The 57,671-nt window shown below is 48.0% G+C and carries 53 protein-coding genes and 4 pseudogenes (2 of these 57 cut by a window edge); 32 read left to right on the top strand and 25 right to left on the bottom strand.

All coding sequences use genetic code 11. The features are described from left to right. From rfbF to KP014_RS25620, 3 genes are all read left to right on the top strand, one after another. Positions 1-482: the 3' portion of a glucose-1-phosphate cytidylyltransferase gene (gene rfbF, locus KP014_RS25630; RefSeq protein WP_036604742.1), read on the top strand. The gene continues 289 nt to the left of window position 1, outside the view; 482 of the gene's 771 nt are visible here — the last part of the coding sequence; the start codon falls outside the window, past its left edge; its stop codon occupies positions 480-482. Continuing rightward, complete coding sequence (rfbG, locus tag KP014_RS25625; RefSeq protein ID WP_051500678.1) at positions 449-1,558, top strand: CDP-glucose 4,6-dehydratase; 1,110 nt, start codon at positions 449-451, stop codon at positions 1,556-1,558. Before rfbF ends, rfbG begins: the two co-directional genes overlap by 34 nt. A gap of 197 nt (positions 1,559-1,755) precedes the next feature. Then, positions 1,756-2,142: a stalk domain-containing protein gene (locus KP014_RS25620; protein ID WP_036604735.1), complete on the top strand. Its 387-nt coding sequence runs from the start codon at positions 1,756-1,758 to the stop codon at positions 2,140-2,142. Positions 2,143-2,374: 232 nt separating this feature from the next. On the opposite strand, the gene KP014_RS25615 is transcribed toward KP014_RS25620, so the two are convergent. Together KP014_RS25615 and KP014_RS25610 are read right to left on the bottom strand one after the other, a co-directional pair. After that, a complete protein-coding gene (locus KP014_RS25615) occupies positions 2,375-2,623 on the bottom strand; it encodes a helix-turn-helix domain-containing protein (protein ID WP_036604733.1) in 249 nt (82 codons plus the stop codon). A gap of 9 nt (positions 2,624-2,632) precedes the next feature. Then, positions 2,633-3,109: a DUF2975 domain-containing protein gene (locus tag KP014_RS25610; RefSeq protein ID WP_036604731.1), complete on the bottom strand. Its 477-nt coding sequence runs from the start codon at positions 3,107-3,109 to the stop codon at positions 2,633-2,635. A gap of 625 nt (positions 3,110-3,734) precedes the next feature. Here KP014_RS25610 and KP014_RS25605 point away from each other — a divergent pair. After that, positions 3,735-4,328, top strand: a complete 594-nt coding sequence (locus tag KP014_RS25605) for a YdeI/OmpD-associated family protein (protein WP_036604729.1) — start codon at positions 3,735-3,737, stop codon at positions 4,326-4,328. Between the two features lie 159 nt (positions 4,329-4,487). Here KP014_RS25605 and KP014_RS29445 read toward each other — a convergent pair. The 6 genes and pseudogenes from KP014_RS29445 to KP014_RS25575 form a co-directional block, all read right to left on the bottom strand. Then, a pseudogene (locus tag KP014_RS29445) lies at positions 4,488-4,694 on the bottom strand (hypothetical protein); the annotation flags it as partial. A gap of 251 nt (positions 4,695-4,945) precedes the next feature. Continuing rightward, positions 4,946-5,887 carry an NAD-dependent epimerase/dehydratase family protein gene (locus tag KP014_RS25595; RefSeq protein ID WP_036604727.1) on the bottom strand — a complete coding sequence of 314 codons (942 nt, stop codon included), beginning with the start codon at positions 5,885-5,887 and terminating at the stop codon, positions 4,946-4,948. Further along, on the bottom strand, positions 5,884-6,447 hold the full coding sequence (gene rfbC, locus KP014_RS25590) for a dTDP-4-dehydrorhamnose 3,5-epimerase (protein WP_036604725.1): 564 nt from the start codon (positions 6,445-6,447) through the stop codon (positions 5,884-5,886). Before rfbC ends, KP014_RS25595 begins: the two co-directional genes overlap by 4 nt. After that, on the bottom strand, positions 6,444-7,451 hold the full coding sequence (locus KP014_RS25585) for a glucose-1-phosphate thymidylyltransferase (protein ID WP_051500677.1): 1,008 nt from the start codon (positions 7,449-7,451) through the stop codon (positions 6,444-6,446). Before KP014_RS25585 ends, rfbC begins: the two co-directional genes overlap by 4 nt. Further along, positions 7,448-8,440, bottom strand: a complete 993-nt coding sequence (locus tag KP014_RS25580) for a hypothetical protein (RefSeq protein ID WP_051500676.1) — start codon at positions 8,438-8,440, stop codon at positions 7,448-7,450. Before KP014_RS25580 ends, KP014_RS25585 begins: the two co-directional genes overlap by 4 nt. Before the next feature lie 26 nt (positions 8,441-8,466). Further along, entirely contained in the window at positions 8,467-9,456 is a 990-nt protein-coding gene (locus tag KP014_RS25575; protein WP_139210605.1) for a hypothetical protein, read from the bottom strand. A 230-nt stretch (positions 9,457-9,686) separates the two neighbouring features. On the opposite strand from KP014_RS25575, the pseudogene KP014_RS29440 reads away from it, so the two are divergent. The 5 genes and pseudogenes from KP014_RS29440 to KP014_RS25555 form a co-directional block, all read left to right on the top strand. Continuing rightward, positions 9,687-9,797 (top strand): annotated as a pseudogene (locus KP014_RS29440) (helix-turn-helix domain-containing protein); the annotation flags it as partial. 180 nt (positions 9,798-9,977) lie between these two features. Continuing rightward, positions 9,978-11,039: a hypothetical protein gene (locus KP014_RS25570; protein WP_246590583.1), complete on the top strand. Its 1,062-nt coding sequence runs from the start codon at positions 9,978-9,980 to the stop codon at positions 11,037-11,039. A 22-nt stretch (positions 11,040-11,061) separates the two neighbouring features. Continuing rightward, entirely contained in the window at positions 11,062-11,205 is a 144-nt protein-coding gene (locus KP014_RS25565; protein WP_175491873.1) for a hypothetical protein, read from the top strand. A 122-nt stretch (positions 11,206-11,327) separates the two neighbouring features. After that, the gene (locus KP014_RS25560; protein ID WP_036604719.1) at positions 11,328-12,632 is read left to right on the top strand and encodes a hypothetical protein; all 1,305 of its coding nucleotides are present in this window, start codon (positions 11,328-11,330) and stop codon (positions 12,630-12,632) included. A 256-nt stretch (positions 12,633-12,888) separates the two neighbouring features. After that, positions 12,889-13,377: pseudogene (locus KP014_RS25555) on the top strand (transposase); the annotation flags it as partial. Positions 13,378-13,501: 124 nt separating this feature from the next. Here KP014_RS25555 and KP014_RS25550 read toward each other — a convergent pair. The 3 genes from KP014_RS25550 to KP014_RS25540 form a co-directional block, all read right to left on the bottom strand. Further along, positions 13,502-13,879, bottom strand: coding sequence for a hypothetical protein (locus KP014_RS25550; protein WP_246590582.1), 378 nt, complete (start codon positions 13,877-13,879; stop codon positions 13,502-13,504). A 15-nt stretch (positions 13,880-13,894) separates the two neighbouring features. Continuing rightward, on the bottom strand, positions 13,895-14,998 hold the full coding sequence (locus tag KP014_RS25545) for an amidase domain-containing protein (protein ID WP_090834287.1): 1,104 nt from the start codon (positions 14,996-14,998) through the stop codon (positions 13,895-13,897). 342 nt (positions 14,999-15,340) lie between these two features. After that, positions 15,341-15,934, bottom strand: a complete 594-nt coding sequence (locus tag KP014_RS25540) for a TetR/AcrR family transcriptional regulator (RefSeq protein ID WP_036604717.1) — start codon at positions 15,932-15,934, stop codon at positions 15,341-15,343. A 149-nt stretch (positions 15,935-16,083) separates the two neighbouring features. On the opposite strand from KP014_RS25540, the gene KP014_RS25535 reads away from it, so the two are divergent. Both KP014_RS25535 and KP014_RS25530 read left to right on the top strand, forming a co-directional pair. After that, positions 16,084-16,674 carry an HD domain-containing protein gene (locus KP014_RS25535; protein WP_036604714.1) on the top strand — a complete coding sequence of 197 codons (591 nt, stop codon included), beginning with the start codon at positions 16,084-16,086 and terminating at the stop codon, positions 16,672-16,674. Positions 16,675-16,704: 30 nt separating this feature from the next. Beyond that, positions 16,705-17,076, top strand: a complete 372-nt coding sequence (locus KP014_RS25530; protein WP_036604712.1) for a YybH family protein — start codon at positions 16,705-16,707, stop codon at positions 17,074-17,076. A 31-nt stretch (positions 17,077-17,107) separates the two neighbouring features. Here KP014_RS25530 and KP014_RS25525 read toward each other — a convergent pair whose 3' ends face one another. The 3 genes from KP014_RS25525 to KP014_RS25515 form a co-directional block, all read right to left on the bottom strand. Continuing rightward, positions 17,108-17,746, bottom strand: a complete 639-nt coding sequence (locus tag KP014_RS25525) for a hypothetical protein (protein ID WP_036604710.1) — start codon at positions 17,744-17,746, stop codon at positions 17,108-17,110. 81 nt (positions 17,747-17,827) lie between these two features. After that, positions 17,828-18,589 carry a SpoIID/LytB domain-containing protein gene (locus KP014_RS25520; RefSeq protein ID WP_051500675.1) on the bottom strand — a complete coding sequence of 254 codons (762 nt, stop codon included), beginning with the start codon at positions 18,587-18,589 and terminating at the stop codon, positions 17,828-17,830. A 756-nt stretch (positions 18,590-19,345) separates the two neighbouring features. Continuing rightward, positions 19,346-20,107, bottom strand: coding sequence for an AAA family ATPase (locus KP014_RS25515; protein WP_090834288.1), 762 nt, complete (start codon positions 20,105-20,107; stop codon positions 19,346-19,348). 235 nt (positions 20,108-20,342) lie between these two features. On the opposite strand from KP014_RS25515, the gene KP014_RS25510 reads away from it, so the two are divergent. Then, a complete protein-coding gene (locus KP014_RS25510) occupies positions 20,343-21,440 on the top strand; it encodes a glycosyltransferase family protein (protein WP_036604706.1) in 1,098 nt (365 codons plus the stop codon). A gap of 22 nt (positions 21,441-21,462) precedes the next feature. Continuing rightward, on the top strand, positions 21,463-22,596 hold the full coding sequence (locus KP014_RS25505; RefSeq protein ID WP_036604704.1) for a CgeB family protein: 1,134 nt from the start codon (positions 21,463-21,465) through the stop codon (positions 22,594-22,596). Here KP014_RS25505 and KP014_RS25500 read toward each other — a convergent pair. Then, positions 22,569-22,916, bottom strand: a complete 348-nt coding sequence (locus KP014_RS25500; protein WP_139210607.1) for a hypothetical protein — start codon at positions 22,914-22,916, stop codon at positions 22,569-22,571. The genes KP014_RS25505 and KP014_RS25500 overlap by 28 nt on opposite strands. Between KP014_RS25500 and KP014_RS25495 the strand changes: the two genes are divergently transcribed. From KP014_RS25495 to KP014_RS25465, 7 genes are all read left to right on the top strand, one after another. Beyond that, positions 22,881-24,305: a glycosyltransferase family 4 protein gene (locus KP014_RS25495; protein ID WP_090834289.1), complete on the top strand. Its 1,425-nt coding sequence runs from the start codon at positions 22,881-22,883 to the stop codon at positions 24,303-24,305. The two genes, KP014_RS25500 and KP014_RS25495, sit on opposite strands and share 36 nt — an antisense overlap. Before the next feature lie 160 nt (positions 24,306-24,465). Further along, the gene (wecB, locus tag KP014_RS25490) at positions 24,466-25,560 is read left to right on the top strand and encodes a non-hydrolyzing UDP-N-acetylglucosamine 2-epimerase (RefSeq protein ID WP_036598295.1); all 1,095 of its coding nucleotides are present in this window, start codon (positions 24,466-24,468) and stop codon (positions 25,558-25,560) included. Then, complete coding sequence (locus KP014_RS25485) at positions 25,550-26,533, top strand: polysaccharide biosynthesis protein (protein ID WP_036598297.1); 984 nt, start codon at positions 25,550-25,552, stop codon at positions 26,531-26,533. The genes wecB and KP014_RS25485 overlap by 11 nt, the downstream gene beginning before the upstream one ends. Next, the gene (locus KP014_RS25480) at positions 26,533-27,372 is read left to right on the top strand and encodes a dTDP-4-dehydrorhamnose reductase family protein (protein ID WP_090834290.1); all 840 of its coding nucleotides are present in this window, start codon (positions 26,533-26,535) and stop codon (positions 27,370-27,372) included. Before KP014_RS25485 ends, KP014_RS25480 begins: the two co-directional genes overlap by 1 nt. Next, complete coding sequence (locus KP014_RS25475) at positions 27,369-28,373, top strand: NAD-dependent epimerase/dehydratase family protein (RefSeq protein WP_090834291.1); 1,005 nt, start codon at positions 27,369-27,371, stop codon at positions 28,371-28,373. Before KP014_RS25480 ends, KP014_RS25475 begins: the two co-directional genes overlap by 4 nt. After that, positions 28,370-29,092 (top strand): glycosyltransferase, encoded by a 723-nt coding sequence (locus KP014_RS25470; protein ID WP_036587228.1) that lies wholly within the window; start codon positions 28,370-28,372, stop codon positions 29,090-29,092. Before KP014_RS25475 ends, KP014_RS25470 begins: the two co-directional genes overlap by 4 nt. Before the next feature lie 100 nt (positions 29,093-29,192). After that, entirely contained in the window at positions 29,193-30,032 is an 840-nt protein-coding gene (locus tag KP014_RS25465) for a YhcN/YlaJ family sporulation lipoprotein (RefSeq protein ID WP_051499215.1), read from the top strand. A 107-nt stretch (positions 30,033-30,139) separates the two neighbouring features. Here the strand turns inward: KP014_RS25465 and nagA are convergent, their stop codons facing one another. From nagA to gmd, 9 genes are all read right to left on the bottom strand, one after another. After that, positions 30,140-31,327 carry an N-acetylglucosamine-6-phosphate deacetylase gene (nagA, locus tag KP014_RS25460; RefSeq protein WP_090834292.1) on the bottom strand — a complete coding sequence of 396 codons (1,188 nt, stop codon included), beginning with the start codon at positions 31,325-31,327 and terminating at the stop codon, positions 30,140-30,142. After that, positions 31,315-32,043, bottom strand: coding sequence for a glucosamine-6-phosphate deaminase (gene nagB / locus KP014_RS25455; protein ID WP_036590439.1), 729 nt, complete (start codon positions 32,041-32,043; stop codon positions 31,315-31,317). The genes nagA and nagB overlap by 13 nt, the downstream gene beginning before the upstream one ends. Further along, positions 32,044-32,922 (bottom strand): MurR/RpiR family transcriptional regulator, encoded by an 879-nt coding sequence (locus KP014_RS25450; RefSeq protein WP_036590437.1) that lies wholly within the window; start codon positions 32,920-32,922, stop codon positions 32,044-32,046. A 201-nt stretch (positions 32,923-33,123) separates the two neighbouring features. Then, positions 33,124-34,083 (bottom strand): O-fucosyltransferase family protein, encoded by a 960-nt coding sequence (locus KP014_RS25445; protein ID WP_036590435.1) that lies wholly within the window; start codon positions 34,081-34,083, stop codon positions 33,124-33,126. Then, entirely contained in the window at positions 34,055-35,116 is a 1,062-nt protein-coding gene (locus KP014_RS25440) for an O-fucosyltransferase family protein (protein ID WP_216700419.1), read from the bottom strand. Before KP014_RS25440 ends, KP014_RS25445 begins: the two co-directional genes overlap by 29 nt. 56 nt (positions 35,117-35,172) lie before the next feature. Next, positions 35,173-36,351 (bottom strand): O-fucosyltransferase family protein, encoded by a 1,179-nt coding sequence (locus KP014_RS25435; protein ID WP_051499535.1) that lies wholly within the window; start codon positions 36,349-36,351, stop codon positions 35,173-35,175. 51 nt (positions 36,352-36,402) lie between these two features. Continuing rightward, positions 36,403-37,482: a mannose-1-phosphate guanylyltransferase gene (locus KP014_RS25430; protein WP_036590431.1), complete on the bottom strand. Its 1,080-nt coding sequence runs from the start codon at positions 37,480-37,482 to the stop codon at positions 36,403-36,405. Between the two features lie 56 nt (positions 37,483-37,538). Beyond that, a complete protein-coding gene (locus KP014_RS25425; protein WP_036590429.1) occupies positions 37,539-38,468 on the bottom strand; it encodes a GDP-L-fucose synthase family protein in 930 nt (309 codons plus the stop codon). Between the two features lie 82 nt (positions 38,469-38,550). Further along, on the bottom strand, positions 38,551-39,573 hold the full coding sequence (gmd, locus tag KP014_RS25420) for a GDP-mannose 4,6-dehydratase (RefSeq protein WP_036590428.1): 1,023 nt from the start codon (positions 39,571-39,573) through the stop codon (positions 38,551-38,553). Between the two features lie 473 nt (positions 39,574-40,046). Between gmd and KP014_RS25415 the strand changes: the two genes are divergently transcribed. Continuing rightward, entirely contained in the window at positions 40,047-45,290 is a 5,244-nt protein-coding gene (locus tag KP014_RS25415) for an S-layer homology domain-containing protein (protein WP_036590427.1), read from the top strand. A 94-nt stretch (positions 45,291-45,384) separates the two neighbouring features. Here the strand turns inward: KP014_RS25415 and KP014_RS25410 are convergent, their stop codons facing one another. Continuing rightward, a complete protein-coding gene (locus KP014_RS25410; protein WP_036590426.1) occupies positions 45,385-46,707 on the bottom strand; it encodes a cation:dicarboxylate symporter family transporter in 1,323 nt (440 codons plus the stop codon). A 302-nt stretch (positions 46,708-47,009) separates the two neighbouring features. Here KP014_RS25410 and KP014_RS25405 point away from each other — a divergent pair, with 302 nt between their 5' ends. The 11 genes and pseudogenes from KP014_RS25405 to KP014_RS25355 form a co-directional block, all read left to right on the top strand. Then, positions 47,010-48,665 (top strand): PucR family transcriptional regulator, encoded by a 1,656-nt coding sequence (locus KP014_RS25405; protein WP_036590424.1) that lies wholly within the window; start codon positions 47,010-47,012, stop codon positions 48,663-48,665. Positions 48,666-48,844: 179 nt separating this feature from the next. Further along, a complete protein-coding gene (locus KP014_RS25400) occupies positions 48,845-49,069 on the top strand; it encodes a helix-turn-helix domain-containing protein (protein WP_019908812.1) in 225 nt (74 codons plus the stop codon). A 279-nt stretch (positions 49,070-49,348) separates the two neighbouring features. Next, entirely contained in the window at positions 49,349-50,929 is a 1,581-nt protein-coding gene (locus tag KP014_RS25395) for a PTS transporter subunit EIIC (RefSeq protein ID WP_036590418.1), read from the top strand. A gap of 75 nt (positions 50,930-51,004) precedes the next feature. Continuing rightward, positions 51,005-52,333, top strand: coding sequence for a 6-phospho-alpha-glucosidase (locus KP014_RS25390; RefSeq protein WP_036590415.1), 1,329 nt, complete (start codon positions 51,005-51,007; stop codon positions 52,331-52,333). Positions 52,334-52,562: 229 nt separating this feature from the next. Next, the gene (locus KP014_RS25385) at positions 52,563-53,045 is read left to right on the top strand and encodes a hypothetical protein (RefSeq protein WP_090834293.1); all 483 of its coding nucleotides are present in this window, start codon (positions 52,563-52,565) and stop codon (positions 53,043-53,045) included. Continuing rightward, positions 53,042-53,641, top strand: a complete 600-nt coding sequence (locus tag KP014_RS25380; protein WP_090834294.1) for an IS200/IS605 family accessory protein TnpB-related protein — start codon at positions 53,042-53,044, stop codon at positions 53,639-53,641. Before KP014_RS25385 ends, KP014_RS25380 begins: the two co-directional genes overlap by 4 nt. 159 nt (positions 53,642-53,800) lie before the next feature. Then, on the top strand, positions 53,801-54,568 hold the full coding sequence (locus tag KP014_RS25375; RefSeq protein ID WP_036598537.1) for a MurR/RpiR family transcriptional regulator: 768 nt from the start codon (positions 53,801-53,803) through the stop codon (positions 54,566-54,568). A 238-nt stretch (positions 54,569-54,806) separates the two neighbouring features. Next, the gene (locus tag KP014_RS25370) at positions 54,807-55,322 is read left to right on the top strand and encodes a PTS sugar transporter subunit IIA (RefSeq protein WP_036598535.1); all 516 of its coding nucleotides are present in this window, start codon (positions 54,807-54,809) and stop codon (positions 55,320-55,322) included. Positions 55,323-55,451: 129 nt separating this feature from the next. Beyond that, positions 55,452-56,465 (top strand): zinc-dependent alcohol dehydrogenase family protein, encoded by a 1,014-nt coding sequence (locus tag KP014_RS25365; RefSeq protein WP_090834295.1) that lies wholly within the window; start codon positions 55,452-55,454, stop codon positions 56,463-56,465. Between the two features lie 17 nt (positions 56,466-56,482). Further along, positions 56,483-56,594: pseudogene (locus KP014_RS25360) on the top strand (LuxR C-terminal-related transcriptional regulator); the annotation flags it as partial. Positions 56,595-56,836: 242 nt separating this feature from the next. Continuing rightward, positions 56,837-57,671, top strand: the 5' portion of a protein-coding gene (locus KP014_RS25355) for an ABC transporter substrate-binding protein (protein WP_051500332.1). It continues 149 nt past the right edge of the window; the window shows 835 of its 984 coding nt (coding positions 1-835); it begins with the start codon at positions 56,837-56,839; the stop codon falls past the right edge of the window.

The raw sequence follows: 57,671 nt of genomic DNA, 5'->3' as shown, positions 1-57,671 counted from the left end.
CATTGGTGGATACGGGGCTGGAGACGCTGACCGGAGGGCGGTTGAAGAGGATTGCCGAGTTCGTCGGCGAGGAGACGTTTATGATGACTTACGGTGACGGACTCTCTTCGATTGATCTTGGCGCCCTGCTCAAATTCCACCGCAGCCACGGCAAATTGGCTACAGTAACCGTAACCCAGCCACCAGGGAGATTCGGAGCGATGCAGCTTAATGACCAGCAGCGGGTTGAGGCTTTCCGGGAGAAGCCCAAAGGCGACAACTCCTGGATTAATGCGGGCTTTTTTGTGCTCGAGCCGCAAGTATTTCAATATATCGAGGGAGACCGAACGGTATTTGAGCAGGAGCCGCTGGAGCGCCTTGCCAGTGAGGGCCACTTAATGGGCTTTCAATTCGAAGACTTTTGGCATCCAATGGATACTTTGAGAGATAAGAATTATTTGGACCAATTATGGAAATCGGGGAATGCTCCGTGGAAAAAGTGAACTTTTGGAAGGGTAAAAAGGTGTTTCTTACCGGCCATACTGGCTTTAAAGGCTCATGGCTGTCCATTTGGCTGCATCAACTCGGAGCGGAAGTCACCGGCTACTCCGATGCGCCGCCGACTGATCCCAGCCTGTACGAATGCAGCAAGGCCGGTCAGCTTCTGACTTCAATCACAGGAGATGTCCGGGATGCCGCCCGCCTGCAGAAGGCAATGCATGATGCCAATCCGGATATCGTGCTTCATCTCGCCGCACAGCCGCTTGTCAGGGAATCCTATCAGCGGCCGGTGGATACGTATGCGGTTAATGTGCTGGGAACCGTACATGTACTCGAAGCGGTGCGCCAGAACAACGCCCAAGGAGGCAGGATTAAGGCGGTTGTTAACGTTACAACGGACAAATGCTACAGTAACAAGGAATGGTTCTGGGGATACAGGGAAAATGACAGGCTTGGCGGCTTTGATCCTTATTCCAACAGCAAAGCCTGCTCCGAGCTCGTCACCGCTTCGTATCGGGATTCCTTTTTTAACCCCAGCCGGTATGAGGAGCATGGAGTGGCTATCGCGTCCGCAAGAGCCGGCAATGTGATCGGAGGCGGAGACTGGGCCGGTGAAAGGCTTATCCCGGACAGCTTCCGAGCCTTCTGCAATGAGGTTCCCTTGGTCATTCGAAGTCCACATTCGGTACGCCCCTGGCAGCATGTATTGGAGCCGCTTGGCGGTTATCTGCTGCTGGCTCAGCGGTTGTATGAAGAGGGAGTGAGGTATGCGGAAGCCTGGAACTTCGGACCGGAGGAACAGGATGCGCAGAGTGTGGAATCGGTGGTCAGCCGTTTTTGCCGTTTATGGGGAGAGGGAGCAGCTTATGAGGTTGTGCCCGATCATCAGCTCCATGAAGCCGCTGCGCTGAAGCTCGACTGCTCCAAGGCAAAGGCTAGGCTTGGCTGGCGGCCCAGATGGAATCTGGATACCGCACTGGTTCAGACCGCTGCCTGGTATAAAGCTTATTTGAATGGGGAAGACATGCTGGAGCTCTGCCGCGCACAGATTGGGGAATTTGAGCAGGCAAAGGGCTGATTCGAGAGAGATTGGGGTGTCCCGCAAGCCATGGAAATGGCTGCCGGGATGCCCTTTATTTTTGAATGGGAATCAGGTAGGTGTTCGGGGCATGGCGCTCGGCATATCCAGGAAAATACAAATGTTGTGCAACTTTATCCTGTTTCGTTACGTTATAAAAAGTAAGGTTGCTATATGAATTAAGGAGGTCCCTGGCTTTGAAGCTACCTTTAAAAATTTTAACGTTCACCATCGCTGCCAGTTGCCTCCTGGCGGTACCCGCCACTGCAGCCACCACCGTTTATGCTGGAGGCGCGTCATCGGTTCCAGCCGATCCTATAGCCCTGGAGGCCGACGTTCCTGCCGTCACGGGAACGACTAAGGAAATCAAGTTACGAACAGACTTCAGCGTTAGAATCGTTAAAGAAGCAGATAAAACGGATGACGAGCCCGCTTACTTGGTCACCGGACATGGGTATCGGTTACTGCCGCTTAGAGCTGTCGCTGAGAAAATCGGCTATACGGTGAAATGGGATCAAGCGACCCGTTCGGCAGAAGTTAGAAAAGGCGCGTCATGGACAACGGTGCAGAAAGACACCGATTAATACCTGTATAATGACAGGACGCCGATCTCGCTTGGCATCGCTCCGGTTATAATCAACGACTCGCTTTACGTGTTACAGGATTTTTTTAGCGAAGTGCTGCAACTTTCCGTTGAGCTCGAGCAAGGGACAGATGTCTTATTTATCAGCCAGACGCAGGAGTAAAGACGCTATGTAAAAGCCGACCTCAGGGTCGGTTCTTTTTTGCCTTGAAATTGTTCAGTAATGTGTTCTGTTAGTTCAATACGGTCGATTGTTCATTTAATCCTTGAGTATCTTCGTCAATTTTGTATTCTAAAATATCTCCAGGCTGACATTCTAAAGCCTTACAAATCGCCTCTAAAGTTGATAATCGAATCGCTTTTGCCTTTCCATTTTTCAATATGGAAAGATTAGACATCGTTATTCCAACCCTCTCCGAAAGTTCTGTAACGCTCATTTTCCTTTTAGCTAGCATCACGTCAATATTGATTATAATCGCCATGTTTTCACCTCAGACCGTTAAGTCATTTTCTGATTTTATATCTATGGCATTTTTTAAGAGCTTTTGAAGAACAGCAGCAAAGATTGCAATCACAAATGAAGCAAAAATAATGACCAATCCGAGTGCCGCGAGACCTGGAGCGTCGTCTTCCTGCGCCATGACAAATAAGAATGGCAGGCATGCCCCATACAAGATACTGATTGTGATTGCACAGTATTTTATATTCTTTAAAGCTCTTACAGACAATTCTGAGAAAGCAATGTTGTTATCAATATAGCTTAAAAGTCTGAAAGACTGATACAAAGCAAAGAAAAACGGGATCGCTGCTGCATACATACCGATTAGAACGGGATAAAGCATATAAGCCGGATAATGTTCTGCTGCTTCTTTAGCTATCCAAGGCAACCAAAATATACACAAAGCAAGAATCGGAATTGCAATAAGACAAACAGTTGCCTTTAAAAAGAGTGTTGTTCCTCGTTCCATAAAATGCACCTCACTAATGTATTGTCAATTTGAATTTAACAGAAGATTTATCGTTTTACAATATATTTTGATTGTTATATAGTGTATTACGATTGTTTTGTATATTCCCTTTAATTTTTATACAAAGTATAACTAAAACTATTTAATTTATGACTTGATCAACTAACCTGCCCTTCGCTTAATGCTGTATCGTCAGTCAATCCTGAAATAACTTTATTTCATCATCTTATGGTGCCGCATTAGCGGACAACCAATTGATACAGTAAAAAGAGAAGCTGCATAAGCATGCTCCTCTACGATCGTTTCCCGTTTTTCAATTAGAGTCTGTACGCAAACTGTACAATCCATAAAAAAGCAGTACAATTGAACCTATGATACGCAGATACGAAATAAGCGATGAAGAGTGGAATGTCAGTGAGCCGTTTTTGCCCCCTACTCATTTTGAATTATGTTTCGATAGAACCCGATTGGAGCCAGGTCATAATCGACACGACCGTAGTCCGTGTCCACCAGCATGGAACGGGCGCAAAAGGAGACAAGCTAAGCAAGCAATCAAGTAGATTTTGAAAATGAACTGCTTATTTTGAAAACAGAATATTATTATGATGAAGAGGGGTGTTCCTTGATGACAAATAGTAGAATGAATCCTAAGGTTGATGAATTTTTAAGCAAAGCCAAAAAGTGGAAGGAAGAATATGAGAAGTTGAGAAATATCGTTCTTGACTGTGAGCTGATCGAAGAATTTAAGTGGATGCATCCTTGTTACACGTTTGAGAAAAAAAACATAGTTCTAATACATGGATTTAAAGAATATTGTGCGCTTCTGTTTCACAAAGGTGCCTTGTTACAGGATGCCCATGGGATTCTAATCCAACAAACGGAGAATGTACAGGCGGCGCGCCAGATTCGGTTCACCACTGTTCAAGAAATAGCTGCAATGGAAACCATCTTGAAAGCCTATATTTATGAAGCCATTGAAATTGAAAAAGCCGGTTTGGAAGTGAATTTTAAAAAGAATACAGAATTCAACATTCCTGAAGAACTTCAAATTAAATTCGATGAAATCCCTGCCTTGAAAACTGCTTTTGAAGCATTGACGCCCGGACGGCAAAGAGCATACATTCTTTATTTTTCTGAACCCAAACAATCCAAAACTCGAGAGTCAAGGGTTGAAAAATGTATGCAGCAAATTCTGGGTGGAAAGGGATTAAATGATTAGGGCGTGTATGCAAACCTAAGCAAGCCAAACCAGTTTCTAGACTGCCGCTGTTTTTATTGAACTATAGTGTTCCGTTCAACAACAATCATGCAAATTAAGGGAGGTCTATGGTACGATCCTCCCCTGTTATACCTTCAAAGAGGATGTACTGAAAGCTCTCTAACTCCGTTCTTTTCCAAGTGCGTGACGCTTCTGGTCCCAGGTTCCGTTCACTTTAAGTCCATCAACTAAATCACGAATTGGAACAAACAGGCTTTGCTGGTTGTACTGCGTTTTAACATCTGTTTGGATCTCGGCACTGTCATAAAACGTCTGATTGGTCGTCATATTGATTTCTAGAACGTGGTTGTTTAACTGGATTTTAACCCACTTTCTTTTCCCTCATTAGACGATAAACCCAATTGAAAGTTGCAAATGCAAGCAAACAATTCTGTTATGCTTCCTGCCCTTCGTTAATGGCGCATGCCCTGCCCACATCAATACATATCAACGTCAGGCCGTCTCATGCAGAAGCCAGCAAGTCTTTCCATAGCCGAAAGACCTGCTGGCTTCTTAACTTTTCTTTGCAATTTTGAAAAGGGAAGGCGGTTTTATGGGACAGCCTAGCCCTTCTATGCTCATTGGGCTGAACGCTCCAGTCCGAGGAAGATCAGGCGGATCTCCTCGCGGAAATCCTCGGCTCCCAAGTGATCCTTGAATCCGTACTTCTCTTCCAATTTCTGAAGGGATATATCAAACTGGTTCTCCTGCTGCGGCTCCTCCCCTTGAACGAGCAGCCCTACCGGATCGGTATACATTTCATCGTGAACTTCCTTAACGCATTTCGCAGCTTCCAGAATAGTCATATGAAATGGGGAGCCGAGATTCAGCGTATCGTAGGAAGCTGGGAAGTTCGCCAGCACGGCGCTTGTCGCCTTGGCCACAGTGTCAACGCTGACAAAGTTTCTTCTTTGTCTTCCCGAGGAGCGAATCGTAATCGTCTTGTTGAAGAAAGCTTCCCTGCACAGGCAGGCCGGAACCAGACTCCAGCGGTTGATGGTCTGAGACGCAAAGTGGCCGTACACATTCGTCGGCCGGATGCTGACTGCACGCAGCAGTCCTTTTCTTGCGTACATTTCCGTATACAGTTCAGCCACCGCATGATTGGCCGCGTAATCGTTCTCAGGAAGGACTGCCGATTCTTCCGTGACCATCCCTTGCAGTTCAGATCCGAGCACCTGTATGGTCGAAAAGAATATCATCTTCTGTATTTCGTTGTTTACGGCAAAATCCAGCACATTTTTGGTCCCGATCAAAGAGAGCTTAATCCCTTCCCGGCCATTCTTGGAAACGATATCGTTGGCGGCTGCCAGATGAATAACGGCGTCTCCGCCGATGCGGAGCCCGGGAAAACCGCCCGAGAGCACATCCGCCGCAATATCCTCATAGGCTTTCCCGGAATCGGCTGCATGCTCCGGCAGGCTGCGGAAAATCCTTACCACCTCATGGCCTTCCTGGCGAAGCTGCTCGCACAAAGAGCTTCCGATAAATCCTCCCGCTCCGGTCACAATATACCTCATGCCGAATCAAGCCCTTTATTTTGCGAAATGAATATCTCCAGCGTAGGCAGATTCTTGTCTTTTTCAGAGAGAATCGGAGTTTCCGTAGGCCACTTCACAGCGATTGACGGATCATTCCAGCGAATGCCGCCGTCCTCTGTGGGAGAGAATTTCGAATCTACTTTATATTGTACGGTGCAATGATCGCACAGCGTGCAGAAACCGTGGGCGAAGCCGCGCGGAATATAGATCATCGCCCGGTTGTCTTCGGATAGTTCAATGCTGTCCCATTCTCCAAAGGTCGGGGAGTCTTTCCGCAGATCTACAAATACGTCAAGCACGGCGCCGGTAGCGACCCTTACGAGCTTGGTCTCTGAACTGGGAGAATACTGGAAGTGCAGTCCCCGGATCGTCCCTTTGCGAACCGACACCGATTGATTCTCTTGAATCCAGTGGCGTTGGATGCCGTAAGAGGCGAAGATGGACTCGTCGTAGGTCCTCATAAACTGCCCCCGGTGATCGGAAAGCGGAGACAATTGGATTTCAAACACGCCTTCCAGCCTTCTTGGAATAATCTTCATCCTTGATCTCCTCCGATCTTAAGGGCGGTTGGTCCTTTGGCGGAAGAGCCTATGATGCTCGCCTCATCGCCAAGAATGCCGGCAATGACGGCCTCGCCGGTGCCGCTGATTGTGACATCCCGCAGCAGAATGCTGTGTTCTAGACGGCATCCCTCCAAATGGGCTCCGGACATGACCGAAACATAAGGGCCGATCGTGCAGTTCTTTATTATGCAGTCGGAACCGATGACCACCGGAGCATGAACTGTACAATTGACCAGAGTGGATTCCCCGGAAATGCCGTTCTTCTCTCCGTACAGCTCATCCATCATCCAGTTGTTGGCCGCAAGCCACCGCTCTGAGGTCCCCACGTCGGAGCAGTGCTCCCGGGTTATCGCATAGGCAACCCTTTCTCCGCTGTCGATCAGCCGCTGTATGGCGTCCGTTATTTCCAGCTCTCCCCGGTCAGAGACCGTCAAGGCTCGGATGTAATCAAAAATTCCAGCTTTAAAGGCGTAGCTGCCGACGACCGCGAGATTGCTTTTGGGGAATTTCGGCTTCTCTTCCAGCGCGATAATCCGGGTTTCATTGATTTCGGCAACACCGAACTGCTGCGGATTCTCAACGTGAGTGAGCAGGATGCAGGCGGCCGAGTGCTTCAGCTGGTCAATCAGCGTCTTGAGGGGTTCTTTGATCAGATTGTCGCCGAGAAGCAGAATGAAATCACTCTGTCCGATGTAATCCTCAGCTGCGGCCACCGCATCCGCAATACCCCTCGGCACTTGCTGGTACAAGTAAGTCAGGGATACTCCGAATCGTTCTCCGCTGCCCGCGGCGCCGCGAATCGTCTCTTCCTGGGACGGATGGATCACGATTCCGATCTCATGAATACCTTCATTGGCCAGCTTTTCAATCGCATAGAACAAAATCGGTTTATTGGCGACAGGAAGCAGCGTCTTCGGTTGGGTAAGTGTAAACGGTCTTAGGCGGGTACCTTTTCCGGCGCAGACGATCAGTCCTTTCATATTCCACCGTCTCCCTCCCGGGAGCCGAATCTGGACAGGAAGGGATCGCGGCCTGACTCAAAAGCCTGAACGTCGCTGCCGTATGCTTTCCTTTCTTCTGCGGTTATCGGACTGCCATCCAGATAATAGTCATAGCTCCAGGGGACTTCGGAGAGTTCCTCTTTGCCCATCGTATCCATCTCCTCCAAATAGAGCTGCAGCAGCCGGTACAGCGGGTTTCCACGGTCGGGGATCCACTCGTTCATACAATATTGCAGCATCCCGTGCAATCCGGAATAGTGGTAGCAAACGAAAGGAACATTATTTTCCAGCCAATACCGTCCATTTTCCTCACGGACAATTTTTCGGCAGCGCTCATGCAGATTCCACGCGGCGACATTATACCCCGGATGCTTCCATACCTTGACGTTAAATAAAGCCGGAGCCAGGTCCACCCATTTCTGATCCACAAAAAAGGGAGCGTTATAATAGCAGTAGCTGTACAGCCGCTGTCCCCACCATTCCAGAAAACGCATCGTTTCCTCCGATCTTCGAAGCGCCAGAAAACCGGTATTAAAAATACCATGATGCAGATAGCCGAGAGGCTCGCCGTTTGGTTCGATCCGGTGAGGGGATAACAGAATATCATGATGCTCCAGGGCGGCCAGCAGGTCATCGTAAGGAGCATAGGCGATGATATCGGTATCCATGAATACGACATTCATCTCCTCCGGATACCGGTCGAATAATAAGCGGAGAAACGCTGGTTTGATCGAGGTTACCCCCTCAAGCAGACTGTATTTAAAGATACTCCCTTCAAACCGGGGAATTCCCAGATCCTTGGCAAGAATCACATCATCAAACCACGGTACGTTAAGCGCCGCCGGATGAATCGTCCGTTCCATCAGGCAAATTACAACCCGGGCATACGGCATGTGATATTTGGCTGCTCTTGCCATCATTTTTGCCTCGTGCAGGTTATCGGCACAGGTCACCGAACAAATAATCATGGAGTGCCTCCTTGTCATAATCGGGATTAGAAATCACTGTGGTTTGAAAGAGAGAAGGGATTTGCCTCAACAAAATGGTCTATTTTTGCCGCTCTATAGCGTAATTTGGTCTCATCGGCAATCTTCTCCCCACTGTAAAAGTAGTCGTAGTTCCAAGGCAGGGCGGGATGCTGGAGTGACAGCCAAGCCCAATTTTGCTTATATTCGTTCCACATTTGTCTATAAGTCCCGTCATGGGGAGTATAGGTGTCTATGCAGCTGTCCAGCAGTCCCAAAAAGTTGCTGAAGTTCGCGCAGCGAAGAGGGGTGTGGTTGGTTAGACAGTATTCATCGCCGGCGCGAAAGAGCTGTCTGCCGTTCTCATGCAGATTCCAGAATGCCAGATTATACCCCGGATGGCGAAGTATGCCCGTATTGAAAAAAGCGGGTGCGAAATTCAGATAAGGCTGATCGGTAAAAATTCCGTTTGGTTGTCCGCCAAAATCGCCTGCAATGATCTTCATCCACCAATCTGCGAAATTGCGTCCTTCCCAGGAATTCTTCACGGCCACAAGACCGCTGTGAAAGGTGCCGTCCTGCAGCGTGCCGATTTCGCGGGAACAATCCCAGGCGTCCGAAGGTTCGAGGTGATGGGGGGTTAAGACAACATCATAGTAGCTAAGCATGTGTTCGATCTCGTCAAACGGCTTAAACACATACATCTCCGGATCGAGATAAACAATATGCTCTTCAGCCGGAAAGGCTTCAAGAAGATAGGTTAACAGCTGCCCCTTCATTGCCGTGCCGCATTGGAGTGAATTAAACTTGAATATATATCTGTCAAAATCGTGGAATCCGATGTAGCCGGAAATTTGTCTGGCCGTAAAAATCCAGTCAATGTCCGGCAATGGTCCCACTGGACTCTCTTCTACAAGGCAGACTAAAACTTTGGCGTCAGGCATTTGCCGTTTGACTGAGCCTGCCATCAGCCTGGCCTGGGCTAATCCGGATGCATTAACTACCGTTCCGATAATCACGGGTGGATCATCCTCCTTATACTGAAATCCGAATACTGCAGTATATAGGTTGAATGCGTAGACCGGCACGGCGCCTGTCTTCCTGTTCGAAATCCCGATAAATTAAAGGTTTATTAATTGACCGCTGGAGAGTAATAGATTAGTATTGCTATATACTAATATTTGGATGCATAGTAAATGTCTTGTTGGAGGTGACTCTATTGATCAGCAGTGCTACGATCCGATGTGAAATGGAAACTTATATTCGGGAGCAGGGACTTACGATGCAGAGCTTTGCGGAGCAGGCCGGTGTCAATCGGGGCACCTTGAGCGCCATCATCAACAGAAAGCCCCCCCGTAAAATATCCGTGCGCGAGCTTGATTTGATAACCAAAGGCATGGGTCTGCCCGAAGGGGAGCTTTACAGTCTTTATGCGGAAGAATGCTTTATCCAGTCCGTGCCCCACTGGCGCCGGCTGAAGCCTTTTCTGCTTCGCTGCGCGCAGACGGGGAAGCTGGACTGTATTGGAAAAGTGCTCGAAATGCTGCTGGACAACTTGTCCCATATCGGGGAGATCTACGCTACCGCGGAGCAGATGTATGAGCAGGGATACAGAGATGCTTCCAAATTATTGTACCGTTGCGTGATCGAAAGCGAAAAATACAACAACTCCGAGCGCCTGGCCATCAGCCACTACCGGATGTTTCAGATAGCCATTGGAAAGGATATGGAGGCCAATTTGAGGGCGGCGCTGCAGTTCGAGCCTTACCGGAAATCGCTGCCGGTGGAACTGCGGCTTGATGCTCTGGTAGAACTACTTCGAATTTATTTTTCCGTACATAATTGGAAACAGTTTGAAATGTTATCAGATGAGTTGATTGACCTGGCCCACACGGTTTATAGGGAGTGGAAAGATGAAACGAGATTCTTAAGTTCTTCCCAGGGAGAGCCGATTCGGCTGCGAAAATCGTTAATACGTTACTTTGGACAGGGCTATCTTTGTAAAGGAACCGCGCTTCAAAAAATGGGGAAGTATGAAGAGGCCGGTAAGGCGATTGCTCTCTATGCCGATTTAAGCTGGCTAGGACCGGAAAATGCTGAAGAAGAGCAGGAAGTGCTGCAATTCCGCGATTGGGCCCAAGCTAATTTATATACTTTAGATGTCCTTATGGGAAAACAGGAAATCTTGGATGAATATGCTGATTTTCTTGGCAATCACCCGGGGGAAGTTCTGTCGGGACTAGCGACAATAATTCAGTCTGCTAATATTTATAATTTTTCAATAGACGACATTATTTGTAAATTTGTTGATGAAATTTCTGGATTTGAGAGTTATAATGATACTGTGAACTTGGAACGGCGGTTGCGCCTTGCCATTCAGATGTCCGTTTACTTTTTCCGCCACAGCAAATATGAAGAAGGTATTGAGAGTTGTCTTAAAGCTTTGGATCTTTCCTTTAAGACCAACAATGAGACCGTTTTTGCGGAAGCGACATCGCTTTTGGAGGCGTACAGAGAATACGTTGGGCCGACTCAGAACAATCAATATAAAATGGTTATGGAACAAATGCGGATTAGGACAACTCTGAAATATACAATTTAAACTTAGAGGAGGATTTGGAATCGTGAAAAAAATCATAATCACTCTGGTTACTTTGTTTCTTCTGACATTAGGTACTACCGCATTTGCAGACGGAGCTAAAAGTTCACCGAAGCTGGGAGGCGGAGGTTCTATTGTCCAACCGCTGGATCATGGAGTGGGTGTATAATCCTCTATTTATTTAGACAGGCCCTTATAGGGTCTATTTTTTTATAAAAATTAAAAGATTAACATAAAAAGAGTTTAGTTGATATAGCGAATCTTTTTATTAAATGTTTTAAGGGGGTACAGATGGAAGTTTCTGCACTTCGTAATGTAATAGAATCACATATCCGCAAAGAAGGGCTTAATCTTTATAGCTTTGCTGAACGTTGTGGTCTTAATCGAGGAACCTTAAGTGCCGTTATTAACCGTAATCCACCCCGTAACATCTCGGTACGCGAACTCGATTCAATCACTCGGGGAATGGGACTTCCGGAAGGAGAGCTTTACGATCTATATATTGCAGAATGCTTGATTCGGGTTGCTCCTCACTGGCGGAGAATTCGTCCCTTCATGCTTCGCTGTGCGGAAACGAACAAACTTGATTGTCTTGCCAAAGTGCTGGAGATACTGGTGGATAACTTGTCTTATATCGGCGACATTTTTAATACAGCGGAGGAGCTTTTTAAGCTTGGACATAAGCAGGCATCTGTTTTGCTATATCAATGCGTAATCGATAGTGAAAAATATAATAATTCTGAGTTTTTAGCTATTAGTCATTATCGGATGCTTCAAATCGATTTCGGTAAAAACATGGAGACCAATCTACGTGCAGCTCTGCGATTTGAATCTTATCTGAGCAGACTTCCGGTAGAACATCGACTAGAAGCGTTAATTATTCTGGTTAAAATATATTTTTCTACGCATAACTGGGAGCGGATTGCGATTTTGGCCGATGAGTTGCTCAAGCAATCACAAGCTGTATATGAGGAATGGGAACGAAGCAAGAGAGCTTCCGTTCCTTCCAGAGTCGAACCAATCCGTTTACAACGATCATTAATTTTTTACTATGGGCAGGGTTACCTTTGTAAAGCGACTGCACTGCAAAAAATGGGCAGATACGATGAAGCCAAGAAAGCGATCGACTGTTATGCCGACTTGAGTTGGCTGGGGCCGATAAATGATGAAGATAAGCAAGAGATTCAAAAATACAAATCATGGGCCACGGCGAATTCCTACACCCAAGACATCCTGATGGGCCGTCAGGAGTCGCTGGAAGCCTACGTTGATTTTTTGCGGAATCACCCGGAAGAAATTCTGTCCGGACTGGTTACAATCGTTCAATCCGCGAATAAATATCATTTTTCGATAGATTGGATTATAAATGAATTTGCCGAGTCGATTTCCGGCTTTGATCAATTCACGGATGTGGTGAATATGGAGCGGCGGCTGCGTTTTGCCATTCAATATTCCATCTATTGCGTCCGGCGGGGAAAAATGAAAGAAGGTATGGAAAGCTGCCTGAAGGCGCTTGAACTGTCCTCCAAGACTAACAGCGAGACTTATTTCGGCGATCTGATCAAAGAGTTTATGCATGTTCAGAAGCCGGTTTAGGGGGGCTTCATTTAGTGGCGGATTATTAAAATATTTGGAACATTCAAGCTGATCTTTGACTAAACGATTGTCTATCAGGCATGGACCCGCTAGGTACCGTGCTTTTTATGTTTCGAGAAAATAAGTATAAGATGCTCATACCGCTAACGCGGCGTTATTGGATAATGAAATAAAGTTATTTCAGGATAGACTGAAGGAGTTGGCCACGCTTTTGCCATGGCCCTCTTACAGCCTAATTCTTGTCGGGCATCTTACCCAGAATGCCCAGAATGCGTTGAAAGAGTTGTTTGCCGAGACGATTCTGGAAATACTGGAAGCGGAACTGGATACTCATTTAGATTACGAGAAGCACGAAGTCAAAGCCAAAATGACGCCAACCAGCCGTAATGGTAAAAGCAAGAAAACCGTCGTCAGCGTATATGGCAAGCAGGAGACTGCGGTTCCACGGGATCGGCTTGGCGAGTTCGAACCCGTCGTTGTTCGCAAGCATCAGTCCAGCGTTATCGGAATCCAAGACCAGATCATAGCCCTCTATATCAAGGGTGTCAGCACCCGCGAAATTCAGGATCATCTGAAAAATCTGTACGGTATCGAAGGCTCTTCGACACTCATTTACAATGTTACGAATAAGATCGTGCCGCTCATCAAGGAATGGCAGAATCGGCCCCTGCAAGGCGTGTACGCCGTCGTCTACATGGATGCCATCCATTTTAAAGTCAAGCAGGACGAAGCTATTGTAACAAAGCGGCGTTGCCTCAGCTAGAAACACAAAATCCCCCCGAGGGGGGATTCATTTAAAAAAAGTTTACACAGAAAATCTTGATAGACCCTCATCCGTCATACTCCGGCTCCCATCTGCTAGGTAGAGCCTATTTGACGTTTACATTTTTTCTTATTGTAACATTTGTTAAGTTTTTGTCGTTGGACTTTTTAGTAATAATCAATGTATATTTACTGTTATCTTTCATCACTCTCATCACTTTATTACTTTCAATTTCAGTTATTGACCAGCCTTCATCTGTAAGTTTTTTAATATATGCTTTATTCAATACTTCAAACTTCTCAGGAACTTCATAACTTTTTAGATCGATTGCCGACCTATTTTCAATTTCAGAAGCATTTTCAGGAATCGGGAGATTGTTTAGCTCTTGAACATATTCGAATACGATACTTTCTACAGAAGAATTATTCGTTATATTTGAACATGCGGTCAAAGCTATAAAACATAATATCAATATTAATCGCATTTTTTAACCCCTCACTCAGTAGTTTAAGGCTGTGCTCATTCTCCAAACATAAACGTTATAATTTTCGTAGTACCAAGTGCTAAGGGCATTATCTTTCTTATCCGTAGTATGCTGTGTCAGATAAAAGTGACCATTACTAAATAAAGTAATAATTGCCGTATGATTGATGTCACCATCTCTTTCAAAATCTGCATTAACTGGGTCTCCCATAGAAATACTTGATGTATCAGATGCTAGAGTTGCGCGATTTTTCCAGTGTTCATAAAAATTATGTGCTCCACCCCAACTATGAGACGGGCTGGACAACCAACCATCATCAAAGTACCAAGAATCGACTCCTTGTCCTCTCCATTGCTTCATGCCACCAGCATACAGAGCTTGAGAAACAAAGTTAGTGCAATCATTCCAACATTCATCGTATATAGAACAGCCAAAGTAATTGGCATAATAATTCGAATACGTTGGATTTCTTCCATCCCACCATTGATAAGCATAGTCTCTTGCATTAATTGAACTATAACCGTTTGAATACGCGAGAGGTTGAATAATCAATGCTCTAGGTGTCTCATATACAGAAGACAAAACAGTTGTTGGATCTGATGGAGATACTGGCAAAAGATTAACAAGCTCTGATAGCTCTTTTTGATTTATAGTTTTTGTATCCAACTTAGATTTATACTCTTTAATTTTTTTGTTTTTTTCTGAGTTTTCATATAAATCGATAAACTTAACTAATTTTACGATTTCATCTCTATCTGATTCGGAAAAATAATCCAGAGATGTACCTAGTGACAATATAAGTGATTGGTACTTAATATTATCAAGATCTTCATTAATCATTATGTTATTCTCAATTATGTATTTCTTTACGATATCAAACCCCTTTTTGTATTTATTCAATGCTTCTTTCTTGGTAATATCTGTTTCCTTTAAAGTAGTAACGTTCAATTTTGTGTTTCCATCAGTTACATTTTTAACTAATGAAGTAGTCTGATTGTCCGCACTTAAAGTATTTTCTGTTGTTCCAGCAGCAGAAACGGTTTGTAGAGATAACGAGATAGCGATGAAAAAGGTGGCAACGAAAAAGATGCATTTTACTTTTTTGATTTTTTTTAACATTTTACATCTCCTCTTTGTAAGTCTATTAAATCACTAACAATACTAACATATAACAAAAATTTCTTCCATATTACATTAATACCATTTTTTTGTTAAAAATTTTTTAGCTGTTTAAAGAAAATAAGTATTAGACGCTCATGCAACTTAATGCCGCATGAATATCTAATACTTTTACTTTTCTTTGACATATTAAATGGATCAAGTATCAATTCCTATTACATATATAGCGTATATAGGTCTGAAATATTTTTACTTTATACGGAAAATTAATAACTAAAATAAAGGAGTTTATGTGTTATTCTTAGTAATCATTACAGAGATTCGGCCTTTACCGCCAATCAATCATTTACAAATATTTTGCATGATAAAATCTATTAGCAGCTTGTTGTTCTCTTGAATATGTGCGTTGGAATGAAAGAGCTTACTGATCATAACTCCGCCTTCAATGGATGTTACGATAAAATTGGCGACCCTTCTCTTATCGATATCCGGCTTAAATTCGCCTGTTTCCATTCCGTATTCCAATATATTGGAGACAAAAGTTACGAATGCGGTTAACCCCTTCTGCGCTTTTTCCGTTAATGCCTCATGGGTATCATCACTTTCAGCAGCGATGTTCATGACAGGGCACCCTCCGATAAAGGGCGGCGCTTCTATGACATGCTCATATACCCGGATCGCAGCAATAAGTTGATCATATGCGCGGGTATGTCCGGCTATCGCTTCCTGAAAACGGGTACTTACTATATCTACCGCATAGTCAAATGCTTCCAGAACCACTTCGTCCTTATTTTGAAAATGGTTATATATGCTTCCTTTTTGAAGACCGGTTTCACGCATAATATCAGAAATGGATAATCCATGATAACCCTGCACGTTGAGCAATTCGGCCGTTTTTCGGATAATATTCTCCCGAGTCTCTACTCCTTTTCGCATGCTGCAGCCTCCCTCTATATTACCAATTCACCCAAGTTACCATTTGAAACATACGATGTCAAGGCAGCAAACTTCATATTTTTCAGTTGACCGACCGGTCGGTCTCTGATAAGATGAAATCGTCCAAGAGATAGGAGGGAGCGATTAATATGAATGCAGAACTCAGTATTCCTGACAGTTCCTTGTGCACAAAAGCGACGGAGCTCGTTCTGGAATTGTCCCCGAAATTTTTGTTCAATCATTCTGTAAGAACGTACCGCTTTGGAGGACTTCTGGCGCAAAGAGAAGGAATGAAGGTGGACCCGGAGCTATTCTATTTAGCTTCCATTTTGCACGATATCGGCCTGACGAAACGCTGTGACCATGGTCATTCCTTTGAGGTGGATAGTGCGGATGTGGCGGATGAGTTTCTTACACATCACGGCTATCCCAGGGACAAGATAGACATCGTCCGTGAAGCGATCGTTCTGCATACTTCTCTACTCGCGGAAGAAAAACAGCCTGAGATTGCTCTTGTTCACTTTGGCGCCGGGTTTGATGTTGGGGCATTCCATATTAAGGATCTCCCTTCCGACAAAGTACAGCAAATTCTTGAAGCGTATCCCCGTCTCGGATTTAAGAAGGCTTTTGCAGAGGTATGGATGTCTGAGGCCAAACGTAAACCCAATATGCTCGCTGACCGGGTGAACAAAGAAATCGGCTTTATGGATATATTGAGCAACGCTCCATTTGAAGATTAAACGGCTGATGAGCCAGGGGAGAGAACCAATATGGAAGACATTCGTAAGGTCATAGAATCTAACAACCAATTGTTTGTACAAGCGGTTCAGCAAAAAAACGCCGCAGGAATTACTGATTTGTATACGAAGCAAGCCATCCTGATTCCAAGCGGTTCCGCAAATATTCAAGGCAGCGAGGCTATTCATTCCTTCTGGGTTACCGTGCTCAATAGTGGGCTGACCGATCTGGCTCTGGAAAGCAAGGAAATACAGGCCGGCGGGGAAGATCAAGTGCGTGAAAGCGGAATTGCTCACTTGACCCTTCAGAATGGCGAGGAAGAAATTCATCCCACCTCCGGCTATGTGGTTTTGTGGAGATTTGAAGATGGGGCTTGGAAAATAGATATTGATATCATGTTCTAGAGAAATATTTGCATGAATCAGAGAAGCTAAATTATTTTTCCATTTTAGGAGCGCCGCCAAACATTGAAATTTTCCAGGGGCCTCCTTTTTCGTTTTGCCTAACATGTATTGCATATATATTTAATCCGTTCTTCATATCGGTTTGTTGCGGAGTTAGTTTCCCTCTTGTTTTGAAGTCCATTTCCAAGTAAATCACTTTATACGCTGCCGCTCCTTCATCCTCCGCTTCTTTTGGTGCAACCTCTGTTATATCAGCCCAACGAATTAATTTTGCGCCTATAACCTCTTCTAAATATGGTCTTCCTTCTCCAGTATAATTGAAATAGACTAAAGTCTTATCATCTGTACCGTATCCATCTAAAAGCTTACTTGCTTCATCATATTTCTGATCATTGCATAAGGCGTAGTACTCCCAAGCCGCTTTTGCTGCTCCTTCGGTCGGAGGAGTAGCATAAACATTTAACCCTCTTTTACTTAGATAAGTTGTTCCATCTGCGTTATACTGTACGCCAAGTGGTTTATTATCATTTGAGTCGGATAATGTATTCCCATTAACTTCTGCAGAACTATCACTTACCGTATTCTGTGAATTAAAATTCTGAGTTGATGGTTTTGCTTCACAGGAGGTCAATAGGATAATCAAGATTAATCCACATAGTAGAAACTTCAAAGTAATCCTCCTAAATCTAAAAAGTTAAAGATTGGGAATTAGATCCAATCTTTAACTTTTTTTGTTTTTTATTTGCTTATTTTAATTAGGGACAGGCACCTGTTTTGCCCACTTATCAACTCCAAGGTTACTATACCATTTTTCAACTATTTGTGCTGCGTTTAATCCATTTTTTGCGTCAGTATAGGTTCCATATTGGCCCATTATTGACCCGGGCGTTGTTTGATTTGCTCTATATGGTGTTTCCACGATTGTGCCAGTTGCGGTACCATTACCAAATGTCACTTTACCAATTACATAGTTTGCCATACTATTAACTGCCGTATTACAATTTGGTTGATTAGATCCCTTATTATACATTTGAGAGTTAGTCCCATTTGAAACATTCGCATTATGATTAGGATCTTTTTTCCAAGATATCACATGAAACCAGCCAAATGTTTTAACAGCTAAAGCTCCTGCCTCAAGAGCAGCTTGTCCATCACTCCCCCACGATTCGTACCATTCGTTTGGCAAGACATCTTTTACATAAGTCTCAAAGTCAACTGTTGTATTTCCAATATAAGTCGTTTCTTTTCCTGTTGAATCTCGGTTATAAATTGAAACTATTATAGTGCTAGGTTCACTAAATACAGTTACTAAATGAGTACCAGGTTCAGATTGTGGACTAACAGCATTATTTTTAGAACTAGCTGGACCAGCAAAAGCTGGCGTCGTATCTCCAGTACCATTAGCAGGTCTATCATCCCCTGCATGGGGATAAATTTCATCTGCAAAGGCTAAATTAAAACTAAAAACAGATAATAAAATAGCAGTCAGCAATATATTTCCAATTTTCTTCAAAATAAATCCTCATATACAATATTTTTCTAATTAACACGTGACTAGATTAATATAACAGGGATATTATGTCAATAATTTATTTTTTAATTAATTTATCGGTTGTGCTTTTAGATATATATATAATTTTAGGAAAAGTGAAAATAACGTTCATAACCAAATAACTAAACTTTCAGATCAAATGATCTAAAGAACTACAAGGATGTGAGTAGAATGACACCCTCAAGACCGAATGGGAAGCTGTAGAGTAGACAATCAAACAGACTGCTACAGGCGGTTATATGAAAACATCTTGATGTAAGGGATGTATCTGCGTAAATATCGGGATGGCATGAATTATTCTCCGGGAAAACCACTCAAATTAGCTGCCTCAAGGCACTTGAACTATCCGCCGCGACCAACAGTGAGACCTTCTTTGGAGATTTGCTCAAAGATATGCTCAGAAGTCTGTTTAGAGAAGGTAATACACCCAGTAAGTTGTATATACGAAAATGAATCCTATGAGGCGACCGATGGTAAATCCCGAACGGTGATTTGCTGTATCGCTTTATAGGACTTTTTTACACAAATTGATGGAGAGGATATGCAGGGATGAATACACAAACATGCGTGGGGGAATGAGTATTGAAAAAAGCTGCTATATCAATCTGGATGGGGAGTTAATCAGCGACTATAGAATAAACTGTTAGGCATTGGCTTTTAGGGTCCGTGCTTTTTTGTATATTGTCGCAAGTGCGCATTACCAATCCGCGTAAAATCTCATTCTTCCCCAAGCAGCTCGCGCAGCATGCCCTCGCGGTCATTCATGAACGCCTTGGTCACTGCGTAATGCTCCGTCTCCTCCAAGGCAACTTCCCGGATTCCTTCCCCTTCCAGCAGCCAAATATCCGCCCCCGGATAGGACATTAGAATCGGCGAGTGGGTAGCGATGACGAACTGCGAGTCGCTGCGCACCAGTTGATGCATACGGGCCAGCAGCGACATTTGCCGCAGAGGCGACAGCGCGGCTTCGGGCTCGTCCAGGATGTACAGGCCGCGTCCGCCGAACCGGTGCATGAAAGCGGCGAAGAAGGATTCGCCATGCGACTGCTCATGCAGCGATTTGCCCCCGTAAGAATCTCTGAGCCTTGGACCGGGAGAGGGCTGCTCATCGAGCTCGTCAATATATGAGGCCACATTATAGTAGCTTTCCGCGCGCAAAAAGAACCCGTCTTTCGGCCGTTTGACCCCTCTGGCGATCCGAAGATATTCATACAGGCTGGAATGCGAGGAACGGGTATTGAACGAAAAATTAAGCGTCCCCCCTTCCGGATTAAATCCCCAGGCGGCGGCGATCCCCTCCAGCAGAGTCGATTTGCCGCTGCCGTTCTCTCCCACCAGGAAAGTGACCGGATTCCTGAATACCAGCCGTTCCAGTGAACGGATCACCGGCAGGTGAAAAGGATAGGAGCGGAAGGACGGAACCTTGTCCCGAAGCAGCTCCATATGGCGTAAATACAGCTTGTCTTTCTCCATTGTCATGCTCCTCCCCGCTAGGCTGCTCCGAGCCCGACTTAGGCTCAGGGCATGTATCTTCCACTCTATCATCAGGAGTTCCTGAAGTCCAAGTCCGAGTCCAGGCCTATATGCGCAGCTTGTACTCTTGCCAGAGGGCATCTGCCAATTTATTGAGGTAACGGACAGGTGTCCATGAGGCGGATATCTCCGAAGCATATAACTATACTGTCATCAGAATACGACAGGGCAGGGTGAGGCTGTGAAAGCGAAAATAAAGCAGGAGCGCAAAGAGGGCTACCGTGACGGCTACCGACAGGGCTACCATCTTGGTCTGTGCGAAGCTGTGAAACGGCTGAATCCGGGTACGGCAGGTGTTCAGCGTCCCTTAAGACTGATGTATGTCCCGCAGGGATTCGATGCGATCGATGCCGGAGTATCGGAGGCGCTGAACGGTCTCGTCACCGAGCTGATCGTATGCCCGGCGCATGCCATGCTGGAGACCGCCGCCCGGGAATCTCCGGAAGCGGTGCTGGTCATGAATGGGCTGCATGTATTTCCGGATAACCATTTGGAGCAGATCGCGGAGATCCGCAGGAGGGGCATTTCCACCGCTATCTGGTTTGTCGACGATCCCTACTTTACGGAGGATACGGCTGTTCTTTGCCGGCATTACGATCATGTGTTCACGCACGAGCTTGGATGTCTGGAGTTTTACCGGTCTCATGGAGCGGAGTCGGTGCATTATTTGCCGCTTTGCGTTAATCCGGGAATGTTCAATCCCCGCCGCATCGGACCGGAGTATTGCTATGACATCGTTTTTATCGGCAATGCTTTTTTTAACCGGACCGAGCTGTTTGACCGCCTGGCCCCGATGTTAATCCGTCACCGTACGCTTATCGTCGGCGGTTTCTGGGAGCGGCTGAAGAGATTCGACACGCTGTCTCCATTCATCCACAAAGGCTTTATTCCACCGGAGGAGACGGCGAATTATTACAGCGGGGCGAAGCTTGTTATCAATATTCACCGCCCCTGGGAATCGGGACAGGATAACCGCAATTCGTACCGGATTCCCGCAAAGTCCATCAATCCGCGCACCTATGAGATCAGCGCTTGCGGCGCGATGCAGATTACGGATGTCCGTGAGGATCTGGCGGAACATTACCGGCCGGGATATGACCTGGAGACCTTCGGTTCGCCCGGGGAGCTGGAATCCAAAATTGAATATTATCTGAAACACGAGAAGGAGCGGCAGAATTTCGCCTTGAGAGCTCTGCGGACAACACTTCAGAATCATACCTTTGCGGCTCGGCTGCCAAGGCTGCTTGATGTGATCGACGAGGCGCGAGCGAGACATTAATTAAATAAAGGAGCGAGGTACGATGAGCAAAGATTTCATTCTTCCGGTCCCGCCGCTTCCCCTTACGCCGGCTGAGCAGGCGAAGCTGGAGGGAAGGCTGAACGGTTTCAAGAACGGCTATTCCGAAGGCTATTTGCGCGGACGCTTAGCCATTCTGGACGGCCGCCCAGAAGAACCGCTGCCCGTACGCGATATACATGTCATGTATGTCGGTTCCGGCAAAGGCTACCCCTATTCCCCGCTGGACGAAGCCGTACTGACATCGTTGCAAAGCCTGACAGCGGAAGTAACGGCAACGGATGTACATCAGAACCTGGTAGAACTGGCTGGCGCCAAGCGGCCGCATTTGGTCCTTGTGCTCGACGGAATGGAACTGCCGCTGGAACAAATCGACCAGATCCGGGGAATGGGCATCCGTACGGCGATCTGGCTTACAGATGATCCTTATTATACTGATTTCACGCTGGGCATCGTGAATCACTACGATTATGTATTCACGCTGGAACAAAATTGCGTCGAATATTACCGGCAGCTTGGTTGTACGGAGGTGCATTATTTGCCGTTCGCGGCTTACCGGCCGCATTACCGCCCCACGATCTCCCGCACGCCGATTGCGCGTGACGTAAGCTTCATCGGTTCCGCGTATTGGAACCGGGTCAATTTCTTCCGGGAAATCATGCCGCAGCTGATGGAATTCAATACGGTTATTAACGGAATCTGGTGGGACCGCCTTCCGGATGCTCAGCTTTATGGAGACCGGATCGAGATCGGGAAGTGGATGTCCCCGCAGGAGACGGCAGTTGCTTACAGCGGTTCGAAAATCGTAATCAATCTGCACCGCTCCCATGTCGATGATGCATTCAACAACAATACACTGGCGATTTCGGCGGCTTCGCCGAATCCGCGTACATTCGAGATTGCGGCCAGCGGCACGCTGCAGCTAAGCGATGTCCGGGATGATCTGCCCTCCTTCTACAAGCCGGGAGAGGAGATTGTAACGTTCAGCACACCGCAGGAGATGATGGACAAAATCCGTTATTACCTGGCGAACGAGGAGGAACGCCAAGCCATTGCGCTGAAAGGGCTGGAACGGACGCTCCGGGATCATACGTATCCGAAGCGGGTCAATCAGCTGTTAACCATTATATTCGGATGAATATCCGCTTCCGCCCCGATCTGCCGATTTATGCTCCTGCCGAGGGCGGCTGTCCCGTCCGCTTCCGCCGCCGCTCTCATACGATAAGCCAAGGCGAATCCGGTATGAACGTTCGGACCATTGCAGGGACTTCTTGCGGGTGTGGCCTTGGAAAGCGACAGGGGAGTCTTTCTTTTCGGGCGGCGGAACCGCAGGAGGTTTCCGCTAACGTCCGGGCATTGCATACCTAACAGGGAGGTGAGCGGTCGCTCCGAAGTCATCTGTTCGGAAGCGCCAATACGCCAATGGCTGATAAAGCTGCCGTTGTCCTTTTTTCCCATGTATCCAATGACAACAGCATAACCGGCGCCGAAAAGCTGCTGCTGTTCTTCGCCCGGGAACTGTCCTCCTACTTTGACTGCCTGCTTGTCGCGCCTCAGGAAGGGAAGCTGACGCGTCAGGCCCGCCGCAGCGGAATCTCGGTGGAACTGCTGCCGATTCCGCTTGTGTACGGCATGTATACTCCCTATGCGGGACTCGAAGAGGACATCAAGTCGTTTCAGGAAGGCAGGGAGTTCAGAGAGCTTCATGCATGGCTGGCCCAGCGGCATCCAGCCTTCATCGTAACGAGTACCTGTGTACACGTTCTGCCGGCCATAGCCGCTAAATCGCTGGGCATACCGGTGGTATGGAAGATCAGCGAGATCATTACCGAGAACGACCACACTCCGCTAAGCATCAATGTGATCGACCGGTTCAGCGACCAAATTATCTGCATTTCACAGACGGCGGCTTTTTCTTTTACAGAGGAAATACAGGCAAGTAAAATCGCGCTGCTTCCGCCTACGTGGGACGATCAGGAGATGATGACGGCGGCGTGGAGCAAGCTGAGGGGAGAGCGGCGGCGAGAGCTGCGTATTAAGCCCGCACATCGGCTTGTCGGTTACATCTCTTCATTTATTATCCCGCAAAAAGGGCTGGAGCATTTCATCCACATGGCCATACTTGTGGCAAAGCAGCATCCGGAGGCACGTTTCCTAGTTATTGGTGAACCGCGCGACAAGGATTACTACAACCGCTGCAAACACAAGATGAAGCTGGAGGGTTTGTCCTCCCGCTTTCGGTTCGCGGGCTATGAGAAATCGCTTTCGGAATCGTACTGCGCCATGGATGTGCTGGTCGTTCCAAGCCTCGTCCGCGAGGGCTTTGGCATGACCGCCATGGAAGGCCTCGCCTTCGGCAAGCCGGTCGTCGCCTATGATTCCGGCGGACTGGGCGAGATCATGCGGGCCGTAGATGGCACCGACGGCCTGGTTCCGCCGGAGAACATCGAAGCGCTCGCGCAGCGCGTGGAAGCTCTGCTCGCGCAGCCGGTGCTGGCGGCGACTATCGGCGTCCGATCACGCGGCCGCGTCATCGCCGCCTATGGCCCGGCGGCCTACCGCGAGCGCCTGCGCGGGCTGGCGGAGGCGTGGCGCCTCCGCTGGGCCGGGGCGGACGCAGCGGCCCAGGCGGAGCCGCCCGCCGGCGAAACCGCGGGCGCAGACGCGCCGCCCGAGCAGGCGCCACAGCGCAAACGCCGCGCATCGAAGCGGCGCGGCCGTCTCCGGCGCAGGCTCGCCCGCCGCGCCGCTTCGCCCCGGAGAGCGCGGCGGGCGAAGCGCCCCAGCCGCGCGTCCCGGCGGCGGACATCCCGCAAGCGCCGAAGCGCTGCGGCACGGCGCCGGTAGCAGCGCCAGGCCAGGGCTGGCGCGCCGGGCCTGCGATTGGCTGCGTCCAGCCCGCATTCGGCAGCGGCTGGCATAGCTTTCCGCCGACTGAAGCTGAGATGAACAGATGGAAATTGTTCATAAGGAAATTCGGGATAGATTCAAGCAGGGGAGTGAACGCATGAAAATCATGACCATTCTGGGCACGCGCCCCGAAATCATCCGCCTGAGCGTAATTATTCCTCTTCTGGACCAGTATGCGGACAGTCATGTGCTGGTGCATACGGGCCAGAATTTCACCGCCAGTCTGAGCGGCATTTTCTTCGAGGAACTGGGGTTGCGGGCGCCGGATTACGTGCTTCAGGATAAGCAGGCGGGGCTTGGCGGACAGCTCGCCGCCATGTTCGGAGGGCTGGAGCCGATTCTGCTGAAGGAACGGCCGGACCGCGTGCTGCTGCTCGGCGATACGAACAGCGCGCTGTGCGCCATTCTGGCCGAGCGGATGGGCATTCCGGTCATTCATATGGAAGCGGGCAACCGCTGCTACGATCTGGATGTGCCGGAGGAGAAGAACCGGCGCGTTATCGACGCCGTCTCGACCATCAATATGCCCTATACGCCGCAAAGCAAGCGGCATTTGACAGCCGAAGGAATTCCGAACGCGCGGATCATGCTCACCGGCAACCCGATTCATGAGGTTATAACGTATTACGCTCGGCAAATTGCGGCCAGCGATATTCTGAACCGGCTGGGCCTTGTGCCGGGGCAATATTTTCTCGTTACGGCGCACCGCGCCGAGAATGTTGATCAGCCTGAACCGCTGATGGAGATCATGCAGGGCTTAAACCTGATTGCCAAGCACTTCGGAGTCCGTCTCATTTGCAGCATCCATCCCCGTACCCGGTCGAAGCTGATAGATTCCTTTCCGCTGCAAATGAACAGCCTTGTCGAATTTTATGAGCCGTTCGGTTTTTTCGATTTTGTCGCTTTGGAGAAGAACGCGCGCTGCGCCATCACGGACAGCGGCACCGTTCAGGAGGAATGCTGTCTGATGGGCGTGCCGACCGTGACGATTCGGCGGACGACCGAGCGTCCGGAGACGGTAGACTGCGGAAGCAATGTCGTATCTGGTGTAGACAGCGGAAGTATTTTGCGGTGCGCCCGGCTGATGACTTCGATGAGCCGCGAATGGGAAGTCCCGGACGGCTATTTGGACCCGGATGTATCGCAAAAGATAGTCAAATTTTTACTTGGAGGGAACCTGTATGTTCAATAATCAACGGATTGCGGTTATCGGCGGTACCGGTTCCTGGGGACATGAGCTGGTCCGGCAGCTTCTGCCGCAGAATCCGAAGGAAATTATCATTTTCTCTCGCAGCGAATCCGCCCAGGTAGCCATGAGCCGGGAATTCGAGGATAGACGTTTAAGCTTTGTCATCGGTGATATCCGCGATAAGGAAGCTCTGATTGCAGCATGCCGGGGTGTGGATTACTTGTTCCACCTGGCAGCACTGAAGCATGTCCCCGTCTGTGAGGATCAGCCCTACGAGGCGCTCAAGACGAACGTCATAGGTACGCAGAATGTCATTGAAGCGGCCATAGTAAACAAGGTGGAGAAAGTTATTTATATCTCGACCGACAAGGCGGCCAATCCGTCCAACTTCTATGGCATGACCAAAGCCATTGGCGAGAAGCTGATCGTCTATGCAAACCTGCTTGGGTCCAGCACCAAGTTCGTCACTGTGCGGGGCGGGAATGTGCTCGGAACGAACGGCAGTGTCGTCCATTTGTTCATGAAGCAGATTCGGGACAAAGGTGAAGTGCGGATTACCGATTTCAACATGACCCGGTTCTTCCTGACGCTGAGCGACGCGATTTCCCTGCTGTTCAAGGCTTCAGAGGTCAGTGTGGGCGGCGAAATATTCGTGATGACCATGCCGACCTGCCGGATTGTCGACTTGGCTGAAGTGCTCATCGAGGCCTCCGATAGACAAAACGTAAAAATAATCGAGACGGGCATCCGCCCCGGGGAAAAAATCAATGAAATTCTGATGAGCGATTTCGAGAGCCTGACGACCGTAGTATACGACGAGCAGTATCTTATCATATTGCCTACACTTAATATGCCTCATCTGAAGTTGCGCTATCAAACTTGCGAGCCGGTATCCTTCAGCAGCTTCAGCTCCGGGAACAATCTGATGTCCAAACAAGAAATCAAGGACATTCTGATCCGGGGAGGTTTCCTGTAATGAAGCTGCTGATCCTCGGCGGAAACGGCATGGCGGGGCATATGCTGGCAGATTACTTCCGCCTTCAGGGAAAGCACCAAGTATTTCACACAACCCGGGACAAAAGCGACCAGCAGGGACTCATCCTGGATGCGGACGATATTGCTGCAGTGGAGAGAACGGTAAGTATCGTCTCTCCCCACTGCATCATTAACGCGCTGGGCGTACTTAACCAATCCGCGGAAGACCACAAAATCGCCGCCTATCACATCAACGGCTTTCTTCCTCACCGTCTGCGGCGGGCCGCCGACACCGTATCCGCCCGGCTGATCCACATCAGCACCGACTGCGTGTTCGAAGGAACGCGCGGCGGCTATACAGAGGAGGAGGTGCCGGACGGAACCTCCGTTTACGCAATTACGAAGGCACTCGGTGAAGTTCGCGATTTCGGCCATCTGACGATCCGCACGTCGATTATCGGGCCGGAAATCCGTAAAGCAGGCATCGGGCTCATGGAATGGTTCCTGGCGCAGTCCGGCAAGGTTCCCGGTTACCGCCGTGTTATGTGGAACGGGGTGACGACGCTTGAACTGGCCAAAGCTATTGATTGTCTGCTGAAATCGCAGGTCTCAGGCCTGATTCACCTCGCCCACCCTCAGCCGGTCAGCAAATATGAACTGCTCGTGATGATCCAGGAGGCCTTTCACAAGACTAACACAGAGATTGTCCCCGAAGACGTTCATGTTCAGGACCGCACTTTGGTCAGCACGCGTCCAGATGCAGTCTTTCGTCTGCCTTCCTACCCGGATATGCTTGCCGAACTGGCGGAATGGATGCAGCAAAGCCGGCGATATTCATGACTGGCAGAAAGCTGCTGATTACCGGCGCCGGCGGCTTTACGGGCCGCCATGCCGCCGCCTATTTTGCGGCGGAAGGAGCAGAGGTAACCGCCGTGCTGCGGAGAACGGTCCCTGACGAATCCCGGGAACCTCTGTTTCCGGAAGACGTTAGGACGTATATTTGCGATTTGAACGACGGTGAAGCCGTGAAGAAGATGATAGAGGATACCGCTCCGAGTGAAGTGCTTCATCTGGCGGGGAAAAATTCGGTACCGGAGTCGTGGCGGAGCCCGGCCAAATATCTGGAAACGAATGTAATGGCGGCTGTATATCTGCTTGACGCGCTGCGCTCCCGCACTGAAGTCCGTCTGCTGGTGACGGGATCGCGGCTAAAGTTTAATCCGGGAGCCGGAGAGACGCCGCCGCATCCATACAGCCTCAGCAAGACGCTGGAAGAACTCGTATCCTTGTCCTGGGGAACACTGTTTCGGCAGCAGGTGCTGATCGCAGAGCCCTGCAACCTGATCGGGCCGGGGCCTTCCACTGGCTTCTGCTCGCTGCTGGCCGGACACATCGCCCGCAGCGAGCAGGGAAGCGCCCAGCCGCCGTTCCGGCTGTCTTCCCGGCAGGCGCAGCGGGATTTCCTTGATGTCCGCGACGCTGTCCGCGCGTACGATTGCATCTTGAAGCAGGGAGAGCCGGGCAATGTGTACCGGATCGAATCGGGAAAGCCGCGCAGTCTGGGGGAGATTGCGGAGCGCATGCTGAGCCTGACCTGGGCGGATGTGCGGGTGGAATGGGGAACGGAGTCCGGTCAGAAGCCGGAGAAAGTCCCCGTTTCGGATGCGCCGAAGAAACCGGCAGGCGCCTCCGGCCAGGGAGCGCCGCAAAGTCAGGCGGAGTCTGGCTGCTTTCCTGCACACGCTTCCGCCTTAAACTGGCATCCCGAAGTGCAGTTGGAACGCTCGCTTGCCGACATTCTGGATTATTACCGCAGCAACCGGAAAGGAGCATCACCATGAATGCGAAAGTGTCGGTCATTATCCCGTTTTATAACTGCCCGTATATTGAGCAGGCGCTTCAGAGCGCGTTGTCCCAGTCCCAGGCTCCTTATGAGATCATTGTCGTCGACGACGGCTCCACAGTACACAGCGACAGAATTGCACCCTACCTTTCTCATTCAAATATCCATTATCTGGGGAAAGCCAATGGAGGCACCGCATCTGCACTGAACCACGGCATTCATCATGCCACCGGCGACTATGTTGCCTGGCTCAGTTCCGACGATGTCTTTTACCACGATAAGATTAGAAACCAGTCTCTGTTCATGGAGCAGAACCGTCTGCTGATATCTTACACTAACTTCAACTATATCAATGCCGCATCCCACCTTGTTCAGGTTAATGCCGGAGCCGTTTTTGACAATCGGCTTGATTTCCTGCGCTGCTTTCTTCAGGGAAACCCGGTAAACGGGTGCACAGTTATGATCAAAAAGGAACTGTTCGGCGCCATCGGCTTGTTCGATGAATCGCTTCCTTTTACGCATGATTACGATTTATGGTTCCGCGCGGTTCTGAATGGATATCCGCCTGCGATGCTGAATCAATCTCTGACCGGTTACCGGCGTCATGAAGGCATGGGCACAGTCAGACATTACGACCGGATTATGGCCGAAGTGTCGGCGTTAAAAGAGCGATACAGCACACCGCTGCGGAATCTGATCACATCTTTGGGAGGATGAAAGAGATATAGGATGCCAAATCCTTTCAGCATAGCCCGCCCCCAGGTAAGCCATCCTAACGATTGTTACACAGCAATCATAACGAGTGGAGGGTGAATGCATGTTGCGATCAAGAATCGGCTTGTCCGTCTCCGCAGCCCTGCTGTTGGGGATGGTCGGAATGGCGGGCTGTACAAACTACCAGAATACGGCGGGGAATTATGGCGTGCGGAGTGTACAAGATGGCCGCATGAATGATGGTGTACGGGGTGTGAATGATGGTGTACGGGGAATAAACGATGGTCGCCTGAATGTCAATACGGCCAGGGAAGGGCATACGATCGACAGGCTGGATTTGGATCAGAAGCTCGCCGATCGCGTGGCTGCCATGAAGGAGGTGCGCACCGCCAATGTGCTTACCGCTGGCCGCAGCGCTTATGTAGCTGTAACACTGGATAATAATGTTACCGGGGGCATGCGGGCAAAAGGCGGCAACGTACGCGGTACGAACATAATGCCGGGAAGCATGGGCTACGGAACAGGATACGGTACCGGTTACGGCACCGGAGTCGGTACCCACTACCCAACACGGGGAACCAGCATGCCGGGAGCTGTTGCTAATAACAACAGAAGTTTGACGGGAACAGGCGCAGCGATACCTGGTCCAACAGGCCGCGGAGGGATTTTCACTGGCAACGGGGTGACCACGGGAACTACAGCGACAAGTGTTCAAGATACGCTTTCCAAAGAAGTGAAGGCAAAGATCGCTGATGTCGTCAAGAAGAATACCCCGGGGATCAATCGGGTATATGTCTCGGCCAATCCCGATTTCGTTCAGCGTGTGAACAGCTATGCCGAACAGGCGCGAGCCGGCCATCCGCTGCAAGGCTTTGTAAATGAATTCCGCACGATGGCGGAGCGCATCTTTCCAGCCCGCACCGGGGACGATATGAACAGATAAGCGGCATTGTCCCTAATAGAATGCGAAACGGCAAAACGCAGAGATTCATCCTTGGCGGATGAACCTCTGCATTAATGCCGTCTACATAAATTGCCTAAAGTAATGGCCTAAAGTTCCAGGCGGCGTCCGCCGACCCACACGCCATGGAGGTTAAGTGCGCCGTCCAGCAGCAGAATATCCGCCCGTTTACCGGCTTCCAGCGAGCCGATGCTTCGTTCCAAGCCAAGCGAAATCGCCGGATTCAGACTCGCGGCCCGGGAGGCATCCTCAAGACTCAGGCCCGCCTCTTGGATCAGATAACGGAAGCCCTTGATCATGGTAAGCGTGCTTCCGGCAAGAGCGTCAGGGTTGTCTCGAAGGCGGGCAACACCATCCTGCACCTTAACCGGCAAATCGCCGATGGCATACTCCCCGTCGCTGAGGCCTGCAGCCGACATCGCATCGGTAATCAGAATCAGGCCTTCCGGGCCTTTAAGCCGTGCCAAAATTGAGATAACCGCGGGATGAACGTGAATGCCGTCCGCGATGACCTCCGCGCGTATCCGTTCGTCGGACAGAACCGCGCCTGCCGTTCCGGGCTTGCGGTGATGCAGCGGAGTCATCTGGTTAAATGTATGCACCGCCTGGTTAAGACCCGCGTCCGCCGCGGCGATAACCTGCTCGTAAGCGGCGTCGGTATGGCCGAGGGCGGCTGTAATCCTGCGTCTGCGCAGCCAAGAAATAACTTCAGCCGCGCCTTCCCGTTCGGGAGCAAGCGTAACCTGCCGAATTAAGCCTGGATAGGTCTCTTCCCATTCTATCAGCCAATTAACGTCTGGCGGGACGATATGCTCCGGATTTTGCGCTCCGGGCCATTTGGGGCTAATAAAAGGTCCTTCCAGATGAACCCCCGCCAACTGCGCATAAGGCATTTCCATGGAACGGTAGGCGCTGATCTCGCCAAGCGCACGGTCGATCGCTTCTTTGGAGGCGGTCATCGTTGTCGCCAGCATCGTTGTCGTGCCGTTAGCGGCATGGTATCCGGCAATCTCCGTAATCGCCTGGGCGTCGGCGTACATAAAATCATGGCCCGCGCCGCCGTGAACATGAACATCGACAAAGCCCGGAATAAGCAGGCCGTCCTGTACACGGTTGCTTTCCGGCCAGCCTGAACATGCTTCCGGCAGCCACCGCGCTGCTCCCGCATATACAATTATGCCGTCCTGCACCGCGACGACCCCGTCCCTGGCGATCCCCCCCGGAGTCAGCACTAGGCCATACAGCAAGTGTCCACTTTCCTGATTTACTTCAGCCATTGTCCCGCCCCTTCATCAAGCAGTACGACGACATTCGGATGGCTCTGGAGCAAAGAGGCGGGACACTGGGTCGTAATCGGCCCCTTAACCGCATTTCGGATGGCTTCGGCCTTCTCCGCGCCGCGCACGAGCAGCACAATTTGCCGCGCCTTAAGGATACTGCCGACGCCCATCGTAATCGCCTGCCGGGGAACATCGGCAAGCGAAGGGAAGAACCGGGCGTTGGCCTCCCGCGTTTCCGGCAGCAGATCGACGACATGGGTTCCGCTGCTCAGGCTGGCGTCCGGTTCGTTAAAGCCGATATGCCCGTTGCTTCCTATACCGAGAATTTGCAAATCGGCAGGCCCTTCTTTTTCCAGCATTTTATCGTAGGTCAGGCACTCGTCTGCCAGATTACCGGCGTTGCCGTCAGGCACATGTGTCCGGGACAGGTCGATGTCGACATGGTCGAACAGATGCTTGTTCATGAAGCTGCGGTAGCTTTCCGGGTGATCTACCGGCAGTCCCACGTATTCATCGAGATTATAGGACGATGCTTTGGCAAAGCTAACGAGACCTTTGCGGTACATTTTGACCAGCCGTTCGTATACCCCGATGGGCGAACTGCCGGTGGCGAGTCCGAGGACGGCTTTTGGATTGCTCTGAAGCAGGCTGGCGACCAGATTGGCCCCCGTCTGCACGAAGTCTTCGTCGTTTTGAAACTTAAAAATGTTCATTTATTCTGTACCTCCCCGTTTGTGACGGAACTGCCGGACGTTCCGGTAAGATTGCTCCAGCTTCGGAATATAATCGCCAAACCGTCTGCTGACCATTCCGGTAAATAAAATATCGATAATGTGAAGCTGGGCGATCCGCGACGCCATGTCTCCTCTGCGCATTCCTTTTTCAAGAGAGGAGGAAAAAAGAGAAATCCCGCTGAGCGAGGCAAGCGAGCTGCTGCCATATGAGGTAAGCGAGATCGTAGACGCGCCGCTGTTCTTCGCGCATAGCAGCGCGTCAATCGTCTCGGGCGTCTCCCCGGAGTACGAAATGGCAAAGGCGACATCCCCCTCCGCAAGGGAGGACGCCGAAGTGATCTGCATATGCGAATCGGCAAAAGCGGTGCAGTTCACGCCGATCCGGATCAGCTTTTGATAGAAATCCTGGGCGACAATCGACGAGGTGGCCATGCCGTACAGATCGACCCGCCGGGCACGGCAGAGCAGATCGACCGTCTGTTCGAGCCGCCCGATATCGAGCAGCGACGTCGTGTCGCGGATGGAAGCGAGGTGATTCGCCTGCATGGCCTCCACGATAACGGAAAGCGGATTGCCCGCCATAATATCCTGATAAGAGGAGCCGCCCTCCTGAGGCGCCGCATCGCTTTGGGCGATTTCAGCCGCCAGCTTCACCTTGAAATCCGGGAAGCCCTTGAAGTGAAACACCTTGCAAAAGCGCGTGATTGTCGCGGCGCTAATACCGCATTGCTCCGCCAGCTCTGTGATGCCCATATGGACAATCTCGCCGGGGGAGGACAGAATCCGCTCCGCCAGCTTGCGCTCCATTTGGGAGAGCTTGGACATCTCGTGCTCCAGTGCATGCAGGATTGGAGTCATGAATCCACCTTCCAAATTCAGTATGGTTATTGAAATTATTTTTAATATTATATATAAAATTAAGAAAATTATTTTCAAAACTAGAATAAAGCAAAATCTCATGAGATTCAAGAATAACTTTTCAGAAAAAACAAATGACCGCTCCCCGGCGGAATTCCGGACAACGGTCGCTGTAAGATATTTTTTTAATTCACGTCGCGCCTAATACAGCAGCTTGATATTTTTCTCCGGCCAATCTTTCATTCGCAGAACTGTATTCGACAAGCTGGAATAGCCGTTGCCAATAAAATAGTCGCACTGAACCGCAAGATACGTGTCTTTAATAATGTCCGAGGTGTCTTTTATGAGTTCAATTCCTTTATGACGCTGGTTGGGATAATTGGACCGGTTCGGGTGGATTCTGCCTCTGAGGAACGCTTTCCTGCTGTCGCTGATAATTAATGTTTCGTATTTATCGTAAATCTTTTGGAATTGGCGGACGAACTTGTAATGGTCGGTAATGAGAAACAGATGACGGCATTCGAAATTGCTCATAAAGCTCCATATATTGGGATGGTAATAATCATTGATATTATAAATCTGCCCAATTTCACTGACGAGGCCGTTGGCCCGGATATGAACGCCCAGAATCGGTTTTTCATCACGGAACTGCGGATTCTCATAAACAAACTGCTTGGCTTCGTCAAGGATGCTGGGTTGGATTTTAATGTATTTGTCGAACAGATAACGGTATATCTGATGCGGTGTTTTGCCGAATAAAGGGTGCCGCTCGGGAATCCAGGGTGCGATAGCGCCCACATGGTAATACACATCGCTGACCAGCACGTTGGCGTCAGTAGCGATCATATCCTGTAATTCCCGGTGTTCCCATTTCAATTTGTCCGGGTCCTCCATCAGAACCGTATGACTGGTCCAGATGGGCGGATAATACGTAAAATCGGACCGGACGGCTTCATGAGGCATATGTTCATTGATTGGCTCGAAGAACAACTCGAACGAATTTTTCGTCACTGACTCGGAATACAGACTGTCCATGCCCCAGTACACAATCGGAGTCCGGTCCGTGATCTCTGCAATGAGCAGCTGGCCAACCATATGATCCACATCCGCCCAAATGCTATACCCCCAAGGTTTAATCAGGAGAAATCGGTTTATGCTCATGCTGGTTATCACCTCCGTACAGACTTGGATATTGAGCCCTGCGCAGTTTGGCCCGATAATATTTGGTGGCCAATTCGGCTCTTGCCCGTTTGCGGGTATTTTTTCTATCCTGTTTCAACGTTCTGTAAAAAAGCTTAATGTGGCTGTCCGGCCAGTCCTTCAGGCGGTTGACGAAAAATGAAACATTGGAATAGCCGTTGCCGATAAAATAATCGCATTTGGCGGCAAGATACGTATCCTTGATGATCTCGATGCCTTTTCTTTTTTTTACGACAAAGTTCTGCAGATGGGGAGCCTCGGTAACGGAGTTGCGGGGAGCTCTCACGCAGTCGGTATATACGACTATCGAACCGTAGCGCTTGTTGAAGTCATCGATCGCATCATCGCAATCCGTAATCAGGAATAACTTGCCGATTTTTCCTTCCTTCAATACTTTTCGGATTTCTCCATCGTACTTCTTGTTAAGCTGCTGAAGGTTCTCCACCTCGCGCACTTTGTCGCTGGCCCGGATATGAACGCCAAGGAGGGGGTGATGGTCCTTCAGATGCGCATTGTAAAATTCGTTGATTTCCGCTTCAATATCGGGCTTTAAACGCAAGTACTTCCGGATCAGATGGCGGTAGATTTGTACTCCGGTCATCCCGTACGCCCAATGACTCTTCGGAATATACCTGAGCAGCGGTTTGGCGAAGAAATGGACGTCGCTGACGGCTACATCCGCTTTGCTGGCCATCAGTTCGCCAATGCCGCGGTGAAGCCGCGCCGTCTTATCCAGATCCTCTACTAGTGCGTTGCTTGCATTCCAGATCGGCGGGAAAAAGGTGTGTTCAGGCTTAAGCACGTCATCGATGGTGTATGAGGAGACAGGTTCATAATACAATTCAAAGGCGTTCGTATCGATATATTCACTGTATAAGCTGTGCGGCCCCCAATACACCACCGGTATCCGTTTGGTCAGCTCGGCTACAAGCAGTTGTCCGGTCAGGTGATCCATATCCGACCAAAAGCCCCACCCCCACGTCTTAATAAGCAAGAACTTTTGCTGGTGCATCCGTTCGGAGCACCTCCAATCCAGTGGTTTAGAATGAATTAACGATCCTTCAGCCTTTTCCATGTACGGTGCGTGCTATAAGCGATCTGCTTGAATTTTCCTACCAATTTATTGTCGGGATAAACGATGGTATTGGTCACCGCATAATTGGCTAAACTCGAATTTTCCGGCACCCAGTACATCAATTTGATATTGGTATCGGCCCAGTCATTAAGATACGTAACGGCTTTAGACATATTCGAATAGCCATTGCCGATAAAGAAGCTGCATTTCGCGGCAATATAGGCGTCCAATATGGCGTCTATTCCGTTTTGACGGCGGTGCATATGCGTTTCGAGATAAGGATCTTCGACGTCATTAGAGGAATGCCGCAGCGCATCCGTATACACAAGCATCGATCCGTACCGTTCCCGGTATTCATCCAGAATTTCCGTGCAGTCCGTGAGCAGGAAAATCTTTTTAATGTTGAATTTGCCAACCATATACTGGATTTCCTTATGATAGACCTTGTTTGACGTTTCAAGTTTATTCACTTTATGAATCCGGTAAATCTGGTGAAGCTTAAGGGTATCGTTGGTGTTCTGCTCCGGCTGTCTTTTCATCTTATACACTTTACCGTGATAGCGTTCGTTTATACTGTTCTTCTCAAATGCGTTAATGGAGAAGTTTTCGCGGACATGAACAGCAAGAATGGGTCCTTCATGCAGGGAGTTAGAATAAAAAAACTTCATGATCTTGTTTGTCAGATCCGGTTTGAGTTTCAAATATTTGCGCATCAAAAAGCGGTACGCATGCATCGTATCCATCCCGTACAAAGGGTGATCCTCCCCAACAAGAGAGAGGGCGGACATTTTATTCGCATACGTGTCGCATACCACGACATCAGCATCGCTCTCCAGCATTTCCCCGATGCTCCGCTCGGTCAGCGAGACCTGCCCGGGGTCAGACATCAGCAGGTTGTCATATTGCCATACGGATGGGAAAAAGCTGTAGCCCGGTTTCATTAAGTCTTCGATTGCGTAGTTAGACACCGGCTCAAAATACATATCAAAAGCGTTAGTATAAATCTTTCCGTTATAAAAGCTGTTGCTGCCCCAATGCACTACCGGAATTCTGCCGCTCAAATCCGCGATAAGAAGCTGCTCCAGCAGCTGGCGTATATCCATCCAAATACTATGGCTGTAACCTCTAATCAGCATAAAACGTAACCGGTTCATGTTCCTTATCACCTCCGTATTTCCTTTGCGTCAATGGGATAAAGCGGTCCTCTATGTCCGTTCCCCGTATCCGGTACGTTTCAACAATTGGACGAACGCTTTGACATCCTGAGCCCTCTCTTTGGGACAGACCAGTAATACGTCTTGCGTCTTAATAATCATCATATTCGAGAGACCGATGGAAGTGACCAGTATATCGCTGGTGAATATGATCGAATCTTGAGTATCCATTCCGACGTAACTGCCGCTAACGGAATTTCCGCTGTCGTCGTAGCCCATCAATTTTCCCAGCGCGTCCAGGCTGCCGATATCATCCCAGTCGAAGTAGCCCTTAATGGCTGTAAGGCTGCTGCTGTTCTCCAGCACTCCGTTATCGAAAGATATATCGGGCAGTTGATCAAAAGCTTCCTCTATCACTGAATCAAAGTCAGGGGAGTCTATTTGGTCCAGCGCTGCTGACAGGATATTAAAGTGTTCCGGCATATGCTGCTGAATTCCGTTCTTGAAGGACTGCAGATTGCCTGCAACCATGCCGCTGTTCCACAGATACTGTCCGGATTCTACGTAAGTGCGAGCGGTATCGGTGTCGGGTTTTTCCTTAAACTGTTGAACATTGGATACCTGGGGTCTGGGATCGGTATGCTCGCTCGGATCAATTTTGATATAACCGTAGCCGGTTGCAGGGTATGTCGGATTTACACCGATAACGGTCAGAGCTGAGCTGTTGATGCTCTCCCTATACGCTTGGTGGATCGCTTTAAGGTACTCATGCTTATTGTTGACATAGCTGTCAGCCGGAATGAAACAGACCAGGCTGCCTTGGAACCGGCGTTCCAGCAATAAGGCCGCATAGGATATGCAGGCCCCGGTATTTTTACGGAGAGGCTCGAGTATAATATTTTGCAGGGGAATAATTCCCTTAAGCACTTCCCGGGTTATCTCCGCATAATTTTTATTAGTAATGACATAGCATTTGTCCGGCGGTATCAGCTCGGTAATGCGCTCAAAGGTCTGCTCAAGCATGCTGCTCGTTCCTTCGACGCTGATAAACTGCTTGGGCTTGTGTTCCCTGGAGAGGGGCCACAGCCGCAGTCCGGCGCCGCCGGCCATGATAACCGCATATTTATCCATGTATTCACCTTCCCGATAGTCGAGATCTGAGAGAGTAAGGCCGCCGCTTTAGCAAGTCATTTGACGTGGTCCAGATAGTAGCGGTAGGCTTTGTCGAGGCCTTCTTTCAAACTGGTCTTTGCCTTCCAGCCCAGCTTCTCCAATTTGGACACATCCAGCAGCTTGCGCGGTGTTCCATCCGGCTTGCCGGCATCAAACAGCAGCTCGCCATCGTAACCGACGACAGCTTTCACCATTTCCGCCAGTTCACGGATGGACAGATCCTCTCCTGTACCGACATTCAGGAACTCTGATCCGTCGTAATGCTCCATCAGGAACACGCAGGCGTCCGCCATGTCGTCGATATACAGAAACTCCCGGCGCGGCTTGCCTGTACCCCACAATGTCACGCTGGGCTGATTTAATGATTTGGCTGCATCAATTTTGGCAATCATGGCAGGAATGACGTGGGAGTTGTTGAGGTCGAAGTTGTCATTTGGTCCGTACAGGTTGGTGGGCATCACACTGATATAATTGGTTCCGTATTGGCGATTATAATATTCGCACATTTTAAGCCCCGAAATTTTGGCCAGCGCGTAGGCTTCATTCGTCGTTTCGAGCGGCCCTGTAAGGAGATATTCCTCCTTAATGGGTTGGGGGCAGAGTTTGGGATAGATGCAGGAGCTGCCCAGAAAAATAAGCTTTTTGACATTATTCTTAAATGCGCTGCGTATGACATTACATTGGATCAATTCATTTTCCATAATATAATCCGCGGGATAAGTGTTGTTTGCCACGATTCCGCCGACTTTGGCGGCTGCCAAAAACACATAGTCGATATCCGACTCTTCAAAGAAACGTTCCACTGCCGCCTGGTTTGTCAGATCCAGCTCCTGCAGCGTTTTACCGATGATATTCTCATATCCTTTACCCCGCAGATTTCTGACAAGCGCGGAGCCGACAAGACCTTTATGTCCGGCTACATAAATCCGACTGTTCTTCTCCAAGATAAAGCGACTCCCTTCTCACCTGATGTATTAAGTTTCCAATATACGAAGTGAACCTGCATCAATGCAGGGATGGAAGCGATCAGGAACCCTGATCGCTCTTGGCCATCATCTCGACAAGCTCCTTGAAAGATACTTTTGGCTCCCAACCCAGCTTCGTTTTTGCTTTGGTCGGGTCGCCAAGAAGCAGATCGACCTCGCTTGGCCGAAAATACTGTTCGCCTACCGTGATCAGCACGCGTCCCGTGTTGGCATCAATTCCTTTTTCGTCCAGGCCTTCTCCTGCCCAGGTAAGCGTAATCCCGGCATGCTGGAAGGCAAGCTCGCAGAATTCCCTTACCGTATGGGTTTCGCCTGTAGCTATAACATAGTCTTCCGGGTGATCCTGCTGCAGCAGCAGCCACATCGCCTCTACATAATCGCCGGCAAAGCCCCAATCCCGTTTGGCGTCCAGATTGCCGAGCACAAGACGATCCTGTTTGCCTTTTAAGATGTTGGCGAGGCCGGTTGTAATTTTGCGGGTGACGAAAGTCTTGCCTCGGCGCGGCGATTCGTGGTTGAACAGGATGCCGTTACAAGCATACAGATTGTAGGCTTCGCGGTAGTTAACGGTTATCCAGTAAGCGTAGAGCTTGGCGACGGCATAAGGGCTGCGGGGATAAAACGGGGTCTTCTCGCTTTGCGGAACTTCTTGGACGAGGCCGTACAATTCGCTGGAAGAGGCCTGATAAAACCGGATGCCAGGGTTTACATCGCGAATGCTCTCCAGTAGACGCATCGAACCGAGAGCGTCTACATCTCCCGTGAATTCCGGAATATCGAAGGACACTCTGACGTGGCTCTGAGCGCCCAGATTGTAGACTTCGGAAGGCTCAATTTTGCTGATTAACCTGCTTAATCCTCCGGGGTCCGTAAGATCACCATAATGCAAAACGAAATCCGGCCGGTCCCCCGATTGATTCTCCAGGAGATGATCAATTCTTTCCGTGTTTATTGAGCTGCTTCTGCGGACCATTCCGTGAACTTCGTAACCTTTGCCCAGTAGTAGTTCGGCCAGATATGACCCGTCCTGACCCGTCACACCGGTAATGAAGGCTTTTTTCAAGTTGGTTTCATCCCCTTTTTTTGGTATGGTCTATGTATATGAACGAGAATATGAGAATGTTTGGGTAACTGTACGCTGAACGTAGAATTAAGGATATGCATCCGGGGTATTCGGGTAGTAGGAAATCGTAGAAAAGGAAGAATTTTTCTTGTGAAAGGTGTATAAGCGTAAGTATGAACCCTATCAAGTTACAGTAGGGTTCTTTTCTTTTGGGAGATGATGAGGAGAAACAGAGACACTAGGGTTTGAAAATGATCTGACGGATGTGACAAAATATCTATTTTGGTGATAAAAAACAGGATTTTCCTGTCTATTGTTAAGGGATATATTGACAAAACTCGAGCAGTTTAGGTAGGATTCGATATATATTTAGTTATTTTGATGGTTTTACTAGGAAAGGAGTCCTATTGATGAATTAGGTATTATGAGAGGGGTAAGGGGATAGATTTCAGAAATATTTAAGGAGATGGAATATGTATTCAAAACGTTTGAGAAGCTCTGTTTCGTTGATTCTGGTCTTTATATTATCTATATTAAGTGTGCTTGAAGTATCGGCAGCTTCTCTGAAGGCTACGGTGGTTTCTTCAGAACAGGTGCAGGATGGCAAACAAAGGATTTCAGTCAATAGTGTCATAGATGTTACTTATGCAGATCTTAAAGTGCTGGAGCAGAATAATGTTGAGTTTTCTCTCTTCAAGGATGAAGCTATAGTTGCCAGCAAGGTGAAGCAGAAAGGCGAAATAGATCACATTTCAGCAGCGGATTCTGTTTATTCCGTCTATTTTACCGACATTTCTTTTGAAGGGTTGGAAGCCGGAACGGAATATTCTCTACAGGCAACATATCAGGGTGAGACAGGACCGGTTGTCACCCCATCTCAGACCATTCGGGTTCCGTCTTCATCAGAAATTAAAGTTGTTGTTGAGCGGATAACAAAGGATTCTGATACATACGAAATATCTCCCGCCGGGGAGATTCGCAGCGATGATAAGCAGATCAGACTTACGATCTTAAGCGATGGAGTGCCGTTGGCGAACAAAGGGATCTCAGTAAGCAATTACAATACAGGATATAACAATTTCACTACGGATGCAGCCGGTCAGGTACAGCTGAAGGGCAATCCCAAACTTGTGTTTAATAAGTCTGTTCTGTTCGTGGCCGTCAACCAGGGGACGGATCAATACGAGGCTGCGCCGCTATATGTAACGGACCTTCAGCAAGCGGGAACATACACTGTGGCCATCCGTTACCTTGATGCGAAGGGCAAGCTGATTCGTCAGCGCAATAACAGCACATCTTGGCCGAGTGGAGTTGTAGACAGGGTAGGGATTACCGGTTACGACGTGCTGACGCTAAAAACTGGCTCCGTTTCGGGAGATTTTGTTGCATCCATCAAGTCGGAGAACAACGAGACTTACTTGTTTCAGACAAGCCAGGCAGCATTGTATTCTTCTACAGATGGAAGTCATACTACGATTGTACAGGATGGCCAGGATTACAGCCGGCTGAGCTTTCAATATACATGGAACGGGAGTCCGGCAAATGTGGAGTCGTTCTCCATTGCTCCTAACAACCAGTATAAACAAATTAACACTTCGAGTATTTACCAGAACTTGGATTCAAATGCTATATACGTGAAGAAGGACAGAGAATATGATCTTACGGCAATCGCCCGTGTTACGGGAATGGACGGTAAGATTGTATTCCGCAGCAAGGTAACACCGACTGAGCCGGCGACCATTGTACACTCCGCTGCCGTTGCTTCAGAATTTAGTGCGCTGAAGCTCCAGGTACCGGATCAGGGACAAGGCAGCGGAAAGGTACAAATATCCTATCTTAACGATAAATACAACTACAGCCTGATCAGTACTTCACTTCCGGCGGCGGACGGAACTTTATACGTGCCAAAGGGTCAAAAAATTCATCGTTTGACGGCTAGTGCCGCTCCTGATGCAACGGCGAACAGCTATAATAATAATCAGGTTGTTCTGGAATCTTACTTCAGTCCTCTAGAGAATGACTATACTTTCAAGGCTGGAAGTACTTATAAGGCCCAGATTATCTTGAAGGTTCGGGGTTCATCCTACTATGAAGTGCCTGAAACGCGAAACCGGATTGTACTGGGCGAGAACGTTGAATATCGGGTGGTCATGACGGATGAATACAATAATATTCTTGATTTGAACACTAACTACAAGGCTAAGATTGTCGATGAAGCCGGAACCACAATCGAAGAGAACCGGCTGTCCTGGACTACGGAAGAGAAGGACGGGAAGATGCAGCGTGTGGACAAGCGGGAGTGGAAGCCGGTTAAGTCCGGAACCTATAAGATCCAATGGTTCCCTAATTATTATCAGAATGGTCAATATGTTAATGGAGAACTGCTTGCTGAAACGGAACTGCAGGTTCTGCCGAAGCAAGAGCTTGATGTTGAGATCAGAGGCAAGGATGGCAAACCGGTTGATTTGGTAAACAAGCCATTTCTGACCAAGGACCAGGCAGAGAAAATAACAGTTACTGTGCGTCAACATGAGACAGGCGCTCAGGGACAACTGCTGGCAGGGGTAAAGGTTCAACGTTATGGTGAAGAAATAGGAGTGACCGATGAGCAGGGGAGTTTGGTCGTCCCTGATAAGTACAGGTCTTATTTTGGAGAGCTGCTGTTCAAAAAATCCGATTATTTGTCCAAGACAGTGTCTCTCGCTGTCATAGACCCGGAGAAACAATCGGTGGTTCGGGTACGGGGGCTCGACAAGCCGGAAGGAGAAACTTATGCCGGTGGCGTTCCGCTGGACTTTGCGTATGTTGATGCAGTAATTAAGAAGGACGACGGTTCCTATAACAAGCAATCCCAGTTCATCAGCCAAGATGATCATGAGGCATTTCTTGTTGTAGAATCACCCTCGGTAGTCGGAATTGACTTTATGCGCTACAATCGCAGTTACCTGGGAGTGGAATCCAAGTACGGGTACTACATGTATGGTTCCATTCGTACGGAGCCAGGCAAGGAATATTCATTGGTGCTGGATGCCAGACAACCTCTCCAGCAGGTCAGTAAAGTTAATCTGACAAAGTATATGGAAGAGCTATCCGTTGTACGCACAGGACTGGCTGGCGCAGACTACGTTCCTTATGTAATCGATAGTAATGCTACAAATGAAAATTATTTTTACGCTGCACAAGGCACTTACGACGTATTGGCTCATACCCGAGGCAACACATTTATTTATCGTGATGATGTTGTCATTGGGGAAGGAGAGAACACACTGGAAATCGTTGAGTCGGATTCTGGACTGGCTACTCTGCTTGCGCCGGAATCGGGAAGCATTTATACCGTTGAATATACGACTCCAAGCAAATCGAAATTGAGAGGCTATGCATATGATGCGGCTCAGGTTCAATTGACTCCAGGTGAAGTAACGGTTCAACTGGATCAATCTGCCGGGGCTATTGAGTATCAATATAACATCCATTTCGCGCCTGGGACGCTGAAAGCCGGCACGCTCACACAGCTTGCCCCGCAGGCAATCCATGGTTTGGATATTGTAGGGCTACAGGATGGAAAATTAGTTCGTTCCGCTGGTGAGAATTCGCTGGAGGTCGGATTAGTTGATGCCGCTGGAAACAGTATCGGACAAATTAAGAAACCACAGATTCTGGTTTCAAACGGAGGTTGGGGAGACTGGTATAAATATGTATATCCGGAATCCGCGACCTACGAAATTCAGGATGAGGCAGGGAACGAGCTGTATAAAGGGAATTCCTTAAATTATCCGCTGAGTGTTTACGGGTATTTGCCTGACGGAACTTATGTAATTAAGGCTGCTATAACCATTGATGGACAAACCTACAGCCTGGATAAGAAGTTTGTACTGGAATCAGCAGCAGGAACTGTAGTTGATCCGGGACAGAGCACTCCAGGGGAAGATATGGATAATGGTCAAGCCGGGCAGCCGGTCAACGGCAACAATGGGGACGTTAATCCGGGAAATGGGAATGTTGGAACGGTAATCTCTTCTCCATCTCCCACTCCTGCTGCGCCTTCAACTACGATCAACGAAAATGTAGACAAGCTGCAAGAATTACTAAAGGATGCAACAGGTACGGCATCGGAGCGAGCTTCAGCAGCTCAAAGCGCCCTGACAAGTATTGCTCAGTCTCTTAAATCTGTTGGAACGCCTCAAGAGGCTGAACAAAACAGCAAGAGTCTAACCCAAGCATTAAATAGCGCTTCTCAATTGCTCGAAATGATTCAGGACCCTGTAGAGAAGCAAAAGATTGTTAGCTCTGTCAGTGAACTGATGGAGAGTGCTCCATACTTGCTGAATCATTTGGACAGCCCTGAGAAGGCGATTGAATTCACACAGGCACTTATTCAGAATGCAGCTGCAGTTTTGAATAACGCACAAGGAGTTGCGGTAGAAGCGCTCCAGCAATTGAAGGTTGGAGTGGTGTCCTCCTGTCAAGCGGCTCTTAATAAGGCTGGCGAAGTAACGATTGCCAAGGAAAATGTGACCGTGGAGGGCAATTCTGTTTCCTCCAGTTTGAGCGAAGAATTGATCAGCAATCAGATTCAATCGACTAAACAAGCTTTGACTGTTGTTTCCCAGGAGCTGACAACCAAGCTGGGTGCGGGCTTAGCTGATGAATTGAAGCTGTCCCTGACCGTTAAGACACCGTCAATAGGTGAAGGTATTAATAAGCTGAATACTTCTCTTCCGTCAGAGATATTAGCTTTGGTCAAAGAGAACGGAATTGATGGACTGAAGCTTCAGATGGATCATACGGCATTCACAATTGAGCCAGATACCTTCGGCAATGTGGAAGCAGGCCAGAAGATTACCTTGGCGGCTGAAGTTGTGCAGAACGCGGTGGTGAACAAGCCTAGTCAGGCTGAACCGCTGGCCAGCATACCCGTTATGGAATTTAGTGCATCTGTCGGAGGCAAAGCTGTCGAGAGTTTCGTGAAGCCAGTCAATGTAACCTTCGATGTCTCCTCCATCGATACGTCCAAATACTCCGAAGCGAACCTTGAGAATCTGACAGTGTATGTGCTGGATGAGAAGAGTCTCACATGGGAAGCGGTTGGGGGGAAATATGACCCGATTACACAAACTGTAAGTGCGCCCAGAGGCCACTTTAGCCAGTACACAGTGATGTTGGGAACAGGCGCTTTCTCTGATGTGCTGCAGACCCATTGGGCTGTGAAGGAAATCAATTATCTGCTGGCCAAAGGTATTCTGGAACAGACAAAAGAGTTCCAACCTTCTGACAAAGTAACACGTCAACAGTTCGCTGCCTGGATTGCCAGAGCATACGGTCTGGACGGCAAGAACCTTTCCTTGCCATTTAAAGACGTTGCTATCGGTAATTCTTATTATGATGAAATTGCAGCTGCGTATGCTGCAGGGATAATTAATGGCAAATCAGGCAAGGTCTTCGATCCTAAGGCAACGATCACCCGTGAGGAAATTGCAACGATGCTGGCGCGTGCATTGACGACCTATAACGGAGTGAAGACAATAACTCAGCCAGGAACAGTGAATGCAGCTTTTACTGATGGAAACAAGATTTCGAAGTGGGCAGCGGCAAGTGTTGCTCTAACCAAGAGTACACAGCTGTTTGAAGGATTTGAGGATAACACCTTCCGTCCTGCCCAGACTACGAGCAAAGCGGAAGCTGCTGCACTAATTTACAGATTATATCAACTTCAATAAGGTACTCTGGATAATCTCACGCATATAGAAGGCCGCAGATTCAGTAACTGATCTGCGGCCTTTTGCGTTAGCATATCAATAGAATGGAAGATTATTAATCATTGGCCTGGATGGTTACCGGCATGCCGGAAGAATCATGCGGTTTGTTCTGCATGGCCAGCAGAGCTTTATCCTTGTTGAGCAGCCCTTCCCAACGGGCTACAACGAATGTAGCGACGGTGTAGCCGATAATGTTGACCGTCGTACGGAAGTTGCCCATAATGCGGTCAGGAGCAAGCATAAGCGCAACGGCAGCGATGGGTATAGAGCCTGTGCTTGCCGCAGTAGCCGACAAGGCGACGAACGCCGAGCCCGGAATGCCGGCCATTCCCTTGGAAGTAAGCAGCAGCACGGCGAGAAGTACGATTTGCTCGTATATGCTGAGTTCTACGCCGGTTGCTTGCGCCAGGAAGACGAGCGCCAGCGACAAGTAGATAGAGGCGCCATCGAGGTTGAAGGAGTAGCCTGTCGGAACGACGAGTCCGACAACCGAGCGGTCGCAGCCCGCTCTCTCCAGCTTGCTCATTAATTGCGGCATAACGGCCTCAGTCGAGCCGGTTGCAAATGAAAATACAATTTCCTCACGCACAAGCATAATGGCTTTCCATAGACCGATTCCGACAAACACCCGCATAATCACTTCTAGAACGAGCAGGAAGAGCAGACAGGCCACCGTCATGGCGAGGAAGAGCTTGCCGAAAGCAAGCAGCGTCTGCATGCCGTACTGGCTTACGGTGAACGCCATCGCTCCAAAGGTAGCAATTGCGGTCAGCTTCATAATGAAGCCCATAATTTGAAAAATGACATGGCTAATGTGCTCCAGCAGGTTAATAAGGACCTCTGAGGTCTTGCCCCCTACACGTACGAGAGCGAAACCGAAGAGACAGGATACAAGCAGCACTTGCAGCATCGTGTTCGTGGCGAACGCCGATACAACGCTGTCTGGAATAATGTTCATAAAGAATTCAGTTCCGTGAGGGAGCTCGGAGTTCTTGGTCACTTTAGTCACAGCGTCAGTGGACAGTGAATCAGGATTCACATGCATCCCTGATCCCGGATTCATCACGTTTGCAACAAGCATGCCGATAATCAGGGCGATTGTCGTTACAATCTCAAAGTACAGCAGCGCCTTGCCGCCGATCCGACCGACCGTCTTAATATTGCCCACCTTCGCAATGCCAAGCACGACGACAACGAAGACAAGAGGGGAAATAATCATCTTGATGAGTTTAATGAACCCGTCCCCGAGCGGTTTCAATGCGATTCCGAATGTGGGCCAAATATATCCAACAACAATACCCAGCACAATGGACATCATGATTTGGAAAAACAAGCCTTTGTAAAATGGCTGACGCACCTTAGCTGCTGTCTTGTTCACGTTTGTCATCCTCCTAATAATTTAATTTCTGTAATCCAACCTGCATAAAGCTTTCTTAGTGTTGCTCTTCCTGCTTCTTCCTGAGTACTCACCTTTCATGTTATTTTTTGTGACTTCATTTGTATTCTTTATTGACTGATTATAATAGATTGTATCCCACAAGGCATTATATACCTTAAATAAAAATAGCTATCACTTTTGTTGATGTTGTATAATTAAGACATGCTATGATAGGTATTGGCTATTCATTTGTGGATAATGAGGTAAATTAACTATCACAAGTAACGGAGGGTTGAGTTTCCATGATATTAGCAGAGCTCTTGAAAATTCCGTTTCTGCTGGAATCAAAGGTCATATGCGGGTTTCAGGGACTGGGGCGGACTGTCTGTTCCGTCAATATGATGGATGCGCCGGATATTATTGATTTTGTAAAACCCGACGAACTATTAATCACAACGGCTTATGCGCTAAAGGATCACCCCGAGGAGCTTGTGGCGCTCATCCCCGAATTATCGGCGGCCGGCTGCGTCGGACTCGGAATTAAAAAGCGTTTCTGGTCAGCGATCCCCCAGGAGGCAATCGCCGTCGCCAATGAGGTCGGTTTCCCGCTGATTGAGCTGCCGCTCAACGTTTCGCTTGGCGATCTCATTAACCAGGCCATTGATGCGATCTTGGACAAGCATACCGATACACTGCGTAATGCGCTGCAAAGCCATCGTCAATTTTCCAGCCTGATTCTAAAGGGGGAGGGAATTCCCGAAATTGTGCGGGATTTAGCAGGGCTGCTGGACAGCCCCGCCATCCTGCTGGATCAAAGGTTGAATTTGATATCGGCGTCTTCGCATTTCCGGAAGCAGGCTTATCAGCACTTGCTGCCCAAAATCCGCGAGTTGGCCAGTCAGCTCCCGAATGAAGACCGCACCTCTGTATGCTGCTTGGCGGATGCCGCCCCCGGAACGCTAAACTATGTCGCCGCGCATCCGATTATGACGTACCAGCCGCAGGGCTTCCTGCTGACGCTGCAGCAATCGGTCGAGCTTCAGCAGCTTCCGGTTATGATTATGGAACAGGCCGCCAACGTCATCAGCTTCGAACTGCTCAAGAAGCAGGCGGTGAAAGAACGTTCCAGACGCTATAAGAATGATCTCTTTATGGATATCGTTAACGGGTTTATTACTTCCGAGCAGGAATTGATTCACCGTGGTAAGCGTTACGGACTGTTCGAGAAATTACCCTCTTTGTGCATTGTTATCCAACAGGACGATGACCTGGGCAGAAGGGAGTTTGCTCTGCCTCCTTCCGAGGAGCAGCAATTGTCCAAGCGGGAAGAACTATACGAAGTTTTGAAGGAAGCGTTTCTCTCGCGGGGTCATTCGTTTGTGCTGTTCAACAACAAGGACCAGTTCGTGCTCATTCTTTCTATTTCCGGGGGCAAGACGGCTCCAGTGCATGCGGAACGGATGCTGCGGGAACAATTGACCGAAATCAGTGACAACCTTTATCATAGGGAGAAGATTTCCGTGTCGTTCGGAGTCGGTAATCCGATTGACCGGCTGACGGATATCCCCGTAACCTACAAAGAGGCGGTTGAAGCTTGGGAGACGGCCCATAACAGCAAGAAGCGCCGCTTTGTCCAGTTTTATCATGTGAAGAAACTGACCGATCTGCTGCGGATGCTGCCGCTTGAAGAACTGAAGAAATATTATAATGATACCTTTAAAGAATTGAACCGGCTGGATGAAAAAGAGCGGCGGGAGCTGATGCGAACATTAATCGCTTATCACGACAACAACTGTCAGATTGCCGAGACAGCCAAGCAATTGTTCGTGCACCGCAATACGGTCGTCTACCGGCTGGAAAAATGCGAGCAGCTCACCGGCCGCAAAATCAGAAATACCAGCGACAATCTGCGCTTCAAGGTCGCCTATCTTATGGAGGAGCTTATTGATGCGGATTGATACGGTTGTAAACAAGAAGCACTTTCAATCCTTCGCATACATCAGGGATTGAAGGTGCTTCTGCCCATTTTAGACCCGCTGACGGCACCATTGAGATACCCAATACATACTATAAATTTGACTGTATCCCTTTACCTTGTTAGACCAAACAATCCCGGGCAAGGAGGGGTGACACCACCATGAAGGGGAACGAGCATCACAGCAAATTCTTGTTAACGCATCGTGAACGTGAAGTATTCGAACTTCTTGTTCAGGATAAAACGACGCGCGATATCGCCGGCTTATTATTTATCAGCGAGAAGACGGTTCGCAACCACATCTCCAACGTTATGCAAAAATTAAATGTAAAAGGCCGTTCGCAAGCGGTTGTCGAGCTGATCAAGCTTGGGGAGCTGAAAATATAGACGGGGCCTGCGACTATGCGTTAAGCCTTCTTTGGCCGAATGGCCGGGGGAGGTTTTTTGTTTGCTTGACGAACCAAATCGCTGACAAGCAGACGCTGCCTGGAAGTGCTTATGAAACCAAAACATGGAAACTATTAATAACAGGTTGTCAGTTGATGGAACCTGTTTTTTAATGCCGTTTTTGTATTTAAACGGGGGGAAAAATTTGTTAGAGTGTAAAACGTAAACAATAAACCGCTTACATAATGCGGAATTGAAAATGATGAGGGGGGGCTTTTGATGAAGGATAAAGTTGTAAACAGTATGCAGATTTTTGCAAGAGCGATCGTTGTTCCCGTTTTGTTTTTGCCGATCGTCGGTTTGATTTTGGCAATTACTACAATTTTCAGTAATCCGACAATTGTTGGTGAAGGCAGTTCCTTAATCAATGTCGGCAAGTTTATGGCCAGCGGGGTTTGGCCTATTTTGACCAACTTGGGAATTGTCTTCTGCGTTGGCATCGCGATGGGAATAGCGAAAGAAAAGAAAGCGGAAGCGGCGCTTATAGCTCTATTGTCATACTTGACATTCCTGGGTGCTAACAACGAGTGGCTTAAGTTAACGGGAAAATTAATCAAATATACCAATCCCTCTGAATTACAGGGAACCGGGCAAACCATCGTATTAGGCTTTCAAGTCATTGATATGGGGGTTTTCCTTGGAATGATCCTCGGGGTCATCGTAGCGCTTGTCCATAACAAGCTTTGCAATAAAGAGTTGCCGGGAGCGATTTCATTGTATGGCAACACCAAGCTGGTATATATCGTTTTAGTTCCGATTTTGACCGTATTGGCTGTTGTGTTCAGTTATATTTGGCCATTTGCCGCCGACGGTATTCGGGCAACAGCGAATTTCATTAATTTCTCAGGTTCGATAGGCGTGTTTATATACGGATTTTTAAACAGATTTCTCATACCTACAGGATTACACCATCTCGTATATTCACCATTCCTCTATTCTAACATGGGTGGCGAATTGACTATAAACGGACAAACGTATTTAGGCGCTTACAATATATTCCTGGCGCAGATAACAGATCCGTCTGTCAAGCTGTTTGACCCATCCGCAAAGTTCTTGCAATACGGTATGGTTAAAGTTTTCGGTTTGGTAGGAGCGGCTCTGGCCTTTTATAAAACAGCGAAACCCGAAAAAAAGAATACGTTAAAAGCCCTTTTAATACCAGCGGTAGCAACTTCATTTTTGGTTGGCATAACTGAACCCATCGAATTTACATTCTTGTTTGTGGCGCCGTTTCTATGGGTAGTTCACTCGGCTTTGGACGGCATATTTGAGGTTATTGCAGTACTCTCGGGGATTAGAGCTTTTGGGGCAGGCGGACTCATAGAATTCCTGACTTTTAATTTGCCTGCAGGAATCGGCAGAACAAGATGGCCTTTATTTGTTGGCATAGGACTTGTTCAGTTGGCGACATATTACGTTGTATTCACCTTTTTAATTAAAAAGTTTAACCTCAAGACCCCGGGCCGGGAAGATGATGAAGTGAAATTGTTCACTAAAAAAGATTACAAAGAGAAAACAACAAGCCAAAAATCCGTCGAGACAGCTATAGCCGCAGGCAAAGATACCGATTTAGCTGCCGCTATTGTGGAAGCTCTTGGAGGTAAGGGGAATATTGAAACCGTTGACAACTGCTTCTCTCGTTTGAGGGTCAAGGTAACGGACGCTGGTATCGTTGATGAACCGGGTTTAAAAAGTACAGGAGCATCAGGCGTTATTAAAAACGGCGAAAATATTCAAGTCGTCTATGGGACTAAAGTCAATGGGGTTAGAAATGCCGTTGATAAATATCTTGCAGGTTAAGCTTTTGCCAATCAAAGAGGTATTAAATTTATCATTAAATTTAATATACAAAAAAAGTGGAGAGAGGGACGAATCATGAGTAAAAAGTTTACTGTAACAATCGCGGGCGGAGGAAGCACATTTACGCCGGGTATCGTCTTAATGTTGTTGGATAATCTGGATAAATTCCCTATTGGAAAACTAAAGTTCTATGACAACGATAAGGAAAGACAAGATATCATAGCCGGAGCATGCGACGTTATTTTAAAAGAACAAGCGCCGGACATTGAATTTGTCGCGACTGTTGATCCGGAAGAAGCCTTCACAGATATCGATTTTGTTATGGCTCATATCCGGGTCGGCAAGTACGCAATGCGCGAATTGGATGAGAAAATTCCTTTAAAATACGGTGTGCTGGGTCAAGAAACCTGCGGCCCCGGTGGAATTGCTTATGGAATGAGATCCATTGGCGGAGTCATTGAAATCCTTGACTACATGGAAAAATACTCGCCAGATGCATGGATGCTCAATTACTCGAACCCGGCGTCGATCGTTGCCGAAGCGACCCGCAGATTGAGACCGAATTCCAGGATTTTGAACATTTGCGATATGCCGATAGGTATTGAAGCGCGGATGGCTGAAATTTCAGGATTAGAGTCTAGAAAAGATATGACCGTCCGTTATTATGGACTGAATCATTTTGGCTGGTGGACGGATATTCGCGATAAAGACGGAAATGATTTAAAGCCGAAAATTAAAGAGCATGTCGCAAAACATGGCTATGTTGTTTCGGTTGGAGACAGCCAGCACACGGAAGCAAGCTGGAATGATACCTTCGCTAAAGCCAAAGATGTGTATGCTTTGGACCCTGACACATTTCCTAACACCTATCTGAAATACTATTTATTCCCGGATGATGTTGTTCAACATTCTAACATAGAATATACACGAGCAAATGAAGTCATGGATGGAAGAGAAAAGTTTGTATTTGGCGAAGCCAGAAAAATTATCGAACAGCAATCTACAGAAGGCTCCGGATTGCATATTGATGAACATGCTTCCTATATTGTTGACCTTGCAAGAGCCATTGCCTTTAATACGAAAGAAAGAATGCTGATGATTGTCGAGAATAACGGGGCAATTGCCAATTTTGATCCTACGGCTATGGTTGAGATCCCTTGTCTTCTTGGCAGCAGCGGACCGGAACCGCTGGCTATGGGTAAGATTCCTCAATTCCAAAAAGGACTTATGGAGCAGCAAGTTTCTGCAGAAAAATTAGTGGTCGAAGCCTGGATCGAAAAATCCTATCAAAAGCTGTGGCAAGCCATTACCCTTTCCAAAACAGTACCTAGCGCATTCGTCGCGAAACAGATTTTGGATGATCTGATCGAGGTCAACAAAGACTTCTGGCCTGAGTTGAAATAATTGTAAACCCGCGTAAATTTCTTTAATTGAATGGAGTCTGGTCATAAGTAGCGATCAAGCTGCTTATGACCGGCTCTTTTTGATATAATCTTTTTTTTGAACAGATTTAGTGTCGCAGTCCCCCACCTTTAAGCCAACAGCGAAGGTGGGGGTTAGACACGTACGCTTCAACAAACATATGTTCTTGTGTTATACTAGATCCATCAAACTTGCGATGGAGGCGTATCTCATGAAGGTGGTTACAACACTCAAACATACAACTACGTCTCACCACCGCATGCTAGATGCGACTCTTCATGTGTATCAAGAGGCACTGTCGTTCTTGATTACGGTCATCCAAGAGCAGTTTATGGCCTTGGAATCGTTATCCACCCAAGCGGTGGTGACGGCGGTAGAACGGCTGACTCACCGTACCAAGCACAATCCGAATCCGTTCTACGCCGAATTCGATCAACGCTTTTATAAGTTTCCTTCTTACTTCCGCAGAAGTGCTATTGCGGAAGCGTTTGGCATTGTGAAAAGTCATCATTCCCGTTTTGAGCTTTGGCAAGCCGAGCGGCAACACGCCCAGCAAGAAGGGAAACGCTTTTCGAAGAAACCGCCGACACTCCAAGCTCAGCATCAGGCGTTCCCTTGCTTGTACAAAGGCAACATGTTCGTTCGAACCTCCGATACGACAGCAACCTATTCAAACGTAACGTGTGGAGCATGAAAGAATGCAGCCCCACATTGGTTCGGAAAGAAAAACGCTATGCCCTTCATATCGCCTATGAAGGGGATGTGAAGTTGACTCAGGCGGAATTTTCCAAGCAGCGGGTGTGTGCCGCCCGATTTAGGATTAACACATTCCGCAGTCTGTTCCGTGATGGACGCTTCACAGGCAAACTGAAACAAGCCCAGCGTCAATCCGGTATAGGCGCAAAACCGAATTTCTGGCGGCAGATGAACGGCTTACAGACGCATATCGTCCACGATACCGCGCATCAAATCATCGCCTTTACCCAAAAGCACAGTGCAGATGTTATTATCATGGAGTATTTAGGCAAGATGCGTCTGCCTAAAGGAACGTGGGGAGCCAAGCGGCTTCGTGCCAAACTCCAGTTTTGGGCCAAACGGCGCATCCAAACGAAAGTGACCGAAATGGCGCATTTTCTAGGGATGCGGGTTTCCATGGTCAACCCTGCGAATACAAGTGCGCTTGCTTTTGACGGGAGTGGATGGGTAAAACGAAACACGAAGCGTGATGTTGCCGAACGTATTGGATGTTGGCTTCCCTCATTCGGGTGCAACAGGCGCCTGAGTCTTTAGGTCATGAAGCGCGTAGCGTGTGCAACCCTGTATCGATGCCAACAGAAGCCCCCCACTTCATGCGTAAGCTAAGTGGGGGAGAGTTCAATGTATAATAAGACCAGTGGATATTACTAAGTAATAATTTCCATTTTACAATCTATTGTGGGTGGCGAAAGCATGGGGTTAGATATTCATAAGCTGGTAGATAAATATCAGTTGAATCAAACGGAAGAAAAAATATTAGTATATATCATCGACAATATAGAGAATGTAAAAGAAATAGGGGTAAGAGGCATCGCAAAGGAATTTTATACATCTACGACGACAATAATGAATTTGGCGAAAAAATTGGGCCATACCGGCTTTCTGGATATGTATTATCATCTTAATTTTACATTGAAGGATAAAAAGTCTCAATTTTCCGGCAAAAAAAATAATCAATTCTACGGTGTTGATCTGGAACAATTATTATCATTAATAGATCACAAAAAAATAGACGAATTTGTAAACTTGTTGCTGGAAAACAAAAATGAAATTATTTACACGTGGGGAGGTGGATTCTCTGCACCGATTACGGAATATATAACCAGAAAATTAATCGTTCTTGGATTTAAATGTATCTATTCCGAACCCATTGAAAGCTATGATGTAAACCCTATTCAGGCAAAATTGTTTATCAATGTTTCCAAATCCGGAGAAACGGATTCTTTGCTGAGAATGTCGCATTCGGCAAAGAGAAATGGAATTAAAATCATTTCATTTACAGGAGACTCAGAAAATTCTTTATCCAAACTATCGGATATTAATTTAAAAATAGTTGATATGAATACGATGGATGACCGTAATAAGTCAGCCTCTTCTTTCTATGCGAATGTGCTGATGTTATTTGAGTTTTTGATTGGTGAATATTTGGAGAAAATAAAGGAAGACTCTGATAAAAATTGACATAACGAGAACAACATACTTTTATCTTGGAAACGTGTTACTTTTCTAAAGTACACGTTTTTTTGCGTTGTGAAAATGTTTACACAAGTAAACGCTTTAATATAATATCGGTGTATAGAATAAAGAAGCTTGAGAGGAGGAGAGAAATATGGTTCTTAAAAAATATGAGGAAATAAAATCGAGGTCAAGCGGCCATATTTTTTAATCATACACTATAAATCATTTGGAGGTATTTCTCATGTTTAATAAAATTAAAGCGCTTATATTTCAAGATAAACCGGAACAGCAGCAGGAAGATGGCTTTATTGTTCCTATTTCTGGGGAAATTATTGATTTGAGCCACGTGCCGGACGAAGCATTTTCCCAGCGGATGATGGGGGACGGATTTGCTATTCAGCCAGAGAATGGAGAAGTCTTCTCACCGGTGGATGGAGTCGTTACGACAGTGGTTCCCAGCAAGCATGCTTTTTCCATTAAAAGCAATTCCGGGATTGAATTTTTAATCCATTTTGGCGTGGATACGGTTAAGCTAAAAGGAGAAGGATTTGATGTTTATGTAAAGGAAGGAAGTGTAGTTAAAGCGGGGGACTTGATCTTAAAGGTTAACCTCGAACAAATCAAGGACAAAGTACCGTCTGTTGCTGTTTCGGTTATTTTTATCGAACTGAACGGAAAGAGCTTCAGTTACAAGAGCGGCAAAGTAGCAGCAAAGGAAAAAGACGCTGTTACTATACAATTTGAGGACATGCAATGAAGATCGAGCATATTGCACTGTGGAGTGTAACCGCTAACAATAAATATACCAATCAGATTGAATAGTTTGCATGTGTTGATTTGGTAAGGCCTGAGCAAAAATCAGTTTAATAACTGGGAGTTGGTAATCATGAGGGCAGTGGTATTCAAAGGAAAGCATCAAATGGAAGTGTTAGATTGGAAAACGAAGGATCTCGAACCGCATGAGGTGCGAATTCGGGTCGAAAGTTGCGGCATTTGTGGTACGGATCAGCATATTTATCATGGGCACCCCGGCTCTGCAGCGGTCAACCCGCCGATCGTGCTCGGCCATGAACTGGCAGGCGAAGTGATAGAGTTGGGGTCTGGGGTTTCGAACTTGAAGCTAGGAGACAGAGTATCGATAGATCCGAATATTTATTGCGGCGAATGTGAATATTGTCGGAGCGGTCGGCCTCACTTGTGCGATCACCTTCAAGCAATCGGCGTGACGCGAGACGGTGGCATGGCGGAATATTGCATTGTTCCTGCGGTAAACGCTTACCGTATCCCGAACGAGATGAGCTATGTAGAAGGTGCGATGGTAGAGCCTGTCGGTTGCGTCTTGCACGGATTGAAGAAAATCGATGTTCGCCCGGTTCATACGGTACTCATTATCGGTGGCGGTTTCATCGGCCAATTATTCCTCCAGCTTGTAAAAAAACAAGGAGCGGCAAAAATTATTGTCAGCGAACCTGCGGTGGAGAAACACGAGCGGCTTCTTGAACTGGGGGCGAACGAGGTCGTGGAGCCTACGAGTCCGGAAACGGTACAACATTTGATGAATATTGCAGATGTCGTGATCGAATGCGTGGGACGCAAAGAATCAATGGAGCTTGCAATCAAAGCAGCTCGAAAAGGAGGTCAAATCCTTCTGTTCGGCGTACCCTCACCAGACACTCTGATCAATGTTTCGCCGTTTACCATTTTTTCAAAAGAACTAAGCATAAAGGGATCCTTTATTAATCCTTACACACATGAGGAAGCGATTTCTTTCATTCGGCAAAACATAATACGGATTGAGCCATTAATCAGCCATTATTTCGCACTAGATGACATTCCGGAAGTGATGGGGAAATATCCGCAAATGAATGTAGCGAAAGGTGTAGTCACTCACTCTACATAATATGCGCGATTACACAGTCATCCAAGGGTTTTCGCAACCACATCTCCAACGTTATGCAAAAATTGAATGTAAAAGGCCGTTCGCAAGCGGCTGCCTTGGCTGATCAAGCTTGGGGAGCTGAAAATATAGACGGGGCTTGCGACTATGCGTTAAGCCTTCTTTGGCCGAATGGGCCGGGGAAGGTTTTTTGTTGCGGGGGAGTAGCTATTAAAGCCAAGGAGTATACAAAATGAGGCAGCAGTTGTAAAATTGCATTATTTGCGACTTCCAACTGCGATACATAAGTAGTGTGCATCCATTATTTGTTAAATTCTACTCAATGCCGGTGCGCGGAAGCGCCTATATCAACGATACGGAGGATTTCTAGATTTATGAAGAAGAACGGAACGATGAACAAAATATTGCTGCTGCTGTTGACAACACTGCTCGCTGCATTGGCCGCAGGCTGCGGTTCTTCCAATGGAAAAAACTCGCCGAGTGCGGAGAATACGGGAACGGCGGGAGAGACCCCCTCGTTATCTTTGGGCATGCTGCCTTCGATCGACGCCATCCCTTTTATTATCGCCCATGAGCAGGGTTTCGACCGCAAACGCGGGGTAAATCTCGACATTCAGACCTTCAAAAGCGCCAAAGATCGCGACGCGGCATTCCAGGCGGGAAAGCTGGAGGGATTCAGCGCAGACCTGGTTGCGGTTGCCATTTACAATAACGCCGGACTGGATGTGAAGATTGCCAGCGCCACCTTCGGTGAGTTCGATCTGCTGACTGGGAATGACGGCATCAAGGAGGTCAAGGACCTGAAGGGCAAGACGGTCATTTTGTCCAAAAACACCTCCACCGAGTACACCGTCGCCACCATGCTGAAGCAGGCGGGTCTGAGCGAACAGGACATTAATGTAACCGAGGTGCCGCAAATCCCGACTAGACTGGAGCTCTTGAAAAATAAAAAGGCGGACGCGGCTGTTCTGCCTGAGCCGTTCGTGACAATGGGCAAAGCCTCCGGCCTACGGGTACTCGGCTCCACACACTCGGCCGGAATCCATCCGTTCGTGTTTGCCATCCCGCAGAGCGCGATCGACGCCAAGCCGAAGGCCATTCAAGCGATGTACGCAGCCTATGACGATGCGGTAGCTTATATGAAGTCCCATGACCAGAGCGAATACGTTGACACGATTATTAAAGCAGTGGGTTACCCTGAGACGCTGA

It is taken from the genome of Paenibacillus sophorae, assembly GCF_018966525.1.
Classification (GTDB): domain Bacteria; phylum Bacillota; class Bacilli; order Paenibacillales; family Paenibacillaceae; genus Paenibacillus_AQ; species Paenibacillus_AQ sophorae.
The sequence above is the reverse complement of the archived record's forward strand: the minus strand, read 5'-3'. Positions and strand labels throughout refer to the sequence as shown.

What these genes read in the sequence shown, in the direction of transcription:
- KP014_RS25605 (WP_036604729.1), top strand. Translation starts at nt 3,735, where the DNA reads ATGACAAATAGTAGAATGAATCCTAAGGTTGATGAATTTTTAAGCAAA.
- KP014_RS25475 (WP_090834291.1), top strand. Translation starts at nt 27,369, where the DNA reads ATGACTGGCAGAAAGCTGCTGATTACCGGCGCCGGCGGCTTTACGGGC.
- KP014_RS25405 (WP_036590424.1), top strand. Translation starts at nt 47,010, where the DNA reads ATGATATTAGCAGAGCTCTTGAAAATTCCGTTTCTGCTGGAATCAAAG.
- KP014_RS25385 (WP_090834293.1), top strand. Translation starts at nt 52,563, where the DNA reads ATGAAGGTGGTTACAACACTCAAACATACAACTACGTCTCACCACCGC.
- KP014_RS25595 (WP_036604727.1), bottom strand. Translation starts at nt 5,887, where the DNA reads ATGAGGTATATTGTGACCGGAGCGGGAGGATTTATCGGAAGCTCTTTG.
- KP014_RS25550 (WP_246590582.1), bottom strand. Translation starts at nt 13,879, where the DNA reads ATGCGATTAATATTGATATTATGTTTTATAGCTTTGACCGCATGTTCA.
- KP014_RS25445 (WP_036590435.1), bottom strand. Translation starts at nt 34,083, where the DNA reads ATGAGCATAAACCGATTTCTCCTGATTAAACCTTGGGGGTATAGCATT.
- KP014_RS25365 (WP_090834295.1), top strand. Translation starts at nt 55,452, where the DNA reads ATGAGGGCAGTGGTATTCAAAGGAAAGCATCAAATGGAAGTGTTAGAT.
- KP014_RS25560 (WP_036604719.1), top strand. Translation starts at nt 11,328, where the DNA reads ATGGAAGTTTCTGCACTTCGTAATGTAATAGAATCACATATCCGCAAA.
- rfbG (WP_051500678.1), top strand. Translation starts at nt 449, where the DNA reads ATGGAAATCGGGGAATGCTCCGTGGAAAAAGTGAACTTTTGGAAGGGT.
- KP014_RS25495 (WP_090834289.1), top strand. Translation starts at nt 22,881, where the DNA reads ATGGCTGATAAAGCTGCCGTTGTCCTTTTTTCCCATGTATCCAATGAC.
- KP014_RS25430 (WP_036590431.1), bottom strand. Translation starts at nt 37,482, where the DNA reads ATGGATAAATATGCGGTTATCATGGCCGGCGGCGCCGGACTGCGGCTG.
- KP014_RS25500 (WP_139210607.1), bottom strand. Translation starts at nt 22,916, where the DNA reads ATGGGAAAAAAGGACAACGGCAGCTTTATCAGCCATTGGCGTATTGGC.
- KP014_RS25485 (WP_036598297.1), top strand. Translation starts at nt 25,550, where the DNA reads ATGTTCAATAATCAACGGATTGCGGTTATCGGCGGTACCGGTTCCTGG.
- KP014_RS25415 (WP_036590427.1), top strand. Translation starts at nt 40,047, where the DNA reads ATGTATTCAAAACGTTTGAGAAGCTCTGTTTCGTTGATTCTGGTCTTT.
- KP014_RS25375 (WP_036598537.1), top strand. Translation starts at nt 53,801, where the DNA reads ATGGGGTTAGATATTCATAAGCTGGTAGATAAATATCAGTTGAATCAA.
- KP014_RS25585 (WP_051500677.1), bottom strand. Translation starts at nt 7,451, where the DNA reads ATGAAAGGACTGATCGTCTGCGCCGGAAAAGGTACCCGCCTAAGACCG.
- KP014_RS25450 (WP_036590437.1), bottom strand. Translation starts at nt 32,922, where the DNA reads ATGACTCCAATCCTGCATGCACTGGAGCACGAGATGTCCAAGCTCTCC.
- KP014_RS25400 (WP_019908812.1), top strand. Translation starts at nt 48,845, where the DNA reads ATGAAGGGGAACGAGCATCACAGCAAATTCTTGTTAACGCATCGTGAA.
- KP014_RS25390 (WP_036590415.1), top strand. Translation starts at nt 51,005, where the DNA reads ATGAGTAAAAAGTTTACTGTAACAATCGCGGGCGGAGGAAGCACATTT.
- KP014_RS25570 (WP_246590583.1), top strand. Translation starts at nt 9,978, where the DNA reads ATGCTGCTGGACAACTTGTCCCATATCGGGGAGATCTACGCTACCGCG.
- KP014_RS25370 (WP_036598535.1), top strand. Translation starts at nt 54,807, where the DNA reads ATGTTTAATAAAATTAAAGCGCTTATATTTCAAGATAAACCGGAACAG.
- KP014_RS25535 (WP_036604714.1), top strand. Translation starts at nt 16,084, where the DNA reads ATGAATGCAGAACTCAGTATTCCTGACAGTTCCTTGTGCACAAAAGCG.
- nagB (WP_036590439.1), bottom strand. Translation starts at nt 32,043, where the DNA reads ATGAACATTTTTAAGTTTCAAAACGACGAAGACTTCGTGCAGACGGGG.
- rfbC (WP_036604725.1), bottom strand. Translation starts at nt 6,447, where the DNA reads ATGAAGATTATTCCAAGAAGGCTGGAAGGCGTGTTTGAAATCCAATTG.
- KP014_RS25580 (WP_051500676.1), bottom strand. Translation starts at nt 8,440, where the DNA reads ATGATTATTTGTTCGGTGACCTGTGCCGATAACCTGCACGAGGCAAAA.
- KP014_RS25515 (WP_090834288.1), bottom strand. Translation starts at nt 20,107, where the DNA reads ATGACAATGGAGAAAGACAAGCTGTATTTACGCCATATGGAGCTGCTT.
- KP014_RS25610 (WP_036604731.1), bottom strand. Translation starts at nt 3,109, where the DNA reads ATGGAACGAGGAACAACACTCTTTTTAAAGGCAACTGTTTGTCTTATT.
- KP014_RS25380 (WP_090834294.1), top strand. Translation starts at nt 53,042, where the DNA reads ATGAAAGAATGCAGCCCCACATTGGTTCGGAAAGAAAAACGCTATGCC.
- KP014_RS25465 (WP_051499215.1), top strand. Translation starts at nt 29,193, where the DNA reads ATGTTGCGATCAAGAATCGGCTTGTCCGTCTCCGCAGCCCTGCTGTTG.
- KP014_RS25435 (WP_051499535.1), bottom strand. Translation starts at nt 36,351, where the DNA reads ATGAACCGGTTACGTTTTATGCTGATTAGAGGTTACAGCCATAGTATT.
- KP014_RS25505 (WP_036604704.1), top strand. Translation starts at nt 21,463, where the DNA reads ATGAGCAAAGATTTCATTCTTCCGGTCCCGCCGCTTCCCCTTACGCCG.
- KP014_RS25615 (WP_036604733.1), bottom strand. Translation starts at nt 2,623, where the DNA reads ATGGCGATTATAATCAATATTGACGTGATGCTAGCTAAAAGGAAAATG.
- KP014_RS25530 (WP_036604712.1), top strand. Translation starts at nt 16,705, where the DNA reads ATGGAAGACATTCGTAAGGTCATAGAATCTAACAACCAATTGTTTGTA.
- KP014_RS25545 (WP_090834287.1), bottom strand. Translation starts at nt 14,998, where the DNA reads ATGTTAAAAAAAATCAAAAAAGTAAAATGCATCTTTTTCGTTGCCACC.
- nagA (WP_090834292.1), bottom strand. Translation starts at nt 31,327, where the DNA reads ATGGCTGAAGTAAATCAGGAAAGTGGACACTTGCTGTATGGCCTAGTG.
- KP014_RS25540 (WP_036604717.1), bottom strand. Translation starts at nt 15,934, where the DNA reads ATGCGAAAAGGAGTAGAGACTCGGGAGAATATTATCCGAAAAACGGCC.
- KP014_RS25470 (WP_036587228.1), top strand. Translation starts at nt 28,370, where the DNA reads ATGAATGCGAAAGTGTCGGTCATTATCCCGTTTTATAACTGCCCGTAT.
- KP014_RS25395 (WP_036590418.1), top strand. Translation starts at nt 49,349, where the DNA reads ATGAAGGATAAAGTTGTAAACAGTATGCAGATTTTTGCAAGAGCGATC.
- wecB (WP_036598295.1), top strand. Translation starts at nt 24,466, where the DNA reads ATGAAAATCATGACCATTCTGGGCACGCGCCCCGAAATCATCCGCCTG.
- KP014_RS25480 (WP_090834290.1), top strand. Translation starts at nt 26,533, where the DNA reads ATGAAGCTGCTGATCCTCGGCGGAAACGGCATGGCGGGGCATATGCTG.